At 35.3% G+C, this 55,200-nt stretch carries 57 protein-coding genes and 11 pseudogenes; 19 read left to right on the plus strand and 49 right to left on the minus strand.

Annotated elements, in window-relative coordinates:
- Positions 1–198: 198 nt before the first annotated feature.
- Both BLP58_RS05750 and BLP58_RS05755 read right to left on the minus strand, forming a co-directional pair.
- On the minus strand, positions 199–1,482 hold the full coding sequence (locus BLP58_RS05750; protein WP_013854089.1) for an RNA-guided endonuclease InsQ/TnpB family protein: 1,284 nt from the start codon (positions 1,480–1,482) through the stop codon (positions 199–201).
- Positions 1,479–2,093, minus strand: coding sequence for an IS607 family transposase (locus BLP58_RS05755; RefSeq protein WP_013854090.1), 615 nt, complete (start codon positions 2,091–2,093; stop codon positions 1,479–1,481). The genes BLP58_RS05750 and BLP58_RS05755 overlap by 4 nt, the downstream gene beginning before the upstream one ends.
- A 94-nt stretch (positions 2,094–2,187) precedes the next feature.
- Here BLP58_RS05755 and BLP58_RS05760 point away from each other — a divergent pair.
- Positions 2,188–2,691 (plus strand): annotated as a pseudogene (locus tag BLP58_RS05760) (MetQ/NlpA family ABC transporter substrate-binding protein); the annotation flags it as partial.
- Between the two features lie 27 nt (positions 2,692–2,718).
- Here the strand turns inward: BLP58_RS05760 and BLP58_RS05765 are convergent.
- Complete coding sequence (locus BLP58_RS05765) at positions 2,719–3,087, minus strand: ASCH domain-containing protein (protein WP_013854092.1); 369 nt, start codon at positions 3,085–3,087, stop codon at positions 2,719–2,721.
- A gap of 126 nt (positions 3,088–3,213) precedes the next feature.
- Here BLP58_RS05765 and BLP58_RS05770 point away from each other — a divergent pair.
- Positions 3,214–4,154 (plus strand): annotated as a pseudogene (locus tag BLP58_RS05770) (2-dehydropantoate 2-reductase).
- Positions 4,155–4,620: 466 nt separating this feature from the next.
- On the opposite strand, the pseudogene BLP58_RS05775 reads toward BLP58_RS05770, so the two are convergent.
- The 6 genes and pseudogenes from BLP58_RS05775 to BLP58_RS05800 form a co-directional block, all read right to left on the minus strand.
- Positions 4,621–5,266 (minus strand): annotated as a pseudogene (locus BLP58_RS05775) (nitroreductase family protein).
- Between the two features lie 276 nt (positions 5,267–5,542).
- Positions 5,543–5,932: a hypothetical protein gene (locus BLP58_RS05780; protein WP_013854093.1), complete on the minus strand. Its 390-nt coding sequence runs from the start codon at positions 5,930–5,932 to the stop codon at positions 5,543–5,545.
- A gap of 29 nt (positions 5,933–5,961) precedes the next feature.
- Complete coding sequence (locus BLP58_RS05785; RefSeq protein ID WP_013854094.1) at positions 5,962–6,561, minus strand: hypothetical protein; 600 nt, start codon at positions 6,559–6,561, stop codon at positions 5,962–5,964.
- Positions 6,562–6,570: 9 nt separating this feature from the next.
- A complete protein-coding gene (locus BLP58_RS05790) occupies positions 6,571–7,110 on the minus strand; it encodes a CAP domain-containing protein (RefSeq protein ID WP_013854095.1) in 540 nt (179 codons plus the stop codon).
- 22 nt (positions 7,111–7,132) lie between these two features.
- Complete coding sequence (locus BLP58_RS05795; protein WP_013854096.1) at positions 7,133–7,486, minus strand: hypothetical protein; 354 nt, start codon at positions 7,484–7,486, stop codon at positions 7,133–7,135.
- Positions 7,417–7,854, minus strand: coding sequence for an SLAP domain-containing protein (locus BLP58_RS05800; protein WP_025084198.1), 438 nt, complete (start codon positions 7,852–7,854; stop codon positions 7,417–7,419). Before BLP58_RS05800 ends, BLP58_RS05795 begins: the two co-directional genes overlap by 70 nt.
- A gap of 139 nt (positions 7,855–7,993) precedes the next feature.
- On the opposite strand from BLP58_RS05800, the gene BLP58_RS05805 reads away from it, so the two are divergent.
- Positions 7,994–8,440, plus strand: coding sequence for a DUF7679 family protein (locus tag BLP58_RS05805; RefSeq protein WP_143000321.1), 447 nt, complete (start codon positions 7,994–7,996; stop codon positions 8,438–8,440).
- Between the two features lie 44 nt (positions 8,441–8,484).
- Here BLP58_RS05805 and BLP58_RS05810 read toward each other — a convergent pair whose 3' ends face one another.
- The 3 genes from BLP58_RS05810 to BLP58_RS12350 are packed head-to-tail and all read right to left on the minus strand — an operon-like array spanning position 8,485 to position 9,791.
- Positions 8,485–8,922, minus strand: coding sequence for a hypothetical protein (locus BLP58_RS05810; RefSeq protein WP_013854098.1), 438 nt, complete (start codon positions 8,920–8,922; stop codon positions 8,485–8,487).
- 3 nt (positions 8,923–8,925) lie between these two features.
- Complete coding sequence (locus tag BLP58_RS12345; protein ID WP_226908595.1) at positions 8,926–9,444, minus strand: 1-acyl-sn-glycerol-3-phosphate acyltransferase; 519 nt, start codon at positions 9,442–9,444, stop codon at positions 8,926–8,928.
- Entirely contained in the window at positions 9,432–9,791 is a 360-nt protein-coding gene (locus tag BLP58_RS12350; RefSeq protein ID WP_226908596.1) for a hypothetical protein, read from the minus strand. The genes BLP58_RS12345 and BLP58_RS12350 overlap by 13 nt, the downstream gene beginning before the upstream one ends.
- 62 nt (positions 9,792–9,853) lie before the next feature.
- On the opposite strand from BLP58_RS12350, the gene BLP58_RS12640 reads away from it, so the two are divergent.
- Complete coding sequence (locus tag BLP58_RS12640) at positions 9,854–10,150, plus strand: glycosyltransferase family protein (protein WP_013854099.1); 297 nt, start codon at positions 9,854–9,856, stop codon at positions 10,148–10,150.
- A 162-nt stretch (positions 10,151–10,312) separates the two neighbouring features.
- Complete coding sequence (locus BLP58_RS05825) at positions 10,313–10,972, plus strand: glycosyltransferase (protein WP_322522438.1); 660 nt, start codon at positions 10,313–10,315, stop codon at positions 10,970–10,972.
- 29 nt (positions 10,973–11,001) lie between these two features.
- Here the strand turns inward: BLP58_RS05825 and BLP58_RS12120 are convergent, their stop codons facing one another.
- Positions 11,002–11,154, minus strand: coding sequence for a hypothetical protein (locus BLP58_RS12120; RefSeq protein ID WP_013854101.1), 153 nt, complete (start codon positions 11,152–11,154; stop codon positions 11,002–11,004).
- Positions 11,155–11,789: 635 nt separating this feature from the next.
- Here BLP58_RS12120 and BLP58_RS12750 point away from each other — a divergent pair.
- Positions 11,790–12,158, plus strand: a pseudogene (locus BLP58_RS12750) (DUF7679 family protein); the annotation flags it as partial.
- Here BLP58_RS12750 and BLP58_RS05830 read toward each other — a convergent pair.
- The gene (locus tag BLP58_RS05830; RefSeq protein WP_158306206.1) at positions 12,142–12,828 is read right to left on the minus strand and encodes a CPBP family intramembrane glutamic endopeptidase; all 687 of its coding nucleotides are present in this window, start codon (positions 12,826–12,828) and stop codon (positions 12,142–12,144) included. The pseudogene BLP58_RS12750 and the gene BLP58_RS05830 overlap by 17 nt on opposite strands.
- Before the next feature lie 165 nt (positions 12,829–12,993).
- On the opposite strand from BLP58_RS05830, the gene BLP58_RS05835 reads away from it, so the two are divergent.
- From BLP58_RS05835 to BLP58_RS05845, 3 genes are read left to right on the plus strand one after another with little or no spacing between them, the layout of a single operon-like run.
- Complete coding sequence (locus tag BLP58_RS05835; protein WP_013854103.1) at positions 12,994–13,677, plus strand: hypothetical protein; 684 nt, start codon at positions 12,994–12,996, stop codon at positions 13,675–13,677.
- Positions 13,661–13,894 carry a hypothetical protein gene (locus BLP58_RS05840; RefSeq protein ID WP_013854104.1) on the plus strand — a complete coding sequence of 78 codons (234 nt, stop codon included), beginning with the start codon at positions 13,661–13,663 and terminating at the stop codon, positions 13,892–13,894. Before BLP58_RS05835 ends, BLP58_RS05840 begins: the two co-directional genes overlap by 17 nt.
- 21 nt (positions 13,895–13,915) lie before the next feature.
- On the plus strand, positions 13,916–14,152 hold the full coding sequence (locus BLP58_RS05845; RefSeq protein ID WP_013854105.1) for a hypothetical protein: 237 nt from the start codon (positions 13,916–13,918) through the stop codon (positions 14,150–14,152).
- A gap of 91 nt (positions 14,153–14,243) precedes the next feature.
- On the opposite strand, the gene abc-f is transcribed toward BLP58_RS05845, so the two are convergent.
- Positions 14,244–15,752 carry a ribosomal protection-like ABC-F family protein gene (gene abc-f / locus BLP58_RS05850; RefSeq protein ID WP_013854106.1) on the minus strand — a complete coding sequence of 503 codons (1,509 nt, stop codon included), beginning with the start codon at positions 15,750–15,752 and terminating at the stop codon, positions 14,244–14,246.
- A gap of 332 nt (positions 15,753–16,084) precedes the next feature.
- Between abc-f and BLP58_RS05855 the strand changes: the two genes are divergently transcribed.
- The gene (locus BLP58_RS05855; RefSeq protein ID WP_013854107.1) at positions 16,085–16,666 is read left to right on the plus strand and encodes a hypothetical protein; all 582 of its coding nucleotides are present in this window, start codon (positions 16,085–16,087) and stop codon (positions 16,664–16,666) included.
- A 40-nt stretch (positions 16,667–16,706) separates the two neighbouring features.
- Here BLP58_RS05855 and BLP58_RS05860 read toward each other — a convergent pair whose 3' ends face one another.
- From BLP58_RS05860 to BLP58_RS05870, 3 genes and pseudogenes are all read right to left on the minus strand, one after another.
- Positions 16,707–17,174 (minus strand): hypothetical protein, encoded by a 468-nt coding sequence (locus BLP58_RS05860; RefSeq protein ID WP_013854108.1) that lies wholly within the window; start codon positions 17,172–17,174, stop codon positions 16,707–16,709.
- Between the two features lie 16 nt (positions 17,175–17,190).
- Positions 17,191–19,050 (minus strand): endonuclease MutS2, encoded by a 1,860-nt coding sequence (locus tag BLP58_RS05865; protein WP_013854109.1) that lies wholly within the window; start codon positions 19,048–19,050, stop codon positions 17,191–17,193.
- A 229-nt stretch (positions 19,051–19,279) separates the two neighbouring features.
- A pseudogene (locus BLP58_RS05870) lies at positions 19,280–19,891 on the minus strand (Bax inhibitor-1/YccA family protein); the annotation flags it as partial.
- Here BLP58_RS05870 and BLP58_RS11775 point away from each other — a divergent pair.
- Positions 19,885–20,043, plus strand: a pseudogene (locus tag BLP58_RS11775) (IS256 family transposase); the annotation flags it as partial. The pseudogenes BLP58_RS05870 and BLP58_RS11775 sit on opposite strands and share 7 nt — an antisense overlap.
- Positions 20,044–20,156: 113 nt before the next feature.
- Here BLP58_RS11775 and BLP58_RS05875 read toward each other — a convergent pair.
- The 19 genes and pseudogenes from BLP58_RS05875 to BLP58_RS05975 all read right to left on the minus strand — a co-directional run bounded on the left by BLP58_RS05875 (position 20,157) and on the right by BLP58_RS05975 (position 34,996).
- Complete coding sequence (locus BLP58_RS05875) at positions 20,157–20,417, minus strand: type II toxin-antitoxin system HicB family antitoxin (protein ID WP_013854111.1); 261 nt, start codon at positions 20,415–20,417, stop codon at positions 20,157–20,159.
- Between the two features lie 27 nt (positions 20,418–20,444).
- Positions 20,445–20,886, minus strand: a pseudogene (locus BLP58_RS11780) (hypothetical protein).
- A 9-nt stretch (positions 20,887–20,895) separates the two neighbouring features.
- Entirely contained in the window at positions 20,896–22,158 is a 1,263-nt protein-coding gene (locus tag BLP58_RS05885) for a replication-associated recombination protein A (RefSeq protein ID WP_013854112.1), read from the minus strand.
- Positions 22,158–23,048 carry an NAD(P)-dependent oxidoreductase gene (locus BLP58_RS05890; RefSeq protein ID WP_226908605.1) on the minus strand — a complete coding sequence of 297 codons (891 nt, stop codon included), beginning with the start codon at positions 23,046–23,048 and terminating at the stop codon, positions 22,158–22,160. Before BLP58_RS05890 ends, BLP58_RS05885 begins: the two co-directional genes overlap by 1 nt.
- 64 nt (positions 23,049–23,112) lie before the next feature.
- Positions 23,113–23,631, minus strand: a pseudogene (locus BLP58_RS05895) (GNAT family N-acetyltransferase).
- A gap of 126 nt (positions 23,632–23,757) precedes the next feature.
- Positions 23,758–24,387, minus strand: a complete 630-nt coding sequence (locus BLP58_RS05900; RefSeq protein WP_013854114.1) for a Crp/Fnr family transcriptional regulator — start codon at positions 24,385–24,387, stop codon at positions 23,758–23,760.
- 18 nt (positions 24,388–24,405) lie between these two features.
- A complete protein-coding gene (locus tag BLP58_RS05905) occupies positions 24,406–24,957 on the minus strand; it encodes a DNA-binding protein (protein WP_013854115.1) in 552 nt (183 codons plus the stop codon).
- Positions 24,957–25,187 (minus strand): heavy-metal-associated domain-containing protein, encoded by a 231-nt coding sequence (locus tag BLP58_RS05910; protein ID WP_013854116.1) that lies wholly within the window; start codon positions 25,185–25,187, stop codon positions 24,957–24,959. The genes BLP58_RS05905 and BLP58_RS05910 overlap by 1 nt, the downstream gene beginning before the upstream one ends.
- 22 nt (positions 25,188–25,209) lie before the next feature.
- Entirely contained in the window at positions 25,210–27,111 is a 1,902-nt protein-coding gene (locus BLP58_RS05915; RefSeq protein WP_013854117.1) for a heavy metal translocating P-type ATPase, read from the minus strand.
- Positions 27,112–27,228: 117 nt separating this feature from the next.
- Positions 27,229–28,566 (minus strand): MATE family efflux transporter, encoded by a 1,338-nt coding sequence (locus tag BLP58_RS05920; protein ID WP_025084196.1) that lies wholly within the window; start codon positions 28,564–28,566, stop codon positions 27,229–27,231.
- Between the two features lie 185 nt (positions 28,567–28,751).
- The gene (locus BLP58_RS05925) at positions 28,752–29,021 is read right to left on the minus strand and encodes a Txe/YoeB family addiction module toxin (protein ID WP_013854119.1); all 270 of its coding nucleotides are present in this window, start codon (positions 29,019–29,021) and stop codon (positions 28,752–28,754) included.
- Positions 29,018–29,284, minus strand: a complete 267-nt coding sequence (locus BLP58_RS05930; RefSeq protein WP_013854120.1) for a type II toxin-antitoxin system Phd/YefM family antitoxin — start codon at positions 29,282–29,284, stop codon at positions 29,018–29,020. The genes BLP58_RS05925 and BLP58_RS05930 overlap by 4 nt, the downstream gene beginning before the upstream one ends.
- A 250-nt stretch (positions 29,285–29,534) precedes the next feature.
- Positions 29,535–30,398, minus strand: coding sequence for an alpha/beta hydrolase (locus tag BLP58_RS05940; RefSeq protein ID WP_025084193.1), 864 nt, complete (start codon positions 30,396–30,398; stop codon positions 29,535–29,537).
- On the minus strand, positions 30,395–31,564 hold the full coding sequence (locus tag BLP58_RS05945) for a MalY/PatB family protein (RefSeq protein WP_013854123.1): 1,170 nt from the start codon (positions 31,562–31,564) through the stop codon (positions 30,395–30,397). The genes BLP58_RS05940 and BLP58_RS05945 overlap by 4 nt, the downstream gene beginning before the upstream one ends.
- A 5-nt stretch (positions 31,565–31,569) precedes the next feature.
- Complete coding sequence (locus BLP58_RS05950; RefSeq protein WP_013854124.1) at positions 31,570–32,463, minus strand: DUF3737 family protein; 894 nt, start codon at positions 32,461–32,463, stop codon at positions 31,570–31,572.
- Positions 32,464–32,521: 58 nt separating this feature from the next.
- Positions 32,522–32,839, minus strand: a complete 318-nt coding sequence (locus BLP58_RS05955) for a carboxymuconolactone decarboxylase family protein (RefSeq protein WP_025084192.1) — start codon at positions 32,837–32,839, stop codon at positions 32,522–32,524.
- 9 nt (positions 32,840–32,848) lie between these two features.
- Positions 32,849–33,264 (minus strand): annotated as a pseudogene (locus tag BLP58_RS05965) (cupin domain-containing protein).
- A 141-nt stretch (positions 33,265–33,405) separates the two neighbouring features.
- Positions 33,406–34,446, minus strand: a pseudogene (locus BLP58_RS05970) (alcohol dehydrogenase catalytic domain-containing protein).
- Between the two features lie 13 nt (positions 34,447–34,459).
- Positions 34,460–34,996, minus strand: coding sequence for a flavodoxin family protein (locus BLP58_RS05975; protein ID WP_013854128.1), 537 nt, complete (start codon positions 34,994–34,996; stop codon positions 34,460–34,462).
- 125 nt (positions 34,997–35,121) lie between these two features.
- Here BLP58_RS05975 and BLP58_RS05980 point away from each other — a divergent pair, with 125 nt between their 5' ends.
- On the plus strand, positions 35,122–35,988 hold the full coding sequence (locus BLP58_RS05980) for a LysR family transcriptional regulator (RefSeq protein WP_013854129.1): 867 nt from the start codon (positions 35,122–35,124) through the stop codon (positions 35,986–35,988).
- Positions 35,989–36,067: 79 nt separating this feature from the next.
- On the opposite strand, the gene BLP58_RS05985 is transcribed toward BLP58_RS05980, so the two are convergent.
- The 3 genes from BLP58_RS05985 to BLP58_RS05995 all read right to left on the minus strand — a co-directional run bounded on the left by BLP58_RS05985 (position 36,068) and on the right by BLP58_RS05995 (position 39,635).
- Complete coding sequence (locus BLP58_RS05985; protein WP_013854130.1) at positions 36,068–37,432, minus strand: FAD-dependent oxidoreductase; 1,365 nt, start codon at positions 37,430–37,432, stop codon at positions 36,068–36,070.
- 115 nt (positions 37,433–37,547) lie between these two features.
- Complete coding sequence (locus BLP58_RS05990; protein ID WP_013854131.1) at positions 37,548–38,174, minus strand: MarR family winged helix-turn-helix transcriptional regulator; 627 nt, start codon at positions 38,172–38,174, stop codon at positions 37,548–37,550.
- Positions 38,175–38,294: 120 nt separating this feature from the next.
- The gene (locus tag BLP58_RS05995) at positions 38,295–39,635 is read right to left on the minus strand and encodes a dihydrolipoyl dehydrogenase family protein (protein ID WP_013854132.1); all 1,341 of its coding nucleotides are present in this window, start codon (positions 39,633–39,635) and stop codon (positions 38,295–38,297) included.
- Between the two features lie 185 nt (positions 39,636–39,820).
- Here BLP58_RS05995 and BLP58_RS06000 point away from each other — a divergent pair, with 185 nt between their 5' ends.
- The 4 genes from BLP58_RS06000 to BLP58_RS06020 all read left to right on the plus strand — a co-directional run bounded on the left by BLP58_RS06000 (position 39,821) and on the right by BLP58_RS06020 (position 44,044).
- Positions 39,821–41,236 (plus strand): MFS transporter, encoded by a 1,416-nt coding sequence (locus BLP58_RS06000; protein ID WP_013854133.1) that lies wholly within the window; start codon positions 39,821–39,823, stop codon positions 41,234–41,236.
- Positions 41,237–41,423: 187 nt separating this feature from the next.
- Positions 41,424–41,960, plus strand: a complete 537-nt coding sequence (locus BLP58_RS06005; RefSeq protein WP_013854134.1) for an SIR2 family NAD-dependent protein deacylase — start codon at positions 41,424–41,426, stop codon at positions 41,958–41,960.
- A 71-nt stretch (positions 41,961–42,031) separates the two neighbouring features.
- Positions 42,032–43,420 carry a Sir2 silent information regulator family NAD-dependent deacetylase gene (locus BLP58_RS12355; protein ID WP_013854135.1) on the plus strand — a complete coding sequence of 463 codons (1,389 nt, stop codon included), beginning with the start codon at positions 42,032–42,034 and terminating at the stop codon, positions 43,418–43,420.
- Between the two features lie 30 nt (positions 43,421–43,450).
- Positions 43,451–44,044, plus strand: a complete 594-nt coding sequence (locus BLP58_RS06020) for a TetR/AcrR family transcriptional regulator (RefSeq protein WP_013854136.1) — start codon at positions 43,451–43,453, stop codon at positions 44,042–44,044.
- Positions 44,045–44,074: 30 nt separating this feature from the next.
- On the opposite strand, the gene BLP58_RS06025 is transcribed toward BLP58_RS06020, so the two are convergent.
- The 5 genes and pseudogenes from BLP58_RS06025 to BLP58_RS06050 all read right to left on the minus strand — a co-directional run bounded on the left by BLP58_RS06025 (position 44,075) and on the right by BLP58_RS06050 (position 49,817).
- The gene (locus BLP58_RS06025) at positions 44,075–44,461 is read right to left on the minus strand and encodes a hypothetical protein (protein ID WP_013854137.1); all 387 of its coding nucleotides are present in this window, start codon (positions 44,459–44,461) and stop codon (positions 44,075–44,077) included.
- A 52-nt stretch (positions 44,462–44,513) separates the two neighbouring features.
- A complete protein-coding gene (locus BLP58_RS06030; RefSeq protein WP_013854138.1) occupies positions 44,514–46,097 on the minus strand; it encodes an ATP-binding cassette domain-containing protein in 1,584 nt (527 codons plus the stop codon).
- Positions 46,094–47,689 (minus strand): ATP-binding cassette domain-containing protein, encoded by a 1,596-nt coding sequence (locus tag BLP58_RS06035; RefSeq protein WP_013854139.1) that lies wholly within the window; start codon positions 47,687–47,689, stop codon positions 46,094–46,096. Before BLP58_RS06035 ends, BLP58_RS06030 begins: the two co-directional genes overlap by 4 nt.
- Before the next feature lie 445 nt (positions 47,690–48,134).
- A pseudogene (locus tag BLP58_RS06040) lies at positions 48,135–48,891 on the minus strand (ABC transporter permease).
- Positions 48,891–49,817, minus strand: a complete 927-nt coding sequence (locus BLP58_RS06050) for an ABC transporter ATP-binding protein (protein ID WP_013854143.1) — start codon at positions 49,815–49,817, stop codon at positions 48,891–48,893. Before BLP58_RS06050 ends, BLP58_RS06040 begins: the two are co-directional and overlap by 1 nt.
- A gap of 770 nt (positions 49,818–50,587) precedes the next feature.
- Here BLP58_RS06050 and BLP58_RS06060 point away from each other — a divergent pair.
- A complete protein-coding gene (locus BLP58_RS06060) occupies positions 50,588–51,241 on the plus strand; it encodes a hypothetical protein (RefSeq protein WP_013854144.1) in 654 nt (217 codons plus the stop codon).
- A 39-nt stretch (positions 51,242–51,280) separates the two neighbouring features.
- On the opposite strand, the gene BLP58_RS06065 is transcribed toward BLP58_RS06060, so the two are convergent.
- Positions 51,281–51,880, minus strand: coding sequence for an HAD family hydrolase (locus tag BLP58_RS06065; protein WP_013854145.1), 600 nt, complete (start codon positions 51,878–51,880; stop codon positions 51,281–51,283).
- Positions 51,881–52,027: 147 nt separating this feature from the next.
- Here BLP58_RS06065 and tpx point away from each other — a divergent pair, with 147 nt between their 5' ends.
- The gene (tpx, locus tag BLP58_RS06070) at positions 52,028–52,534 is read left to right on the plus strand and encodes a thiol peroxidase (RefSeq protein WP_025084191.1); all 507 of its coding nucleotides are present in this window, start codon (positions 52,028–52,030) and stop codon (positions 52,532–52,534) included.
- Positions 52,535–52,589: 55 nt separating this feature from the next.
- Here the strand turns inward: tpx and BLP58_RS06075 are convergent, their stop codons facing one another.
- From BLP58_RS06075 to BLP58_RS06085, 3 genes are all read right to left on the minus strand, one after another.
- Positions 52,590–52,868, minus strand: coding sequence for a hypothetical protein (locus tag BLP58_RS06075; RefSeq protein ID WP_025084190.1), 279 nt, complete (start codon positions 52,866–52,868; stop codon positions 52,590–52,592).
- A gap of 85 nt (positions 52,869–52,953) precedes the next feature.
- The gene (locus BLP58_RS06080; RefSeq protein WP_013854148.1) at positions 52,954–53,700 is read right to left on the minus strand and encodes a DUF4097 family beta strand repeat-containing protein; all 747 of its coding nucleotides are present in this window, start codon (positions 53,698–53,700) and stop codon (positions 52,954–52,956) included.
- A gap of 171 nt (positions 53,701–53,871) precedes the next feature.
- Positions 53,872–54,786 (minus strand): hypothetical protein, encoded by a 915-nt coding sequence (locus BLP58_RS06085; RefSeq protein ID WP_013854149.1) that lies wholly within the window; start codon positions 54,784–54,786, stop codon positions 53,872–53,874.
- 114 nt (positions 54,787–54,900) lie between these two features.
- On the opposite strand from BLP58_RS06085, the gene BLP58_RS06090 reads away from it, so the two are divergent.
- The coding region (locus tag BLP58_RS06090; protein WP_143000322.1) for a transposase at positions 54,901–55,200 on the plus strand (300 nt) is incomplete at its 3' end.

Genomic DNA, 55,200 nt, shown 5'->3' on the forward strand with positions numbered 1-55,200 from the left:
CTGCTATATAAAATGTGGAAAAGCATGGAAGAACATAAAAGAACGGTATTTTCCATGCCTCAAAGGTTTACATTTTTCCCTTTCCATTCTATATTCACCACCGTCAAACACCGGTATTCCGATATTCCAACTAGGGAGTAATCGCATTGACCAGCTATGATGGCATCGTTATCGGCCATAGCCTGACCGTGGATTTTTTTATAATGCTTTGTTTAATTCGGGATGACTGATCAACAGCGTAAGGTTTTTCATGGCATTTACGTCACGATCAACCGTTTTGCCGTAATTAGGGCAAGCTGGATTGTAGCAGATATACTCATTGTGCTTTGTTCCATGCTTCTGATTGCCTTTTAAAGTGATCTTGTCAGCGCCTTTTTTGACCGTGCCACAGACCGCACATCTTTGCGTTGATGGATAGTGCTGATCAGCTAAAATTAGTTCTTTGCCGTACCAAGCGCATTTATAAGCCAGCAGTTGCCTAAATAGTCCGAACATTGATCTTTGCATGCCCTTCGAAGCTACATGACTCATAAGCATTGCCTTAACGTCTAAGCTTTCAATTACAATCTGGTCATATTCATCAGCCATTTTCGTAGTAAACTTATGCATCAAGTCACGCTGAATATTAGTGGCACGCTGGTAGCAGGCTTGAAGCTTGGCTTTCGTCTTCAAGTATTTGTTGCTTTGCGTTCCTTTAATTCTGCCGTTGACTGTCCGCTTTTTAGCTAAACGCTTTTGGTAAAACTTAATTTTAAGATAAAGATGCTTTAGCGAATCAGGCAAAATCAAGCACTGACCATCCTGATAATTGAAGTGGCCGACATTGACATCAATTCCTGCTTCTTTGCCCGTTTTTGCCTTTGATACAGGTGTTTCTAGCTTATACGGCACGCAGGCATAATATTTATCATTAATTCTAACGATGGATACTACGCCAATTTTGCCTGGCAGCGGCTTTTCTGAAAGCTTGATGCCAGTCCAGTCATCCTTATAAGGCGTTTCTCTAGGCATTTCAAGCCAAAGTCGCCCGTCTTTGATTTTGGCTCGATCGGTTTTAAAGCCTTGCCGTGGATTTCTCTTGGAACGGAACTTTGGCTTGCCCCAATCAGGCTGAGCCTGATTAAAGAAGCTTTCCCATGCTTTGCCTAAATCTTGAACCGCCAATTGTAAAGTACGGGCAGAGTAGGCATATTGCCAGTCGTTTTTTTGCTCGATCATTCTGTCGCGCACTAAGCGCCAGTTAGGACTAGGATTCAGGTGCTGATCCCGATGAATTGCTTTCCATTTTTTAGTCTTTTTATCCTGCTTGGGAATAAAAACCGTGGCAACCACTTTATCCAAGATAGTATGAGCCATATATAGGTCTTGCCATAGAGCCAGTGCTTGATTCCAACAATATCTGCGATAGTCGCACCAATCGTCTAAGACCTGCTTCATGGTCTGATTAGGGTATAGCTGGTAGATTCGTGTCTTCACAATCATTTTTGGCTCAGCTCCTTATCCTCGCTAATCTTATGCTTATATTTACGCAAACCATAAAGTCGGCACGAGAATACATGCAAAATGCTTAGAACATCCTGCACTAATTCATCATTAGGCGAGGTTTCTTGGTTGTTCAGCACTACTATTTCAGTGCCATTTTGATTGCACAGCTTCTCAAACCAGTCATAGCCGAAGCGAATAAAACGGTCTTGATAGGTAATGTAGATTGTCTTAATCTTGCCTTGCATTACCTCATCAAGAAGTCTATTCCATTTCTTGCGCTTGTAGTTAAGCCCACTGCCAATATCGGTAATCATTTCATCAAGAATAATGCCTTTTGCATTCGCATATTGGCGGATAAAGTCTTCTTGATCCTTAAGATCACCCTTCTGATTAGCAGTAGAAACTCTTGCATATCCGACTATCTTGCGCTTGTCTTCTTCTGAGCTAGACTGGCCATTAACGTATCTTAAATAATCCTGCTCGGTATAATAGCGCTTGTTTGTAGGCGTGCGGTGCGCTGGAAATATTCCCTTGCGATCCCATTCCTGCAAAGTACGTACTGTAATTCCTAAACGGTCAGCCATCTCTCTAGGTTTAAGCATAGCCATAATCTTCACCTCCACATATTGCCTTTGAGAAAGATTATAGCATATGCTTCTATCTTATTCTACTTATTTCTGCTTTTCATTATATAATAGTTAATCATTCCTTTCTCCTATTCATCTTTACAGCAAAAAATGTCATCACCTATCTGATTTGCCAGATTGAGCAACGATTGCCGTTCCTAGTGACTCTACCAACGAATCACGTGCTCTATTCGTGCTAAAAAATGCAGGATTGATTAAATTGCGTCCACATAAGATTCTAGTCTCAATTGCTGATATAACTAGTAACCCTCACCATTTTAAGATTAAAGAAATCGCATCCGAACACATTAGTAGAATGATTGAAGATGTCGACGCAGCTGTGGTCAATAATGATTTTGCCGGACCTGCTGGTTTAGGTAAAAAACAAACAATTTTTGTCGAACCGTTAAATAAGGATTCCAAGCAATGGATTAATATCATCTGTGCTCGCTCCACAGAAAAGAACCAGCGAATCTATCACGAAATAGTTAAAGCATATCAAAGCAAGAAAACTAAACAACTATATCGCAAGTTTTATGGTGATAAACAAATTGCAGCTTGGGATGTCAAATTGAAGTAAATTAAGAAAGCGTGACTTTTCATCAAGTTATGTTTTCTTTTTCTTAGGATAATAAATTAATGATTTAACTTTTCGGTCAAATTCCTTATGACTAATCGGCTTGATCAACTTATCATCAACGTTAAACAATTTTAGTTGCCCCTTAACGTGAATTGGCTCAATAACATTTTCTAAATTAATGTACCAATAATAGCATTGATCAAAATCACTCCAAATAATGTGATCTAAATTCATTACACACAAGGCATATCCTGGCGCTGCTCCAGCCACCTTTTTTGTTGTCGAGCACATCAGTATTGGACCACGATAATTCGTCTTCCAACTGCGATATTCTACTTTTTTGCGACCACTAATCATACTCATCACGTAGTCACCACGAACGGATAATGCTTTCATTTGGGTATCTCCCTTTCATTTATGTATAACTTTAATTTTACTTCAAAAAAGACAATAATTATTGCCAAAATTTGCTATTTAGTTTACATTGAAAGCGATTACTAATAACACAAGGAGGATTTTTCGATGAGAATTGCAATTGCAGGAGCTGGCGCAATGGGCTCGAAGTTTGGCTGGCATTTAAAGAGAGCTAATAATAATGTTACTCTAATTGATAGCTGGGATAAAAATATCGCAGCCGTGCGTAAAAATGGCGTAATTGCTAAAGTGAAAGATCAAGAAATTACTGAAAAAATGCCAATTTATAATCCTGAAGAAATTGATGAGCAACGTGAGAATGTTGATCTGTTGATTGTTTTTACCAAATCAATGCAGCTTGAAGGGATGCTAAATAATCTAAAACCAATCATTTCTAAGAATACCTATGTTTTATGTCTGCTCATGGCCTAGGCCACGAAGAAGTACTAAGCAGATTCGTTCAACGTGATCACATTATCATGGGTGTAACCATGTGAGCGTCAATGATAACAGCACCTGGTCATATCACTTTTGCTAATGATAACGGTAATATTGAAATTCAATGCCTTGATCCTGATCCTAAAGGTAAAAATGAGACTGAAAAGATTGTCAAAATCTTAGATGATGCCGGTTTAAACGCAAGTTATAGCGAAAACGTAATGTATTCTATATGGCGTAAAGCTTGTGTTAACGGTGTAGTTAATGCCTTATGCGCATTGCTGGGAGCTAGTTGCAAAGAATATGGTCATACCAATGAAGCGGATACTTTAACTAGACATATTGTACAAGAATTCGCTGATATCGCTCAGTATGAAGGCGTCAATCTAGATCGTGCCGAGGTTATTAGACATGTAGAAAGCCTATTTGATACTCCACATTATCCTTCAATGTATCAAGATTTAATTCAAAACCATCGACCAACTGAAATCGATTATATTGATGGTGCAGTTTGGCGCAAAGGGTTAAAACACAGTGTAGCTACGCCATATTGCCAGTTTGTCACTGAACTGATTCATGCTAAGGAAGACATTTTACAAATTAATAGATAGCAAAGACCGATAGAATGAACATCCTCGACAGTTACAGTGTTACAGTCGAGGATATTTTTATGTGAATAGAAACCTCCACATACGTGGAGAACACGAATAAAATCAGTATAGCGCGTAACTTCATTGAGGATCACCTCCACATACGTGGAGAACACCTAAATGACTGTACTGTGTCTGATCAACTTCAAGGATCACCTCCACATACGTGGAGAACACCTAACTAATGCTGTGCTTTTTCTAAGCTATTCAGGATCACCTCCACATACGTGGAGAACACTTTCAAGAACTGAGCCGTATTCCCATGAGGTCAGGATCACCTCCACCTACGTGGAGAATACAGTAAAAAATCCTTGTAATCAAGCCATTTCTGAAAAGCTAAACTCTTATTTTTATTCACTTTCTAAACTAGATTATTAACTTAATTTACAATTCCCTACACAGAATACTTAAAATCTACTCCAAAACTTTATTGATAATCAACAAGATCAGCAAGAGAATATCTAGTAGTAGTAATTTCTGCTTCAGCCTTTGGATCATGCTTACCAATAGCAATTGCCATTACTGGAACATATTGTTTAGGATCAAGCCCCATTACAATTGCCGCCTTCTTAGCATCATATCCAGCCATTGCATTAGTTTCATAGCCATGCTCACGAGCAACTAGCATAAATTGCATTGCAGCAAGAGAACTATCAACCATTGAATCAACCACTAGCATTTCTTGTGGGGCCTTTTCATATAGCGGCATGAAAGTATTAAGTGCTGCTTCCATTGCTTCTTTAGTTACCTTTTTACTTTGATACATACTATGCCATAATTGACTATATTTATTATAAGCTAGAGTATTACCAAAAAAACAAGACTACAGCAGAACTTTGATCAATTTGTGGGAAATTAAACTTCATGAAATACTGATGTAGTTTTTCTCTACCCTCTTTAGTATCAACAACTATAAATTTCCATGCTTGCAGATTGCATGCTGAAGGTGCCGTAATAGTCTCTTCCAGCATTTCGTTCATTTCATCATGACTAATCTTTACTGATGGATCAAACCTACGCACCGAATGTCTTTCAGTTAAAATCTTATGAAAATCATTATTAACAATATTCATTATAAAGCCTCCTTAGTTAGCGCTTACAATATTAGTATAAAACAAACAAGCAATAAATTATGACTTATTTTTCTTATTTCAAACATTCTTTCCAATATGTCATTTTTTAACGATCAAATAACGCTTTTCGTAATCTCTAATACAAATCAGCACATTTGTTCCTTTATTTTATAAAAGAATTATATCAAACAAATGTTTATAGTGGAAGAGTAAAAACAAAAATCCCACAGCATTTGCCATGAGATTCCATATTTATAATTCTATCTGAACTACATATTATCTATGTAACGTTTCTACCCAAGTATCAATATACAATTTCAAATTCTTTCCTTTACGAACAAGATAACTGCGCTCACCACCAGCTAAACCAATAGTAATCCCCTTTCTGTATCTTGAACATAAAACAATATGATTTGAAACGTGTCGTTGAGCTTTAGCAGTCCAACGATAGGTAGTACCATGCTTAGTAAAATAATTACCAGAAATATGGCGCTTGCTAATGGTTAACCAACAGTTTTTGTTTTTCCAATGACCGCGGTAACGCTTAGGAACGTTATAAGCTTTTAAGCTGCTTGCCTGAACTTCATTACTGCCATCATTAATAAAAACAATACTACCAGTAGTTAACATTACTAAAGATAATAAGAATACAACTACTTTTTTCATTAAAAACACCTTTTAACAGCCTATCAAAATTATAAAATTTGAATCTTCCTATTCAAAATACGTCTTTTATCATGTAAAGCTTTCTTCAAAAAAGATTTATTTACATTACAATTCAAATAAATGTCAACGCTGGGACCACCAAAAGAGATTACGCCTTTACGATTAGCTCGTTTGGTGATCCAATGATACTGTACATATGGAGTATTATCACCTAAAGTATCTGTTCTGAATCTATACTTTTGATTAGGTTTCAAATGACTAATATGTAATGGCATTCTAGCTACATACAGGTATCCACGTTTAAAAGTCATTTTTTCACCTTGATCAGACGTCAGCGATTCAGTATCATAAACAGCTCTCATGTTTTTAGTAATGGTATAAACCATTGGGACATATGTAAAATACTTTCCATGGTTAACACGAATCGTTTTATCAACTTGCTTTTCAATCCAAGAACCACCCGAGCCTAATCCTTCAGCTCTTTTTGGTGTAACATTAAGATATCTTTTAGCAGTGTAGGCCTTTAACGTAATAGTCTTTGCATCTACTTGTCTGCTTCTAGTTCCTAAACCACAAGCAACTACTAACAACAGTGTAATTATTATTGAAAAAATTTTCTTTTTCTTCATCAGTTATCACTACTTACTAAGCCATTCATTTACTAAATTCTTATATTGACTCAAGCTTAATGCACCATTTGGATCATCACTTGAAGCGTTAAATGCATCGACAGAACCATAATCAGAATTACCCGTCATATGAGCCATGCCCATTACTGTATGAGTTCGATTAAGCAAATTAAGATAATGACCTGAAGTCTTATAGCCATTAGTCCCCATTGCGACATCATTATATACTCCGCCCCAGTTTGGAACGAATTCATATGCAGCTAAACTTGGATTTTTCTTAACATTCCACTTCCAGTTAGATTTCTCACCTAACCACATATTAACTGGTTCAGCACCAGCGGCAAGGTTTTCTAAACCCTGCTTGTAATATTGCGGATGAGTCAAGCCACTCTTTTGATAATCAGCATCAATCATTGAAATGGCTACTAATACTGGTGATACCTTTAATGCCGGCACATCATATTGTTTACGAGCGCGGTTGGCTTTTTCCATATTAGTTAAAGCAGCCTTAATATTGGATGCACTAGTGGCGTCCTTTTTTGCGCCCAAAGATACATCTGCATTAAACCAGCTAGGTGCAGATTGAGAGTCCAATTGTCCGGTTTAAGGTCATAGCCTTCTGAGCTTCAGCTCTTTGTGCAGCAGTTAAGGTCTGATTATTTGCCAAAAAGTCCATTAAGCTGGCGGCGTTTTTAGTTGCATTGTTAGTTGACGCATGCTTAACAGCTTTTTTAGGTTGCGTCGCCTTGTTATTTGCAACTTTTTTGGCACTGGATGAAGCAGCATTGTTTGAATCATTGCCTGCTTTGCCATATGGACGATTAGTATCACTAGCTTTAATCCAACTCTTTTTGCTTACCTTATACCAACCAGTTCCATGTTTATCAGTCTTCTTTTGATAAACATATATGTACCACCAATCCAACCAGTTACCTTAGATTGTTGAGAAGGGCTGACGTGAACTTCGCCTACATTGTCATCATCGTAATCTTCACGAATAGTTACTTTGAACAAGTATGGCGTGGTTGCATTAGCCGCTCTAATGTAACGATTTTTACTTAAACGATAGTACTTGTGACCTTTAATTCGCTTAGTTGAAGTTATCTTCACATGTTTGCTCTTAGCAATAGACTTACGAGTTCTATGACCACGATAAGTATAAATATACGCCTTGTTTTTTAAATAAGCCGTTTTTGTAGCTGCTTGAACTGATTCTGAGTTTACGCCACTAGCAGTTAAGCCTAATGCGAATAAACTACTTGCAGTAAGGGAAATTAAAAGACTTTTTTTCATTTTTTCCTCCAAAAAAATAATAATTTACAGATTTTATTTTACTCATATTTTCACAGCTAGCAAGACCATTTGTTCAAGATGGATTTTTTTGATACCATTTATTAGAAATCGGCTTTATAGAGAAATAATTGGTAAAGACATGAAAAAGAAACAGCAACGTCATCAAAAACATAGAAAATACCTAGCAATGAAGGTAGAACTGGTAAATGGCCAACCAAAATGGTTTAGAATTAGTCCTAAATTTTTTCAAATTATAATTACGGAACAAAGACTAAGAAAAATACATCCCCGAAAAATGTTGACTAATTGCCTAATCAACATTCCATTGACTACTTACAGTAGACATAATCAAGCAGTAATCGGCGTTGGACGGGTCATCAAAATGGAATATCGTGCACATACAGATACTCGTCTCTGCGTGCGCGGGCAATTTACTCCACCTGAGAAACTAAAAAAAGAGTTTTTCCTTACCTACCATTATTTACGTCATGATTACGGCAAGCTAAGCAAAATTAATATCATGTTTGATTTATATTTTTGGCGTAGAAAAGTAAAGCAAAATCACTTAACTAATAGTTTCTTTTAAAACAAAAACTGACATCAGCCTAAAATGCCAACGTCAGTTTTTAATTATTTTTCTTTACCATTCAGAGTCAAATCGCTCTTATCAGAGATCAAACTGTAAAGCGGCAAATCGATCTTGCCATTTTCATCAATATTCTGCATTACTTTTTCCATAAAGAATTCTTGCCAATTCTTCGTTGGGGCGACACCTGGATGATTCAATTGTGGAGTTAACCAACCGTTAGAAATCGGACGCACTGGATTCAAGCCAACTACCATACCAATTGTATAATTAGAAAAATCAAAACTACCATCTACGACAATCCACTTTGGATTCTTCATCAATTCAGGCTGCAATTTCATCAGCATTTCTGGTGGAATTTTACCTTCAGTTACCATCATTCTGCCCTTGATTGGACCATGCTTTTTCTCAAAGTCTTGCAAAACGCCATCCATAAATAACTTTTCGCCTAATTGGTCAAATTTTTGTTGATCTTTTAACATAAATTACCTCTTTCTTCTAGGGCTATACCCTACAATATCTTCATTACTAAAATCACTCGTCAATTTACAATTATAATACTTCTCATAAGCGGACTTCTTTTGCTGATAATCGGTTTGCCACATTTTTTGCGTATTTTCACCAACTGACAAGTGCGGATCCGGATAAATAGTTGGCAAAACATGAAGGATACTTTTAGTCTTATAAAAATCACGTTGCCAAACTTCACGTCTAGACGTAGCCCGCAATTCAGTAAAAGTCGAAATAATCGGCTTATTTAACTTAGCAGCACAGAAATATGCTCCCTTTTTCAACGGACGAGGCTTGCGATAATTAAACCACAATTCTTCTTCGGGATAGATTAAAATCCAGCAAGGCTTTTCAAAGATTTTCTTCAAATATGTTGGCAAATCCCGAATCAAATAGCGCAAGTTATGATCAATGGGGATAGAATCAAAATTGCGCACGAGCCAACCAATCATATGCGGCATCACCAGATTACTGACAGCTACTACTGCATACAAGCGCTTTTCTTTTTCATTGCCAGTCTTTTAATCATTAACACATCGAATTGGTTGTAGTGATTACCAGTGATAAAAGCTGAAGGAGAATCGGGCAGATTTTGCATCCCTTCAATCCGACTTCTAGGAGGCAACACGATTGCCACTAATCCAAAAATTCTCCGAAAAATCAGATTAAGTATGCGGTAATTTAAAGTTTGTGTATGTTGCCAAAACTGTTGAACTAACTTCTTTACTTCTTCCTTAGTCAAAACCGGATCATTCAATTCAGCTTTGGCATTGAATTGCTTTTTCTCTGCATTTTTCTTAATATTATTTATAACTCGACGTCGATTAAATCCAAAGATCATATCCTTATCTCCAAACTATTATGATTACATTATAACGAAAAACTTTAACACAAGGGCTAATCATGAAGATTTTATTTGTAATTGATGACTATTTTAACCGCAGCAATGGCATGTGTATTTCCACTCAACGCTTTGTAGGACAATATAAGAAAATGGGACAAGACGTACGAATTCTGTCCACTAATTTAGGTGGGCAGGCCGATTATCCTGTTCCACAATTGAACATTAACATCCCATTTATTCGCGCTCTAATCGCCAAACAAGGCTTTCACTTTGCTCGACCGGTTAAAAAGACAATCCAGCAAGCGGTCACTTGGGCGGATGTTGTTCAAGTAGAAACTCCCTTTCCTATTTCCTAGCGCTCTGCAAAAATTGCTAAAAAGATGGATAAACCCGTAATTGGTACCTTTCATATTTATCCGCAGAACATCACTTCATCAGTGCCTTTTTTAAACAACAGCTTAGGCAACTGGAGCTTTATGCTCTTTTTTAGAAAAAAATCTTTTAGGAACTGTGCTGCATTGCAATGTCCAACAGAAAAAGTCGCAAACTGGCTTAGAAAGAATCATTTTAAACAAAAGCTGTTTGTGGTTTCAAATGGCATTAGTTCCAAGTTCATTAATAATTCGCATAAAAAAGAAGTCGGTCATCCCTTCACCATTTTGTGCATCGGCAGATTTTCCCATGAAAAGCAGCAGAAAACTCTTTTCAAAGCAATGCATCTAGCTAAGCATGCTTCACAAATTCGTTTGATCTTTGCTGGTCAAGGCCCTTTACAAAAGAAATATAAAAAACTTGCTGCTAAATTACCACATCAACCAATCATGCAGTTTTTCACTCCCGCAGAATTACGACAAGTTATGACACAAAGCGATCTGATTGTTCATTGTGCTAAGGTTGAAATCGAAGGCATGGCTTGTATGGAAGCTTTTGCGAGCGGTTGCGTGCCAGTGATTGCAGATGGTCCTTTAACTTCTACTAGTAGCTACGCGTTAAGTGAAAATAATCGTTTCTCTGTTGGAGATGCTCAGGCTTTAGCTGATAAAATTGACTACTGGTTTGAACATCCCCAAGAATTAAAAACAATGCAAGAGAAGTATCGTGAATATGGGCGCAGCTTAAGCGTAGCCAACTCTGCTAAAACTGCATTGGAAAATTTGAAACAGCTATATTTGAGGTAAGAAAAAAGACGCAAATGCGTCTTTTTCATTTATTCAAAATTTACGACATCATCGCCGAACAAGTCGTTCGTAAAATTTTCATGATCATATTCATGCGGTAAATTAGTCATGATTCCCTGCAATCCACGCAATTCGATTACCTTCCGTTGCGGCTTAATTTGCTTTTCAAAATCAATCGGCAAGTAAGTCTCCTTCCCAAAGATGGTAGAATACTTGCTTTATTGCTTTTGCCATGGGTTCTTCTTTGCTTCTTTTTCGGGATGCATGTTGAAACCAATTTTATTCATGAGAATTCTTCTTTCTAGTTAATGCAAACAACAGACGACACCGATTAAGCTACATTGGCAACGCCACCTTTCCTGACGATCAACATTTTTAGGTATAAAAATAGCAGAATAATAAACAAAAATAGAGCTAAAAATGAAGACAGCTATATTGGAGAATAGCAAGATTATCAGAGGATAGACTCCGCCCCCTTGATATTGATATATCAAGAACGTAGAGCACCATCTCTATATTTCTTACTATTTCTCTAATGCACTTTTACAAAAATATAAGTGCAAACTATCTAAAATTTTTAGCTCTAATTCTATTTATTATTCTGCTTTAGCGCTGATATTCATCAGCGAAACTTTATAATAGCACATTCATGATGGAATACAAGTTTTTCATCTTCAGAAATTAACTGTTTTGTTTTTGACCACATTAATTCATAATTATATATGAGAAAATATTCATCTGGAAAAATTTATGTATCAAGGTAAAAAGCGCAGAAAATACTTAACGATCAAAGTTGAACTGGTAAAACGGCCAGCAAAAATGGTTTAGAATTAGTCCAAAACTTTTTAAGATAATTATTAACGAGCAAAGACTCAGAAAAATTAGTGTCAAATATATGCTAACCAATTGCTTTATCAATATCCCACTTTCTTCCTATAATAAAAACAATCAAGCAGTGATTGGCGTCGGCCGCGTAATCCAAATGAAATACCGCGCACACACAGATACTCGTCTATGCGTACGCGGTCAATTCGTCCCACCTGAGAAATTAAAGAAAAGATTTTTCTCTTGTTATCATTATTTAAAACACGACTATGGCAAACTCAGTAAGGTTAATATTCTGTTTGACCTTTATTTCTGGCGTAGAAAGGTTAGAAAAGAGAATTTAACTAATCATTTCTTTTAACAGAATTTTTCTTTCTCCAGAATAGCCACAATAGAAATATACCAATAATTAAATATATAAATGTTTGAATTAGGTTCACAATGAAATCATTCAAATCGAAATCATCAAACCATGGTAAATACGTAATGAAATAAGAGTTAAAATTTTCACTGAAATGTATCAACATGGTTAAAGCTAAATTATTTGTTATACAGTAAATTCCTGCAAACAAAACGCCCAGACCAAAAGCAGTAATTATTTGTGTCAATAAGTCCAGCCAATTGCTATAATCTGGAAGAATAAGATGCAATACTGCAAACAAAGCAGCTGATATAAAAGTTGCCTTAAAAAGAGGATGATCCAACTTATTGACTATCCTTAATCGATTAAATATTAACCCTCTTAACCACAATTCTTCAAATATTGCTGGCCCCAAACAATATAACAACGAAGAGAGTCCATTATTGGATAGCGTAAAATCATTATCCCCTATATACCAGAAATTAAAAACAATAAAAATTAGTGTCACTACCCAACCAATAATTGAAGGCCATTTTAAATCAAACTCAAAATTAAATTTATTATGAACTACTTTTTGGCTGTATAAAATTAGTGCTACAATTGCAATAATATATCGGATGAGAATTAACGTCCAACCATAGTTTTTAGATAAAATACCAGTTTTTACCAATACTTCCGCTAGTATTAATAGTCCAATTGAAAGGACAGCAAAGATTAAATACACAATAACTGTATTTAGAACTACCCCCGATTAATTTCTAAATTTTTTCTTAAGACAGTCAACCTTCAAAAAATTTATGCAATTTTTTGCGTAATAAATAATGGAGGTTGAAATATGGACTATTTATCCAAAAAGAAAGAGTACATTTTTCTTAACAACAGACAAGCCTTAGTACGAGTGCATGTTAAACAAGTTAGCAAACAGCCATACAGTATTTGGGTAGAAGGCAAAAGCAAAAATTATCGAGACTGCGTAGCTTTATTGAATAGAACTTTAGTTAAATTTGATCCTCAACTTGTACCGCCTATTGTAGTTGTTTCAAACAAGAAGCTAGGAAATGGAGCAATTTCTTCTTATGCTTTTGAAGATAACGTTATATTTTTTAATAATTTTTACCATTCAACTGAGCAAATTGATGAAATTACTCACCAAAATTTATTTATTGCTACAGATTTAAAAGAAATTATACGACATGAACTGGGTCATAAATTACATTGGGATGCAATTAAAAGATTTTATCGATCACATAAAAAACAGTATAATAATTTACAAGAAGCTAAAAATGACTTTGATTCAAATTTAGAATCATATATTACGCATCAATTGAATAATAATTACTCATACCTAATTGAAAATGTAAGTACTTACGCTAACTTAGCTTTTGAATACGCTAAAGCTAACTACAAGAACAATAGTGTGAATGAAGTAATAGCAGAAGTTTATGCTATTCACGGTTCCAAAGATCCTATTTTAAATGATTTAATCATGGAGGAACTTAATTATGGTAGAAAACACTAAATTTATAACTCATATGGACATCCTCAGAATGCCAAGTCCTGAAGAAGAAATAATTGGTAAAATTGGAAAATGGATTGCATCTGCAAAGCCTGATAAAGATAAGATTGCAACCATCATATTTAAAAAGAACACCCCTACAGAAATCCTGAAATTGTATGAGAAGAATTATGATCTTATTCCATTTCCCGCCCATAAAGAATACAAGATTGAAAAGTAAATATTAGCGAGAAACTAGGTTATGGAAAGAATTGAACCGATGGATATCCTACGTGCGCCCTCTCCTGAAGAAGTGATACTTGCTAAAATCGCTAAATGGGTCAAAACTTCAAAAGACGATCTAAAGGAGAACTGTACCACTGTTGTTTTTAAAAAGAATACCCCGCAAAGCATTCTAGATTTATTTCAAAAGAATACTGACTTGTTTGTTGCAATAACAGACCTTAAAGTTAAAAAGAATTACGAAATTGAAAATTAAGAAAGAGGCTCTAAAAATAATTTTCTTAGGGCCTCTTTGCTTAGTATTATCATGCCATTACTAAAATCTGGTCTTGCTCACTTTTTAGATTTTATCTCAATTTAACTCGTTGACTCGTCACTTGTTCAATGAAATATTGATCATGCTCGATCAGAAGCATAGCTGGCTTAACTTCTTCTAACAACTTGATCAATTGATCTTGATTAAAGACATCCAGATAATTTGCTGGTTCATCCCAAAAATAAAGGTCAGATGGTTCAACTAACGATTTAGCTAAGGCCACTCGCTTTTGTTGACCCATGCTCATTTCTTCAATCGGCGTGTTAAAAGCAGATCGAGGAAAGCCAATCTTCTTTAGGTTACTGAGCAGTTCTTCATAAGAAATCTTTTGTTTGAGCGCAAAATCCTTCAGACTGCCTGTATACTCAGTGAAATCTTGAGGTAAATATGAAATTGATAACCCATTAGCCAAAGTAAACTTACCTTGGTAACTTACTTCATCCGTTTTACCTTGTAGCAACTTAAAAAAAGTTGACTTGCCAGAACCATTTTTGGCTTCAAGTGAGACTACGCCATGATTTTTAATTACTAGATTTAAATTTTTAAATAAATCCTTACCTGCTATTTTCAAACTTAAGTGTTGCGTTTCAAGCAAAGTCTGATGATAATTTGGTTGAAAATTCATCGTAAGCTCAGGAACTTCTTCAATGTTGGTCATTAAACCTTTCTTATCTGCTATATTTTTCTGCAAACGATGCTCAATATTCTTAGCTCGCCGCATATCATTAGCCGCTATCTTAGTTACATCAAAACTTAAAGGATGAAATGCACGATGATTTGCTTTACCTTTGTATTTTCGCCCAGCATTTTTAGTACTTTCTGAACGATTGGCAAACATTAGATTCTTTTGCAAAGAATCATTTAATCTTCTAACTTCACCCTTCAACTTTTCATTCTTAGCCTGATTAAACTCATCCCGTTTTTGTTTCGTATCTTCGTAACTAGCATAATTACCCTGATACAGATGAATTTCAGTATTTTCAATAGCTAAAATATGATCAGTTACTTGATTTAAAAAATCACGGTCGTGGCTGACTACAATATAGCCTTTATCATGCTTTCTCAAGTATTCGCTTACTGCCTCGCGACTATCTTCATCTAAATGATTAGTTGGTTCATCAATCAACGGGAATGAATCTTGATCAGTAAATGACAAGGCTAATAAAACTTTCGTCTGTTCACCTCCGCTTAAGGTATTAAAGGGTTGCCACAACAAATTGGGATCAACACCCATTAAGTTTAATTCCCGCTCTAACTCCCACTGCTCGAATTGTACTTGGTCCTGCAACTCATATAAAGTAATATTAGTCGGATCATTAATTGAAACTGGATAATACGAAAAATTCAATTTAGTTTGGATTTTGCCCAAGCCATGAAGTTTACCCCGCAAGATATTAAGGAATGTCGTCTTTCCGCGACCGTTTCTTCCCACAAGCCCAAGCTTCCATGAACTATCTAAGTTTAAATCCAAATTGTTAAAAATGTTCTCACTGCTGTCTTCATATCTAAATGACAAATTTGAAATTCTAATGTTGCTCATTAGATCACCTCGCAAAAAAGAGTCTACACTTTGGCAAATGCAGACTCTCTCCTACTTTTTAGGCATCAAAAAAGAAGGTAATTCGTCATTGCGTATCTTGCCCAAAGTGCATAGTCTCTCCATCTAAAACTGGAATAATTATTCAACTACGCTTGTTTTTGCAAGATTAAAGACGCAATGGCGACCCTTCTTTCTAACTTTGAATTTCAATTGATGAAGCTATAATAGCATGAAAACCTATTTACTGCAAATAGATTTGAATCAAAATGGTAGGTTTGCTATGATATAAGCCAAAAATATCAAATAAATTCATAGAAACACATAGGTCAAAAATGAAAAAAATCACTTTAATTTCAGCTACTTTATTAATGAGCTTCTTGCTCGCGGGATGCACCGCTCACCATACCGAAGAACATGCAGTATCACAGCATTCAACTAGTTCTTCCAAAAAGCATCCCTCTACTGCATCCAAAAAATTCACCAATAAAATTGACTTACACAAAAAATATAAGGGCTTCAAACTAGCTACCATCCCTACCCAATATCGCGGCACCTGGTATCGCGCTAATGCCTATGAGAAAAACGCAACTAAATTGGTCATCACGACTCATACAATCAACGGCGCCGCAGCTTACCAGCAGACCGATCCTAATTTAAAATTAAATCGTCATTCAGAAAAGCAAAACAAAGAATATTCCGGCAATGCCGTAGTTGTTAAAAGTGTCAATAATTCACTGAAAGTCCGTGGTTTTTTAGACCTAGTTGACTTGGTTTATCGACCAGGACAATTCAAAGGTCAACCTTGTCTTTTCATGAGCTATGGCACCAATCCAAAAGCAACCAATGGAGCTATTTTTAAAGACAAATCAGCAGCACTTAAATATCGCAAATTCGATTTTTCTAAAGTTAATTAATCTAGTAAAAAGGCGCTGTCTTCATGACACCGTCCTTTCTTTATTGTTCACTTTTTTGGAAAATATAGCTTACTCCTGCAGCAATCACAAGAAAAATACCAGTAATTAACCATCCCATTGTAGTGAAATGCGAGCCCATGAGAATAAGGAGAGCAACAAGTAAAATATAGACTCCCGTTGTTGCCATATTAATTCGATGAAAAATAGCTACGCCGTATTTTTCCTTCCAGCGATCATCAAATTGTTTTAAAAGTTGTGAAGCAATTAGATATATCACTACGACTGTCCAAATTGCTGAACTGATAAAATTATATTCTCCACGGAAATACAATATCCAACTAATAATCAGCATTACTAGCATCAAGAGATACGCGAAAGAATCAACTATCTTTCCTAGTTTAGTCTTTCCCGTCTTTTTAGCATAGGTTGCAACAATACCGAAAACAAGGCACACAATGATTAGCGGTAAAAACCAACTTCCACCACTAATGAAATCTGTTAAAAACATTATTCACTTCTCCCTTTTATTTCAACTTTTTCCAAGCTTTCTTAGAACCACGATTCAAGTCCTTATTAAACTTATATTTTTGCCAATCTTTGATAAAAAGCAAGTCTAAATTATATCCAGCTGGATATAAATCCTGCGCTTTTCTTCGCAATTCAACTCGTTTGATAGGAACCTCACGGAATTCTTTATCTACAAAAACCACAATCTTATTAGCTACTTGGGCATCGCTATAAAAGATTGCTTCTTTGTTCAAATCACCTACAAAAACAATATCCCCTTTATGAAAAATGGTTTTTGTGTGCTCCTTTTTATTTGGTTCTTTAAATATAACTTTGCTTTTTCTTAGTGGTAATTCGCCTGTAGTCAAAATTTGCGTTGCACTCTGCAAAACTTTCTGTGGCATCCCTGATCTTTCAGCAATCCATAGTGCCCGACTCTCACCAGCTCGATTCATGATCAAACGATAGGTTGGTGTTAGCTTTTCTAGATCAAAATCCATCGAAGCCGTCATAAAGGCCGGATTTTTAACTGAAAAATCTTTGATCGTACTGTAGTGAGTAGTTGCAACAACAATGCATCCCCTTAGTTGCAATTCTTGCAAGGTGGCAATCGCTAAGGCAGAACCTTCATCAGGATCTGTCCCACTCCCTAATTCATCTAACACGATCAAACTATACTTTTGAGCCTGCTGAAGTACCTGGCTAATCTTTACCATTTCACCAGAAAAAGTGGACAATGAATTATCGATATCCTGCTGATCGCCAATCAATGAATAAACATGATCACAAACTGGAATATCGCATTTTTGTGCTGGCAAAAACAAACCCAATTCGGTCATCAAAATGCTCAAAGCAATAGTTTTTAACGTAACAGTTTTACCACCGGCATTTGGCCCAGTGATAATTAAGCCTCTTTGCGGATTACCGATTTCTACAGATAATGGAACAGGATTATCCAACAAGGGATGTTTCATCTCCACTAGTATTAGCTTATTCTGTATATTCAAACTTGGTCGAACGGCACCAATCGCCAGCGCGTATTTTGCTCTTGCTAAAATCACATCGAGATCTGTGATGATCTGCATATTTTGCTTGATCTCGGTTAGTTTCTCAAATATTTCAGCAGAAAGCATGCCTAAAATTTGCATCTCAATTGCAGAAATTTGACTCTCTAGCTGGATTTTTTGATCTACTAGATTGGCCACTTTATTGGGTTCAATATACACGGTACTGCCGTGATTTGAAACATCAACGGTCTGACCTGAAAAGACATCACGATAACTTGCTTTAACTGGTAAAGTGTAGTGCCCATCCCTTTCAACGATCATTCTCTCTTGCAAAGCGTTTTGATACTTTTTTCCCTGCAAAAAATGCTGCAAACTTGTCTTGATATCCTCATTTATTTTATTAACCTGGATACGAAACCTAGCTAGATCACGATCTGCCTCATTGGATACTTCTCCATGTTCAATTTGATGATAGATATCATTTTCGAGCCTATCTAAAATAATGATCTCTGTGGCATAACTATTTAAGATAGGAGAATCCGTTTGTTTAATTAGGAATCGCTTTAACAGGCGATTAACACGAATTAAATCGGCAACTTTTTCTAATTCAACCGCATTTAAAATAAGCCCCTTATCCACTTTTTGCAATAACGGCTTCAGCGAATCTGATGAGACAAACGGTACATGCTGTCCTGTTCGCAAAACTTTTAACATCTCTGCCGTTTCATTTAACAATAAGTTAACAGAGTTAACGCTAGTGCGCAGGTGCATTGTTTGAAGTTTGTCCTTTGCCTCAGGTGTAGTAGCGTAATCAGCTACCATATTTCTAACGCGATCAAAACCAAGTTCATTATTATTCAATTTTTTCATTTATATTTGTTCATCCTCAAGAAAATTTAGTAATAGTTTTTCCTTTTCTAGAGGGAACATGTAAATTAGCCCCTCTAGACTAAAATACGGTGCTTAACATATGGCATAAATTCCTTTTCTAAAATTATTGAACTCATCATACTATAATTTCTAAATTTTTGCTAGAAACTGGTAAAAGAAAAAGCCGACAAAATCGTCGACTCTTTTCATGAAAATGCTCAACCTAATCCTAATTGTTATCATCACTTGAACCGAAAATAGTCAAGAATTGTAAGAACAAGTTAACAAAATCCAAGTAAAGCTGCAGAGCACCTAAAACCGCTAACCCATTTGTAGAACCACTATTACCAAATTGCAAATAGATATTCTTCATTCTTTGTGCGTCCCAAGCGGTTAAAATAGTGAAAATAATGACTGCAATAAATGAGAAAATATAATCAATCATTGGATTTTTCAAAAATAAGTTAACCAGCATGGCAACAATCAAACCGATCAAAGCAGCTGAAGCATATGAACCCCACCTACTTAAGTCTTTTTTAATAACAGTCCCCAAGATGGCCATAGTGACAAACACGGTTGCCGAAGCAACAAGGGCTGAAGCGATATCCTCACCCGTATAAGCTCCTGCAATGAAAGCAAAAGTTATCCCATAAATAATTGCCGTAATCATCAGCAGAATAAAGCTAGCCACCGGATTTCTGGTTGCTCTAAAATTAATCACAAAAGTTAAAGCAATTGGAACTAATAACAAGAGCCACATTGTCCAGGGATGCTGCACCATTAGCACCGTCATTTGTTTAGCAAAAATAGTCATCGTTAAGTAAGAACTGATCGCTGAAACGCAAGGCTAAGCCCAAAGCAGAGTTTCCAACTGAACAGTCGCTTGATACTTTCATTGGCATCCAAGCAATGAGCTACAATGACCGCTACTTCAACCGAATTCATAAAGGCTTTGGTCAGGTCCAGGATACCTTAGAATCCTATTTTGAATAAATAAAACATTAAAAAATCAATTTACGAGAAAGATCTATTTACACAAAAGATTTGACAGTTTCAAATAAAAAGCAATCGAATTAGATCGATTGCTCCAAACTATTTTTACTAAGTCATTTTGTCATATTAACTGTTACCCAAGAAGTTTGCTGATCTTTTTCCAACCTCCATTTTCTTGGATCTTGAACCTTAGGATATTTAATTCCAATGAGCATTGTAGCAATTGCATCTTTCACGTTAAAAAGCGCTTCCGTAATTGTTTCTCCATCAGTTACTAAACCTTTTATATTAGGTGAGGTCACTACATAATAATGACCTAATTCATCGTTGTATTCAGTTAAAATTACAGGGTAAGTTACAATATCTTGTTTCATAAAAAAATCCCACCTTTTCACAAACGTTTATTCATAATCTGCAGGATTAATATCAGGCTTAGGCAACTTCTGACTATAATCAAAAGTCACACCTTGAATTCCATTAGCATAAGTCCAATCTTTAAGCTCTTTCGTATCACCTAATAAATAATATTTACTGATTAAATCATTCCAAGCATCCCACTTATCAAGTGGTACATTAATTAAACCGGCACCATGATCGATCATCACTTTATTTGCAGCTAATGTTGCAGTTCTTTCATTGCCATCCACGTTTTAGTTGAACAATTACCTTTATATCATCAATAGAAACATCAGCCGCACTCATGCCGTCAATAATCGTTTGGGTCTATGGTAATGTAATGTTTAATCTATCAAAACGTGAATTTGTAAACGCCAGTCTAACCAAATTTTTCTTAGCAAAACGTCTATTTTGTTCTTTTGTTAAGTGAAATTTATCAGGATACATTTTTACTCCTTATTTCAAATAATCTTTACCATAAATGTAACGATGCAACTTCAAATACTGCTGGAACAACTTTCTTTCATTAGCATTATCCTTAGGATAATAATATTGCTTTCCTTCAAAACCTTTAGGCATATAATTCTGCCGAGCAATCTGATGAGGTTGCTCGAATGGTGAATCAATTAAGCCACCACCAGTAATTTCTTCGGAATGTTTATAATGCATATCCCGCAGTCCTCGCGGCATGGGATGCTGACTGGGATGCTCAGTATCTTTGTCTAGCTTTTCCCAGATTTCATCAAAAGCACCTGATTTCGGAGAAATACACATTAACATCGTGGCAAACATCAGCGAATATTTTGCCTTAGGCATCCCAACCTTTTCGGCTTGATTAGCTGCAACGACGATCTGAGTAACCTGCTCAGGATTAGCCAAGCCGATATAAGTATACGGAATCTCTCTTAATCTGCGCACAACCGAAGGCAGATCGCCATTTTTTAATAAAACAGCCAAGTAATACAAAGCGGCATCAGTGTCCGATCCAGCCATCGAATCAGAATAAGCGGCCAAGTAATCATAATGTTTGGTCGCATTTTTGTCGTAGCTAAAGTTCTGATCTTTGGCAAATTCTTTGACTGCTTTAATAGTAATTTGATCAGGATCAATCGCATGGATTGTCTCTAAAATATTTAAAGCAACACGAAGATCCCCATCAGCTGCAGTAGCGATTGTCTTCAAAGATCCATCTTCAACTTTATCTGAATCCAGATGAAAAACATCTTTAATTGCCCGTTGAAGTACTGTTTCAATATCATCATCACTTAATGCCTTAAATTCAAAAATCTGACAACGTGATCTAACCGCAGGCACCAATGACATTACCGGATTCTCAGTCGTTGCCCCAATTAACAAAATATGACCTTTCTCCAAGTATGGGAGTAGAAAATCCTGCAGGGTCTTCGTCATCCGATGAATCTCGTCGATTAGTAAAACAAAAGATTGATATGGATACGTTTTAATAAATTGATCTAATTTTGCTTTGTTATCAATCGAAGCGTTAAATGTTGCTAATGGTAGGTCATATTGCTTAGCAATAATCTGAGCCAGACTAGATTTTCCCGTACCTGGCGGTCCCCAGAGAATCAACGGAATCATTACTTTTTGTTCAATAATCTTGCGCAGAGGACCATCTTCTTTTAGTAACTCTTTTTGCCCAACCACATCCTGCAAAGTTTGTGGTCGCATTTTATCAGCTAACGGAGTTCTGAAGCTCATTATTTCCACCACAATTTAATTAAAGCTTGTGTACCATCGTTACCCAATTTCTTTTGATCAACCAATACCTCATACAAATGTTTTGCTTCTTTAGTCGCAGGTAAGTCTAACTGCATCTTGTTGGCTTCTTCTAGGGCAATACGCAAATCTTTTAAAAAGTGCTTAGCAAAAAAGCCAGGAGTATAATCTCCCTTTAGAATTCTTGGACCATATGAACCTAAACTAAAATTCTCTGCAGCACCTGATTGCAAGGTTTGACAAACCTGTTCTAAATCTAAGTTTGCGGCTTTTGCATAAACCAGCATTTCTGTCATACCGGTCATTGTTCCTGCAATCATGATTTGGTTAGCCATCTTGGCATGTTGACCGCTACCATAACTTCCAAAATAATTTAACTTGCTAGCAAACGTCATAAATAAATCCTGCAAATGATCTAGGTCTTCTTTATGACCACCTATCATCACAGTTAGAGTACCTTTTTTAGCGCCAATATCACCGCCAGAAACTGGAGCATCCAAAATATGCAGTCCCTTTTCATCACCAAGTTGACCAATCTTTTGTGCCAAACTTGGCTTACTTGTGGTCATATCGATAATATATTGACCGGCTCTTGCGGCATTCATAATGCCATTTTCACCAAAGTAAATATCTTCCACATCTTTAGGGAAACCAACCATGGTGAATAAAACATCTACTTTTTTGGTTAAGGCAGCTGGATTATCTGCCCACTTAGCTCCATTATCCAAGACTGGTTGAGCGTGAGCCTTCGTTCTATTGTAAACAGTCACATCATAATTATTCTTGAGTAAGTTATTAATAATGCCGGTACCCATCACGCCGGTACCAATAAATCCAATTTTCATATTTTTTACTTCCTTATGTTTAGTAATCTATTTTTATTATATTCTACTAAAAAAGAGGGATGCAATTAAGCTCCCTCTATTCATCAAAAAACTACAAATTCAATTCAAAGGCCACACGATACGGATCAATTGGATCCGTGTTTTTGATATTACCGCGTTTCACGAAGCCAGCATCTTCAACTATATGCTGAACCACATCATTGGTTCTAAAAGTATCAACGCGATAACTCCTTACGCCTTCCGCATAGTGCATCGAAATCAAACTGCTCATTAAGTAGCTAGCAAGATGCATCCCGCGATACTCATCAGAAATGGCGACGCGATGAATTGCCACATAAGGATCAAGATCATTATTCCATTTGCCATCAATCTTTTTATAATTGGGATCAGGCCCATCTGTAATCGCAGTGTACCCCGCGATTTTTTGATCAACGATTAAAAACTAGGCTACACCGTTTTCAATATCGGCCGTAATTGTTTCAACATTGGGATAACCACTCTGCCATTGTGGGTTCCCCTCTTCTTTTAAAAACTTTTTTGCTTCATCAATGATCGGCATAATTTGTTCAAGGTCATTTTTGGCAGCTTGACGAATATAAATTAGTGACATAGTGTCTCCCTCATTTAAATAAAATTTTATCAAAGGAGTTGGTTTTTCGCTAATTTAAAAACTACCATGCGATAATTCTTAATAAAAAAATCCACGAACCATTGGCTCGTAGATCTTTAATAATAATTAGAATAAATCAATGTGACGTAGTTTTCGTTTTAAGGTTCCTTGCTTTTCTAAGAGTACGAATTTACGCGATAAAGTTTCAGGAGTAGTACCTAAATACAAGGCTAAATCTTTCATTTTTAGTGGCAAAGTAAATGAGTTCTTATTCACTTGTTTTGCATAAGCCTGCAAATAACTAAATAGACGAGCTTCCACCTTAGGCAAACTAAGTAATTGAATTTGCCTATGCATAGCACGTACTTTAATGATATTTTGCTCTAAGAGTTGAATACTTAATTCTGGTTTCTTTTTCATTAGCGCTAAAAAGTCATTTCGATTAAGCAAACAAATCTCACTATTTTCTGTAGCTTCAACATAAGTATTGATATTTGCTTCACCAAATAACCAATTTTCACCAGCATAATCACCCGTCTTTAAAATCTGGGTAAGATTTTCGCGGCCATTTTCGTCTAAAGTATAAAGGCGAGCACCACCATGAGCAACAATTACTAAGTTATTACTTGATGTAGGATCCATTACTAATTCACTTTTTTGATAATTCTGATGATGAACTAGCTCTTCTATTTGCATTTGATCATTTGTCGGTAATGCATTAAATAATGGAACTAAGTATACACACAACTCTGCCATTCAAAAAACTTCCTTTACTTAAAAATCATCGTCATCATCATCTTCTTCAGTATATAATCCTTCACGCAATTCATGGCCTAAGAAGATTTGTGATTGACGAATTTGTCCCTTAATCCATGTTAGAAGTTCAATTAAATTGGCATTCAATTCTGGCCAAGCTTCTTTTTGAGCTAAGGCAATTGCCTTAGTAATAAATAAGATTTGTGTGTCAAAGTCTTTTACTAAAGCAAAAAGTTGGTCTTGGCCATCTTCGTACTTGCTTGATCCGTCTTCCTCAAGCATAGTATATTCTTTAAATTGATCAGTAATAGTAGGTATGCTTTCACCGTTATTAACTAAAATCTGATTTAGTTGGTTAAACTCATTCTGTTCATATCTGATCCACTCATCAGCATGCTGTTCTAAAAACAAACTAGCCGAACCCTTGGCGAAGAACTTAGCTTGACTAATTTTTAAAGTATGAATTAGTAAATTAGCAATAATGTGACCACCCATTGCACCAGCTGTAGGCTTATGATGATCAATGTCACTTTGCTTTAACTCTGCCTTATATGCTTCTTCAGCCTTCATTAGTTTAACTCCTTTGCCTTTACACCCTTAACTTCATAGCCCATTTTTTCGATTGCTGTTTTAACATCATCAACATTAGCCTTATCAGCATTCATCATGAACTTTAACTTACCGGCATTAAATAATACCTTAATTTGATCTGTACCATCGACATCTTCAACAGCTTTTTCAATCTTGGTTAAACAAGATGGGCAAGTCATGCCACCTAACTTCATCATTACTTTTTGCATAAAAATCTTCCTTTCTTATTCCTTACATGTTTAATGCTAAATCTTTTTCTTTATCAGAAAATTGATGGTTATCAACTTTTCGACGATTTCTAATTAAGCGCATACCATTTAAAATTACGACTAAGATGCTAAATTCATGAATAAACATACCGCTAGCCATTTCGACATAACCTGCAAATAACCCAATGAACAGTAACAAAACAGTTAACAATGCAATTACAATATTTTCATTCATATTTAAAACGGTCCGCTTAGAAATTGATAAAGCATAGGCAATTTTACGCAAGTCATTTTTGACTAAGACAATATCCGAAACATCAACTGCAACGTCTGTACCGCTACCGATTGCAATAGCCACATCGGCATTAGCCAATGCAGGACTATCATTAACCCCATCACCGATAAAGGCAACGTGATGACCATTTTCTTGTTCCTGCTTAACAAATTGTGCTTTATCCGCTGGAAGCATTTGCCCATGAACTTCATCAATTGGCAAATCAGCCGCAATTTGTTGAGCAGTTTCTTGATTATCACCTGAAAGCATAACCAACTTCTTGATACCTAGTTGCTTCAATTGCATTAACGCGGTTTCTGCTTCTGGACGAAGGCGATCTCTAATGCCAAAAATAGCCAATTTACTTTGATCACTATTAGCCAAGACTGCAACAGAGTTTCCTAAGTTACTTAGTTTATTAACTACTTGAGTTAATTCAGGATTAGCAAAAGTATTTTCTTCAATTAAAGCTAAATTACCTAAATAATACTTTTCTCGATCTAAGTCAGCTATCATACCCTTGCCTTTAACTGTCTTAGTCTCAATTTGATCAATCTTTTGCTCACTAAGCTTAGCCATTGCTTTAGCTAACGGGTGATTGCTTTGAGACTCAATGTTAGCAGCCAGGTTAACAACTTCGTCCTTATTACCACTCAGAACTTCAATTTTATTAACCTCTGGGTGACCAACTGTTAAAGTACCAGTTTTATCAAAGGCAATTTCATCGACTTTACGAGCTGCATCCATTACTTGAGAGCCCTTAAACATCACGCCATTTTTAGCTCCGTTACCAATACCGGCAACAGTTGAAACGGGAACTCCAATAACCAAAGCACCTGGACAACCTAGAACCATTACTGTAATTGCTAATTTGAAGTCTCTTGTAATTAAGCCTACAATAATCGCAATCACTAATACCGCAGGAGTGTAGTATTTAGAAAAACGATTGATCAACTTCTCAGTATGAGATTTAGAATCCTGAGCTTCCTCTACCATTTCGATAATCTTGCCAAAGGTAGTATCATCTCCGGCTGCTGTAGTCTCTACTGTCAAGGTGCCATCTTCTAGAATTGTACCGGCATAGACTTGATCACCTTGTTTTTTATCGGCTGGTTTCGACTCACCATTAACATTAGCTTCATTTAGATAACCTGAACCCGCAACAATTTTTCCATCAACTGGGACTTGATCTCCAGTTTTAATCAAAATCTTTTCACCAGGATCAATGAAATCTACGTCCTCTTCTTCTGTTGTTCCGTCATCTTGTAAGACTAACGCAGTTCGTGGTGCCATTTTAGTTAAATCAGATACAGCTTTACGCGTCTTTTTAAGAGTAAGTTCTTCTAGAACACCACCTAATGCAAAAAGCCAGGTCACAATTGCTGCTTCATTAAATTCGCCAATAATAATAGCGCCAATTACTGCCAATGACACCAAAACATCAATGGAAATTAATTTTACTTTCAATGATGAAATAGCTGTTAACAATATTGGAATTAAACCAATAACTCCTACTACTAGCATCAGAACTTGATAAGCAGCATTGATATGGAATAACCATTTAGCTGCTTCCGCAAGTAAAATCAGCACAGTATTAAGTGCCAAAATTATTTTTTGATGTTTAACAAAAAATTGTTGAATTTTTACCATTTATATTCTCCTTTGCTTTTCATGTTTTAGTTTAGGAGAAATGTTGTTAGCAGAAATTGACGACCATCAAGAAAAAGCACTTAATGTTAAAAATTAAGTGCTTTCTAATTAATTGAACTAGTTTTTATTAATCTTATCCTTCAAATCCAAGCTCTTTTCATAGATGAAGAAACCAATCACGCAAGTAATAACATCACTAATTGCCTGTGACCAAACAATTCCGTGATAGCCTAAAATCATTTTCATTAATTCCAATACTAAGAAATAAACTACTCCCTGACGAGCAATGGCCATGATGAAAGCACCCCAAGCATTGCCAATCGATTGAAAAATAGTTGTGTAAACTAGCACAGTTCCCACAACCGGTGTCGTAATTATCGTCGCTAGCAACATATAACTACCAGCATTAACAATATCTGGCTGATTCATGAATAATGCAATTACGGGCCGGGCAAAGATGATCAATAAGCCGCCAACTATAACGGCATAAGTAACTTGAACTAAGATATCAAAACGTAGAATTTCTTTTAAACGTCGCCAATTTTTAGAGCCATAATTATAACCTAGCAAAGGCTGAGCACCAAAAGTGAAGCCAACAATTACCAGGATCACGATACTATAGACCTTTTGCGTAATTCCCATCGCTGCCACTTTGTTCGCACCATAAACAGCTAATGAGGAATTTAATAAAGCCATGCCAAAGCTTTGAGCAAAATTAGTGATTGAACCTGGAATTCCGATCGCAATTACGTCCTTAATTGACTTACCATCAATTCTCATCTTTTTAGGGTCCAGAGTGATAAACTGAGCTTTTTTCAAAATAAAATAAACTAGTATAATATCAGTCACCACATAACCTAAAATATTAGCAATACCAACCCCAGTAGCACCAAGTTTTAACCCAAATAGAAAAATTGGATCTAAAATAATAGCTAAAATCGTTCCCGTCATCGTTGCAATCATCGCTTCGACGGCTAGTCCTTCAGTTCTGATCAAATTCTGTGGTATTAAACTAAAAATGATAAAGACTGCACCAATCGATAAGACCCGATAAAAATCCGCTGCATCCCCATAAGTAGCAGCTCTGGCACCCAACATAGTTAGAATAGGCTTTTCAAACAGGAGTAGAATTACAGTTAAAATCAAACCGGTCACAATTCCACCATACATACTAAAACTGCTTATTTTGCGTCCTAGCTCATAATTTTTCTCACCAAATAAACGAGAAATTACTGACGACCCACCAAGGCCAAAGATATCTGAAACTGCTAGTAAAAATGTAAACAGTGGTGCACCAATTGTAATTCCCGCCACTAAATTCGTATCGCCCGTTTTAGCAACAAACATGGTATCAGCAAGATTGTAAACCATCGTGGTGATCATTCCTAATACAACAGGAAGCGCTAACTTAAAGTAGACTTGTTTAACTGGCGCTTTTGCAAATAATTCCTCCATTTCTTTACCCCAATAAAAATGACCTAAAATCACTGAAGAATAGTCATCCTCACAATTTTAGGTTGCTTATGTTACTTAGTCATTTTATATTTACATGCTTATTTAACCAAATTAATCTTGTTGATTCAAGAATAGTCCAAAGATATGTACAAGATACTTTCCTCATTAATAGCAATATTTTTATCTCATTCATAATGTGACCAGGCCGAGTAAATACTTACTATCTTATTAACATCATCAACAGTATAAACAACTCGATGTTTTATATTGATTCTTCGAGAATATTTTCCTAAAATTGGTGGTTCTAATTTTTCAAATCCTTGATTCTTTTTATAAGGATCTTTTTTGAGTTGATCTATAATATCTTGAAAATTATCTTTCAGATTACTTCGCTTAATCTTCTTTAAATCAGGCTTAGCTGAGTTTTTAATCCTGCCATGATATTTTAAAATCATAGCTCATCCCAGTTAATATCATCAATATCAGTAAAACCTGAATTGTCCTTTTCACGTTTTCTCACAACTTCTCCTACACCATTGGACTCAAGATAAAGAGTCTCCTGAATAGCGTCCCAGTCGGATTTACTTATTAACACAGCACTTTCTGCTTTATCTTTTGTAGATTCAATATTAACTGGAGTATGGTTTTTATTAACTTGCTTGATAAGATTGAATAAATTACGTCTTGCTCCTGTGGGAGTATAAATTGTTGCATCCATGATATTTCACCTCATAAATTATTGTACTATGTACCATATAATGTACGCAAGGGAAATTACTCATCTGGGTCGAGAACTAATTACACAAAAATATTTCAAAAAAATTTATAAACAAACCAAAAAAAGAAAAAGTACGCAAAAAATTGAAGATGTAAAAAGCTCTAGAAAGCCTAATAAATAGGTAATCTATGACTTTGTTGACTTCTAAAACTGTCAAACTCAGAATTATTTTTTCAAATCTCTAGCTTTTTTACTTCTTCCACAAAAACTTAATCAATAATCGATCAACTTGGGCATTTCTGTGCAACCAGCTATGCTGTGCTTGTTTACCCTTAATTTCAACTTCACGATATGATTTAGCTCGACCATTAATCAAATATTTATATGATTTTGCTGATGAAACTGCTACCGAACCATCAGACCTACTACCATCTTGCAAATCACCATATATATTGAGCACTTTGATTTGTTTTGGATAATGTTTTCTTAAACCAAGCAAAGTTTTAAAACTAGGAATCTCATGGATTGGCTGGCGATTTTTCTTTAAAGCAGATGTGGCTTCTTCGCCTTCACCTAGCCAACCATTATAGTGACCCGCAATTGAAACTACTTTTTGCACTTGAGGCAAACTTTTATTAGCATAATTTTCATTTAGATAATGTGCGATAAGTAAATTTCCCATTGAGTGTCCTACTAAATTAACTTTGTGATAGCTATATTTATTCTGAACGGCCACTAACGCAGCTTTAACATCATCGGGATTTACTGAATAATTATTGGCGTAGTTAACTTCAATAATGGGATGCTTGATATTCTTTCTGAGTTTACCGATTAAAGTAACTTTATCATTCTTAAAAACGTTGGCTCTAATAATCTGATCAGCTGCTCCTGCTTTAACTGCGGCATTGGCCATATGCTCTTCCGCACGATAACTAGAACTGGCGCCATGGAAAAAGAAAGTTGGAATAACCTTGTTATTTAGTTTACGTTTTTTGACTTTATTTGTGCTAACCGAATCAGCTGTTGTATTAAAATTACTACTTTTTAAGTAAATTCCACATCCTATTATCGCTGCTAAAACGACGAAAAGTGGTATTAGGATCTTTCTTTTCATTTAAAATATTCAATTCCTTTCTTCAGACGCTCCATCCCATCTTTAACCATGGTCATTGGACAAGCTAGATTAATACGTAAAAAGTCATGACCATTTCCCCGGTAAACGCTACCGGCTGATATGATTAAACCAGTTTCTTTTCTAATGAAATCAGCCAACTTTTGCGAATCATCAGTGACTTGCTCAACATCAAGCCACATCAAATACGTTGCATCCCCAGTTATTACTTTAACTTGCGGTAAATTATCCTTAATAAATCTCTCCGCATAAGCAAAATTTTCTTCTAATTGCTCAATCAGTGCATGAAGCCACTCATGTCCATGCTCATAAGCTGCGATTGTTGCCGGAATTGCCAACAAATTAGGTTCCGCGACTTCATCGCTGTTCAGTCCGCGATTCACCATGTTACGTAAGTTCTCACCAGGAACGATCGCTGTTGCGGCATGCAGTGCTGCAACATTAAAGGTCTTGCTTGGTGAAACAAGCGAAATCACATTTTCTTGGGCAGCACCATTCACCGAAAATGCAGATGTATATCCTTGATCATTTCTAACAATGTCACCATGAATTTCATCAGATAAAAGTACAACATGGTGTTTAGCACATAGCTCAGCCATTTTTTGCACTTCTGCTTTAGTCCACACCTTGCCAACTGGGTTATGAGGATTGCAAAAAATCATTAAAGTAGTGAGTGGCAAAGCCAATTTTTCTTCAAGGTCTTGCCAGTTAATCTGATAAGTTTGACCATCCAAAATTAAATCACTAGACAGAACATGACGACCATTATTTTCAATTGAATTAAAGAAGATATTATAAACTGGCTCTTGCACTAAGACATTATCTCCAATGTGTGATACTCGTCTAACAATCGAAGAAATTGCTGGCACTACACCAGTCGTAAAAATCATCCACTCATTTTCAGGACGAAAACCATGCTCTTTTTCATACCAATCAGCTACAGCATTGAAATAATCAGTTTGAGGCCATTCATAGCCAAATGCACCTAAGGCAATCTTCTTTTGCATCGCTTTAATTATTTCTGGCGCCGTCTTAAAGTCCATATCGGCAATCCACATTGGCAGCTCGCCGTCTTTAACATCCCATTTAACGGAATCCGTATGACGACGATCCGGAGCATTAACAAAATCATAATTAGTTGCTGTCATTTTTATCAATCCTTTGGTAATTGATTTAAATCTGAATGATTAGTTTTCTCATCGATCTTAGCACAATCAATCTCTGTTTTAGCTGGATCAACCTTTTCTTGATCAATAATTAATTCTCTGATTTCTGGAGCTGAAATTTTGCCAGAAATTGGATTTTTAACGCTATCAATCGTGCTATTTACCTCTACATCGAGATTTGAAACATATTCAAAAGCTAAGTCAGTATGAATTAAATCAGAATTCTTAATTTTTAACTGATCAATATAATTCAGTCCCTGATCACTTTCAACCGTGCAGTTGATTAATTTGATATTCTTAGTATTCCAAGCTAAATATTCGCCATCGATGGTTGAATCATAGATCGTCACGTTTTCACAATTCCAAAAAGCATCCTTAGAAACAAAAGTTGAATCATGAACTTCAATATTCTTTGCACCATCAAAGCAATAATTACCAATGATACTTACATGATCAAGATAGATATTTTCACTATCTTTGCCAAAATAATCACCGTTAATTTGCGAATTAGTAATTTTGATATCTTTACAAGTCCACATTGTCTCTTCGGCATCTGAGAAATGAACGTGATCAAGCGTAATTTTTTCAGCTCTTCTAAATAATTTAGGCGCCTGAAGTGCAGAGTTAGTAATTGTAATATTTTTGGTGTACCAAATACCACTTCGTGACATAGTCTCAAATGTTGTATTATCAATTGAAACACTATCATCATACCAAAGAGGATATTTCCATTTAAAAATTGAATTTTTCAATTCGATATTTTTTGCTTCTTTAAGCGGAGATTCACCTTGACCAAAAGTGACGCCATTTAAATTGGCATCTGTTAAGCCATAGAGGATTCGTTCTCCTTCAAAATATTTATTGGTAATTTTTCGATTCATTTATCCACTTTCTGTTTAAAAATAAAGACCAGAGCAAATTAACTCCAGTCCTTATTACTTACTTCCAGATCTCTTTTGCAATATTAAAGGCAGACCAAGCATTGGGCCAACCAACATAAAATGCAAGTTGCGTGATCATTTCACTAATTTCTTCCTTAGTGATGCCATTCTTCTTAGCTATCTTCATGTGATATGGTAATTGATCGAAAGCACCTTTAGTAATTAAGGCTGTCACAGTCAAAAAACTGCGATCTCTTAAACTTAATTGCTTTTCTCTTGACCAAACTTGTCCAAATAAAACATCGTCATTTAATTCCGCAAATTTAGGTGCAAAATCGCCCAGTTGATCTCTGCCTGCTGTTTGTTTAACCATAATTAACGCCTCTTATTTCAACTTATTGTATTCTTCATCACTTACAGGTTCTAACCAAGTATTCTTCGATTCACCAACCATAATTGCTAAATGGGCAAACCAAGAATCTTTCGTTGCGCCATGCCAATGTTTAGTATTAGGATTAACAATTATTACATTTCCAGGAAGCATCTTTTTAGCTGGCTTACCTTCTTCTTGGTACCAGCCTTCACCAGCTCTACGGCAATTAAAATTTGGGGAACAGTATGCATATGCCAATTGTTGCGACACCCTGGCTCGAAACTTACATTATGAACTGCGGTTTTAGCTTCTTTGCTTTCTGCTAATGGTTTAAGGTAACTTGTTCCTTTAAAAAACTTGGCAAAAGCATCATTGCTTTGACCAAAACCAAACACGCTATTTTTTACTTCTTCTTCATTTTTCATGATTTTCGCTCTTTCTAACTTCAATTTTTATTTTAAATAAGAAATAACGTAATGAAAAATACTCATTCCTTATTGTTAACTATACTTTGCAGCTATGATAAAACTTATTTTTCTTATTCCTTAACCAAACTTGAGAAGCGGACTTTAATCACTAACTTTGATATATGACTTAATTACCTTCCGATCAACCATTTCTTGATATGCCTCATTGATTTGATCCAAACTAAATGTCTTGGTGAAGACTTTTCCTGGATTAATTTTGCCATCTAACACAGCTTTAAGTAATCCATCTTTATCATAAGTAGTTACTGAAGCTGGACCACCCGCAACGGATAAATTCTTATAAAAAGTTGAGCTTGGATCTAACTTCGCACCATGGGGTAAGCCAACCCGATCGATTTTTGCACCAGGACGTGCAACTTGAATAGCTTCATCATTTGATAATGCACTCCCAACACATTCAAGTACTGCATCAGCTCCACCGCGGGTAATATCTATTAATTTTTGAATACCTGCTTCATCACGTGCCTCAACATTATCAGTTGCGCCGAATTCACGTGCTAATGCTTCACGATCTGGGTGACGACTAGTTGAAACGATTTGTTTAGCTCCACGCAATTTAGCAGCGATAATTGCGGAAAGACCAACGGTACCGTCACCTAACACAATTACCGAATCTCCTGGTTGAACATTAGCAACACGTGCTGCATGGTAGCCAGTTGCCATTACATCTGCTAAAGCTAAAAATGACTTAAGCATCCCTTCACTATAATCTATTGGTTTTCCCGGTATATTTACTAAAGATCATTGTGCATGTTGATAGCGAACATACTCAGCTTGATAACCTCCTGAAAAGTTATCACCAGAACTACGATTCATACAAACACCATCAAAGCCTGCTAAACATGCCCGACAATGGCCACAACCATGAGTAAATGGTGCAATAACAAAATCTCCCTTTTCAACAGTTGTAATTTCTTTACCGACCTCTTCAATAACACCAATAATTTCATGACCGCTGTTTTCATGCCCTTGTTCTTCTAAGCCACGATATGCCCATAAATCTGAACCACAAACACATGTCCGCAATACCTTAATGATTACATCATCATCTTTTTCAATTTTTGGCATTGGCTTGTTAACGATTTTTATTTCTCCTGCTTTAACAAATTCTGCGTATTTCATTTATAAAATCTCCTTACTTAATATCTTTACCTACTTGATAGGCCTTTTGAGCAAAGTCCGTCAATTTTTGTTCATTCCAAGAATCATCTGCATATATTTCTGTAATCATTTGCCAACGCAAATATTTACTCAACTTATGTATTTGTAGCTTTACAGCTTCCATATCCTCTTGCGTGCCATATCCAGCCATCATAAAAACCATCTTTTTATCTTTAAGTTCATGATTATAATCATAAAAGCGATCAATTACAGTTTTAAGTTGAGCATTAATTCCAAAATAGTAAAGCGAAGAAACTAGAACAATTAGATCCGCTTCTAATAAATTTGGAATAACTTGATTTTCTACCAAATCATTATCTGGAATTCCTACTTCCATTCCTGGGGCGTTTTCCAATTGCAAAAAGTGTGGTTCGCTGTCAGATTGAAGACCAGCATCATATCGATAAACACAATTACTATTTTCTTTTACTCCTCTTTCAAAATTATCTGCTAATTTATTTGAAGCACCATTAAAGTGTGGACTTCCAGTTAAAATTACTACTCTCGCCATAATTCACCTCAGTTCTTTTTATTCTTAACTCCAACTTTCATCAATTATTATATTGGCTTCACTCTTACTTGAAAATTGATAGTTTGTAATGCTAGGATAAATTAAATTTATACTGAGGTGCAAAAATGATTGAAAACTATTTATTAGAAGAATTAGTGACATTTGCTAAATATGGTACTATCGCAAGAACTGCTGAAACCTTGGGATTGACACAACCAGCTGTTACCCATTCAATGAAGAAATTAGAAGATGAATTAGATGTTAAGCTCTTTATTCGCAAGCCTAATAAGTTATATTTAAGTGAAACTGGCAAATACACTGCCCGTGAAGCCAAAAAACTGATTAATAGTAACTTAAGCTTTATCGAAAAAGTTAAACAGTTCGAAAAAGATCAAACTACTTTACTCGTTGGTGCTAATGCACCTGGTCCCTTAATTGTATTACGTTCTTTGAAAAATAATCATCTTCAGATTGAAAACAAATTAATTGAAAATAACTTTGAAAGTTTGCTTTCTGAACACCAAATGACCTGTCTTTTAGTTAATTTTCCAATTGAAGATCGTGACCTCACTTCAACATATTTAGGGACCGAATCAATGTCCGTTAACTTGCCAGCTAAAAGTGAGTTAGGCAAAAGCAAAGTACTCTCATTTAAAATGTTAAAAGGAAAAACTATTCTCAGTCCTTCACCAATTGGTTTTTGGACTAAAATCTATCATGATGAAATTCCTGATAGCAAAATTATTTTTCAAGATAAAACTAAAGAGTACAGCGAAATTCTTCATTATTCCGTTCTTCCGTTTTTTACTACCAATCTCACCATTCTTGATACACAACAACAAAAATATCAATTACCCAATAACTGCATAGTTAAGCCACTAAAAGATGAAGTTGCCCAGCAGAAATTTTATGCTTGTTACTTAAAGCAAAATAAAAGACGTGTAATGCCTTTAATTGAAAAATTGCAGGATCAATGGAGTAAATTTGATTAATTATCTGACAAAAAAACTAGCCACGTTACAGAAACATGACTAGTTTTTCTATACAATTTATTATTTATCAATGATTAAATTAAAATCTTGCCATACCTAAAGCATGTTGTGCAGCTAAGTTAAGCAAACTCCATTGACGATCAAATCCTGGTTGGAAGAAGAAGTCTTGTTCAGCCAAGTCTTCCAAACGCATCTTATAACTAATTGCCAAAGCTAAAACATTGCCTTGAGCAGTAATATCATACTTAGAAAGAACTGCACCACCTAAGATTTGATGAGTGTACGGATTGAAGGTCAAGCTGACATATACCTTAGGATTATCTGCTTCTGGAACATAAGCTGGACGCATGTTGTCTTCATAGAAGCTAGTTTGATAATCAATCTTGTTCTTAGTAGCTGAAAACTTATTTAATCCAGCCGTAGCAAAGTGATAGTCGAATACGCTAAGTGCTGAAGCACCAATAACACCCTTAAAGGCACGATCTGGTTTGTCTTCGAAGATATGATCAACCACATATTGAGCTTCTCTTCTGGTAGTAGTAGCTAATGCAATCGGCATTGGCTTACCTGCTGGAATAGAAAGTGGCAAAATTGCATCCCCAATTGCATAAACATCTTTGACATTAGTTCTCAAGTATGGATCAGTCTTAATCCAGCCTCTTTGATCCAAGTCAACTGTGCCCTTTAGCCAATCAGTATTAGGAGTTACACCTGCTGAAACAACAACTAAGTCAGCTGGCACGTCACCTTGATCAGTCTTTACGCTTTCAACTTTTCCATTACCGTTTAAGCCTTCAATCTTGACGCCCATCTTAAGATCCATATGCTTCTTAAAGGCTGGTTCCAAAACATCAAGCAATTCTGGATTTAAGTAAGTTCCTAATGGACGATCAATCATGTCCATTAAAGTTACATGCTTGCCAGCTTTGGCAAATACTTCACTAGCTTCAGTACCAATATAACCAGCACCAACAATAGCAACATTTTTAATTGCTGGATCATTAACCGCACTCATCAACTTAGAAGCCCAGTCACGTCCACGCATCAAATAGATGTTCTTAAGATCATTACCAGGCACAGGCAAAACCTTTGGCGTTACACCTGAAGAAAGAATCAACTTATCATATTGAACTTCTTCTTCAGAATTATTAGTCAAATCCTTAACTGTGACTGTCTTCTTATCTGGATGAATTGCAGTTACTTCATGGTTAGCGTAAACATGGCCGCCCTTCTTTTCAATGTCTTCTGGGGCAAAGTTTCTGACGTCATCTTCAGCCGTAACTTTATTTTCTAAGTACAATTGCATCCCACAGGACATAAATGAAATAAAGTCGCCCGCTTCATAAATAGTTACATCTACATCACTATATTTATCTAATAACTCGATTGCTGATTCATGACCACCATGTGAAGCACCAACAATAATAATTTTACGTTTGTCCATAAAATCCTCCTAACACAATAGTTTCTTCATTACAATTTCAATGGTAACACTTATTACTTAATGCCTATCATATTTTGCTCAAAACTAATGGACAAAAATATAGATCTGTCTATAATTAGTAGCAACCACCAAAGTCATCATTATTGTAACCATGATGACGACCATGCATATGATGCATCATGCCAAATGGCATCCCCATATGACGGCAGCGACGCATCATTTCATCAAAATCATCATCCCCCATACGGTCGCGCATCATATCCATCCGTTCACGCATTCTTTCATACATCTCTTGGTCTTCCGGATCAGCTTCAACTTTTTCATCATATGCATTCCACAAACGATCAACATAAGAACCAAATTGCTTTAATTCTTCATCTAAAAAACCATCTAGTACATCTGAATTATTATTACTTATTTGTTTAAGGTCTCTACCCTTTTCAGTTAACGAAATTTCCATCACCCGACCATCCTCTAAACTCGGTTGACGAGTGATATAACCGGCCTTTTCTAGTTTCTTTAAGCTTTCATTTAATGATTGTTGTCTAATCCCTAAAAGATAAGATAAATCTTTAGCCGTCATCTTATCTTTAATCTTCAGCATGGCGAGAATTCTACCCTGGCCACGGCTAACATCTTGTAATGGACTTGCCTTTCGATGAGCAAACATGTGAGATATTCTCATTGAATGCATTAATCCCATTAACTTCTCGTGAAAACTAACTCTTAAATCATCGTTCATTTTTGGTTATCTCCTTTTAGATTTTATCTTTAACAGGTACTTGTTAAACTTTACAAACATAATAATACAGGCACCTGTTCATTTTGCCAACAGGTACCTGTAAATAATTTATATTTATTTTTAAATCGTCATTTCTGTCTTAAAGTTAACAGCTGGGAAGATCAATTGATAATTGTCGTTTAACTGCTTACGCGTAATATGTAGACCAATAAGCGGAATGTAGCCATTAATATCGTCAATTGCATTTTGACTACTTTCGGCAGCCCCAACTAATTGATCATTCTCATTGAATACCAAACTTAACTTTGCACTTTGATCATTTTTACCAGCATACTCCATATCTGAATTGAAGAGACGGTCTAAATCAACTACTCGATATTGATCGTCTTTTCTTGCTTCATCCACATTGACACCTACTTGGGCAATTTGTGGGAAAGTAAAAACAGAAGCACCAATAATTGGATAATGAATTGCATCATGCTTGTTATTCAGAATCTGATCAGCTAAGTACATTGCCTCAAAGTGAGCAGTTGGAACTAGTGCAGGTTCCTTCTTTTCAATTACATCCCCTGCAGCGTACACGCCTTTAGCATTTGTTTCTAGGTGATCATCTACAATAATACTGTGCTTTTTCGATAATTTAACGTCGGTGTTTTCCAGGTGTAGCTGATCAATATTAGCAATTCGACCACTGGCGTCAACCACGTAGTCAGCTTTAATCTTATTTCCAGTTGAAGTTGTTACTTCATATTGATTATCTAGTTCCTCAATCTTCTCTACTCCCTGCTTAAAGTAGAAATCGATGCCGCGCTTTTTCATCTCAGTAACGGTATTTAAAACATGTTTTTCACTGAAAGCCATCATTGGGCGAGATAAAAACTCTACTATACTTACATGACTACCAGCGGCTGCAAGCATAGTCGCTAATTCCATTGATATAATGCCTGCACCAATAAAGACAACCTCATTTGGCAAATTACCAAGATCTAAAACATCGTTACTATTATGAGTATATTCGCTACCAGGGAAATTCAATTTCCGTGGTTTTTGCCCAATCGCAATCACGATAATTGGAGCATGATATTTTTCTCCATTAATTAATAAGGTGTGATTGTCAATAAAGCTAGCATAGCCTGGTAAGGTTCCCACGCCTGCTTTAATAAAACTTTTTTCTTCATTATTAGGTACGTTTTCCCAAGCTTGCTTTTTAGTCTGCATCAGTTGAGCCCAATCAATGCGACTCGCTTGTCCAATTCCACGCCCCTTCATTAATTGACTGCCAAGCACATTTCTCACTGCGCCTTCAAAGAAAATCTTAGGCTCACAACCATAGTTAGGACAAGTTCCACCGAACTTATCTCCTTCAACAACTAAGATTTTCTTACCACTGTTCTTAGCAGCCTTACTAAAGTTAATTGCGGCTGGGCCACCACCAATAATGATTACATCATATTCTTTCATAATTATTTTTCCTCCTTGTTACTTACTATATGTAAGTTAGTTCCTTAAAAATTTATTTACAAGTTCTTTACTACCTAAATTCACTACACATTTCGATTTCTGTAGTCCACTTATTATTGACAAGTGTAAACGCAAGTAATATCTTTTTATGTGTTACTTTTAAAAAGTAAGAAAGGATTTAGATAATGAAAAATAAACGAATTGCTGCTTTAATTGCAATTGCGATTTTTACCTTTATGACTTCATTAGATTCATCAATCGTAAATATTGCAACGCCAATTATGGCAAAAGAAATGAACGTCTCTTCAAGTACCATTGAATGGGTTATCTCAATCTATTTAATGATAATTTCCGCACTGATTATGTTTTTCGGTCGACTAGGCGATATTGTTGGTAAAGTTAAGGTCTTCAAGATTGGGACAATCATCTTTACTGTGGGATCTTTAATCGCCGGATTCAAACTTGGTTTTAGTTTTCTATTATTTGGACGTGCTATTCAAGCTCTAGGAGCTGCAATGACAATGTCCAATAACTTCGGGATTACGACTGAAATGTTCCCTCCTCAAGAAAGAGGTCGAGCTTTATCAATTCTAGCTACTTTCTTTGCCTTAGGATCCATCGCTGGTCCATCTCTTGGTGGTCTGATTCTAAATACTGGAAACTGGTCTTACATCTTCTGGATCAATGTCCCTGTTGGAATTATTGCTATTGTCGCAGGTATTGTTTCTCTACCAAAAGATTCACCTAAAAATACTAATGAAAAACTTGATTGGTATGGAACTACTACCTTCGCCGCATTTATCGGATTTTTCTTCTATGCCTTAATGCAAGGACAAACTCAAGGTTATACTAACCCAATTATCTTAACTATCTTAACTATCTTGGCTATTGCAATAATTTTATTAATTGTCTTTATTGCAATTGAACATTATGTCAAATTACCAATGCTTAACTTCAGGATTTTTAAGAATGCTGACTTCACCATGGGAGTATTTTCAGCATTGCTGGCCTTTATCGTAGGTTATTTCTTTAGTATCTTAATGCCATATTATCTAGTTAACGCACGTAGCTACAGCGCTGGCTTTGCTGGTCTACTGCTTGCTATTATTCCTCTAACTATCGCGTTCTTCGGCCCAATAGGTGGAACTTTGGCTGATAAATTCGGTGGTGAAAAGATTTCAATTATTGGTCTAGCTTCTTTAACAATTGCACAAGTTCTAATTTTGACCTTTAATTTAAATTCATCACTTTGGCTCTTTATAGTCACTTCCTTATTTTATGGCGTCGGAATGGGGCTCTTCCAGTCACCAAACAATTCCGTTATTATGTCATCGGTTGATAAGCAGTTCTTAGGTATTGCTGGTAGCGTTAATTCCTTAGCTCGTAATTTCGGAATGGAACTTGGGGTAAGTTTATCAACCATTATTCTTTATAGCTCAATGAGCTTTAAAGCCGGTAAAAATATTACCACTTACCCAGTAGGACAAAATCAATTGTTTATGTCCGGTTTACACATCGCCTTTATCTTTGCATTGATATTCGCCGCAACAGCAGAAATAATTACTGTTACGCGTTTTGTAAAGAGTCGTAAAAATAGATAATTTATCGAAGCAGGTTTATTGCCTGCTTTTTTTGTGCTTAATTTAAGTTCATTTCACTACACATCTACAATTCTGTACATAATATTATACACTTTGAAAAGATCTGCTCTTAATTTACTTACTATTATTTAGTAATATTTTCTTAAAAATTAGATACAAATTGTACAAAAATTAACGAGGTGTTTTGATGAACAAAGTTGATCAATTAGTCAAACAAGTAAAAGAAGCCGATGCGATTGTTGTTGGCGGCGGTAGCGGGATGTCCAATGCTGCCGGGATGGATTTCTGGTATTCAGCTAGTCCCCTTTTTATGAAATACATGAAGTATTACTATGATAAGTATCATTTTGAAGGTATTTTCAAGGGCTATTATACTCAATTTGATTCTCTAGAAGAAAAATGGGCATTTCAATTATATGCTTACAACTTAATCTTTAATGAACCACCACAAAAACCAACCTATGATTATCTAAAAAAAGTAATCGGTAATAAACCGGTTCATTACATTACAACCAATCAAGATGGCTTATTTAAAAAATATTTTGGTGAAGATGCAGTTAGTGAAATTCAAGGTTCTTGGTTCTTCTTCCAGAGCTCCAATACCAAGACTGATAAGAAATTATATCCAGCTTCTAGAAATGGGTGTTGGCCGAATGACACCAATGTTTATTCAAGAACCATTCTGGGAAATGACACAATATATGAGGGATGCTTTTTACATTAATATTAACCCTAAAGATGCCATCACTAATCCGGTCATTAGAGAAAAATCACTTTTAATTGGAGATGACATTAATGAAGTTCTTAAAGAAGCTAGTGAAAAAATTAAGGAAGGAAGATAATCAAACTATGACTGAATCAACTGCACAACTTGCTCACAATTGGATTAAAGATGCGGATGCGATTTTAGTAACCGCAAGTAATGGCTTATCAATCTCCGAGGGATTGAACTTATTTACTAATGACAAAAAATTAAAAGAGGTACTAGGCGTTTTAGTTGATAAATACCCTATTCAAAACTTACTAAGCGCATTTTCTTTTCCTTATAAAAACAAATTGGATCACTGGCGTGCAATTGCTAGAATTGTCGAGTATTATGGCAACAACTATGAAACGTCAAACTACATGTCAGATATCAAAGATTTAATCGACAACAAACCATACTTTATTTGGACTTCAAATGTTGACCATCACTTCTCTTTAGCTGGTTTTAAAAATGTTTTTGAAATCGAAGGTAATTGGTTCGAAGGAGTCTGCTCTGAACATCCAGAAAAACATGGTATTTTTCAACTAGGTAATAAGCTGCATGAAATTTATCAAAAAGACCAAACTGGCGCTTTAACAGAAGCAGATATCCCTACTTGCGATAAATGCGGCAGTGAACTCGACTTAAATATGGCTGGTGATAACTTCCAAGTAAATCAAAAACAAGTAACTAAATTGCAAAACTTTCTTGAAACTAATGAAAACAAGAAATTAGTAGTTCTAGAATTAGGCATTGGTCCTAGAAACCAAATGATTAAGATGCCGACCATGCAACTGGTTGCTGCAGATCCCAATGCCCACTACATTACCATCAATCAGGGTCAATTAATGATTCCAAATGAAATTGCAGACCGCTCAATTGGTTTTGATTCTTCCTTGGCTTCTACCTTTAAAGAAATTTTATCGGGAAAAAGTTTTGGCGCAAAAACACAGGCACCTAAAAAGAAAGAAGCACCCAAGCAATTAAGCCCTGAAGAAGCCCAAGAACAGGAAAAAGCTTTACAGAAATTTTATCCAAATTATATGGTTGATCAAGGTTTCCGGATGGGCACCTTTCCAATGTATATGACGATTGATCAAGATCACCCTTCCTACTTACATACTACTCAATATGGACAAGGATTAATGTATGATATGGGAGATGCAGCGATTGTTCATTGCTTTACTCAAGAAGGACAATACTACAAAGTTCGTTTAGGTCTTGATAAATCTAAGGATGAAGTCCATTCATTTTACGTAGATCCTGGTACTTTTATTGCTATCGAAGATGCTGACGACACTGGAGCTGGATTTTCTTTAATCAATACCGAGATTCCAACCAATGGCAACGGTGCAGTTTTAGTACCAAAATATGATACCCTTTTACGTCTTTTCCCGGAACAACGTGAAATTATTGAACGACTAACAGTTAAGCAATAGTTTTGTTAAAATAGAGTAATCAATATTTAGGTGGTGATTTTTACGAAAAGAAAAACTGATCGACGCACGTTATATACTTTACGTGTAATTAAAGATACTTTTTTAAAACTAATTAATCAAAAAAACTATTCTAAAATAACTGTCTCAGAACTCTGTCGCGAAGCTGAGATCACCCGATCTACCTTTTATCTTCACTACAATACGATTACTGACGTCTTAAACGATGTCTTAGATGATGCTTTGCAATTATCAAAAAATACTGATTCAATTTCAGCAAGTAAGATCAACTTTTCTTTTGATTACTTAAAACAAAATGAATCAATGATCCCCGCTTGTCAAAGAATCGGTGATTCAGATAAGTATCAAAAATTATTAATGGATCCCGATCTCAGTGAATACATCATTGGCAGAATTATGGCGCATGAACGCGATCATGTCATTCCGTCGATTATGAAAGAAACTGGACTTTCCAAAGAAGATGCAGAAACTATCTTCCTTTATATTATTCATGGTTCATTTGCTGTTAATCGGGCTCATCATTTTATCAAAGATCAAAAATGGTCACATGATGTTGAATTGCTAAATAGGTTTACTGAAGCTGGCTATCATGAATTAAAAAAATAAAAGTTTGGAGTTAACGCTCCAAACTTTTTTCTATATCTTCTGTTCAACATCATGAATCTTAACCACTAGTACCGCACGGATCCAATCAAATTGGGCTTTCATTTGATCAAAATATGCGCCTTCATTAACAAATTGACCACTACCATGAATGTGATAACCGCGTCCCATTCCGGCAGTTCCCTGGTAATTATAAGAGCCAATCGCAATTGTCAGCTCATGCTTAGGATCTTTTTCAAAATCTTGTTCAATTGAATGCATCCCCGCAGCAGGAATCAAAATCTTCTCATCAGCCACCACGTTAATATATTGTGACCAAGTATTAACTACACTGGCTGGATTACCATTAATTGATACAATTGTTGCTGGTCCTTTGTCTTGTAAAACGTCTAAAAAATCTTCGTTCATTATTTTTGTCATGATTTTTACCTCCTGATCCTTTCTCCTTCACTCCTAAGAGCTTACAAATCATTTATTCTTTAGTCAAATGAATCTCACGATCAAATAACTGACGCATCCCTTCATTAAAGTTATGCGCAATAAAGACAATCGTTGTCTTGCTCTTAACCAATTTTTGCAAAATATTCATCGTCGCCTTTTGGTCAATTGCACTCGTACCCTCATCAATTAAAATGATGTCACTATCATGAATCTTGGCTCTGGCTAAAACAATCTTTTGTCTTTGTCCACCAGATATGCTCAAATCATCAAGATTCAGTCGCTCGTCTGCACCATCTTTAAATTTTGGCAAGTCCTGACTGAAGTTTACTTCATCGACAACCTTTGACACTTGATCATTCAACTGGTTATTGAACATAGTAATATTTTCCTTAATTGTACCAGGGAATAAATTAGGGTCTTGAGGGATGCAACCTACTCGCGACATATCCGGATCAATAAGTTTTCCAGCTTTATTTAAAAATTCAATTTTGCCATGACTAGGTTTAAGGTTACCTAAAATTAATTTAAATAAAGTCGACTTGCCGGCACCAGAATCCCCCGTAAGCAAAATCTTTTCGCCTGGCTTAACGGTTATATCAGGAAAGCTAAGGCTTTCACCATTCGGAAACTTCAAAGCTAGATCCTTAGTTGAAAAAGCAACCGGTGCCTCCGTTTGTCCAGATTCTTCTGACTTAATAACCTTCGTATCTGCATCAACTTGATTCATCAAGTCTTTGGAAGACTTCATGTAACTCAGAGCTTGGATATTTTGCTGCAACCCTATTGAAATATTTGCGGCAAAGTTTTGCACAGACATAATAGCACCAAAAATGATCAAGTTTTTAGTAACGAAGAACGCTGTCAGTGATAGCAAAATTAGCTGACTCAACATGTTACAGATACCATTTAGAATAATCATTTGCTGCTGAGCTGCGGTTTGTTTAACATGTGCCTGCTCAATTTTAGTCGACGCATGTTTATCTACCTCGAATAATTTAGCACCAGCAAAATATCTTCGTAATTCTTCCAAGCCTGAGAACCATTTTGCCAAAACGTCTAGATAGTATTTATTTTGGGCAGACACATTGTTCGTAGCTTGTTCCATCTTCTTTTGCACTATTTTCGGTACAAAGTAAGAAATAGCATCAACTACTAGACTAAGCAAAAAAATCGACCAATTGATCGTCAGTAATGCCACTAGTGCTGTCACAAACATTGACCCATAAAATAGAACGATTGGATACCAATCAAAATAATTATTGCGCACCATTTCCAAATCATTAGTCATCCGATTTTGAACAGCTGAAACTTTATGAGCTTGTCCATCCTTGAAGTAATGAGTGGTCAATTTATTACGCACCTTTTGATTGTATTCTTCTTCCTGCACCCGCATTACATATTGAATGTAGTAAATCATTCCTTGTGCAGCCAGATACAACACACCCATGAGGAGTGACGAAATAACAACCTTGAGCCAATTTTTATCCTTAATATAAGTCAACCAGTACATCTGCACATAGCCTGCCCCAATTGCAGCCACTCCTGAAACAACCGACAGGAAATTAATATAAATAAAGCGCAGATAATTAGTCTTGATAAATCCCTTAAAACTCATTCATCTTCACCTTCATTCGTCAACTTAATCTGACGATCAAACATTGAGATTAATTCATTAGAATAGTTGTGTGCAATCATGATAACTGTGGACTTAGTCTTTAACAAGTTTTGCAATACCTTTTTAGTCCCTTCACTATCAATTGCGCTAGTTCCTTCATCAATGAATAACCAAGGCTTATGATGAATTAGTGCTCTTGCTAAAATTATCTTTTGCCGTTGTCCACCTGATAAATTTCCTTTATCTAGGTCAACTTGACTATTAAGTCCATCAGGCATTCTTTGCACATCATTTTTTAAATCTACTTTGTTTAATACATCAGGAACCTGCTTAGCTAACGAGTTGTCAAACATCGTGACGTTTTCATTAATCGTATCAGGGAATAAAGTATTATCTTGCGCAATATAGCCCAATTCATCACGATTAAGAGTTAAGCTATTGCCGTTTTTATCCAAGAAGTTAATCTCGCCTTGGGTTGGCTTAAGCTTACCTAAAACCAATTTAAATAAAGTTGATTTACCTGTTCCACTATCACCAGTGAGAAGAATTTTCTCACCTTGCTTAATGTCAAAATCAGGATAAGAAATTTGTTCGCCGTTCTTAAACTTCAGGGCTAAGTTTTTAACTTCTACCTTAGCTAACTTTTCTGTAACATGTTGATCTGATGCAATTTCTACTGGAGCTTGCAAGTTAGCAATTTCTTTATTCAAACCTTTCGTGGATTTAATTGAATTCCATTCGGTTACAAACAGTGAAACACCATTCATGACACTAGAACTAAATTGAATGGTAGTAATTACTGCACCAAAAACAATTTGGCCGTGAAAATATAAGTAAGCACATAAGATCATCAACATAATTTGACCAGCGATATTAACTACGAAAGTAATCATATCGGCAATGGCAATGGTTGCACCTTGATGAATCGCAGCCCTTTTGTATTGCTTTGCACTTTGATTAATTGAACTGCTAAAAATACCAAAACTGGCATATCTTCTTAATTCATCTAATCCGCTCATCCACTTAGCTAGAGTATCTAAGAACTTCTCGTTCTTTTTAGTAACAGTCACAGTAGCAGAAGAAGTCATCTTTTCGAAGGTCTTAGGCAAAAACAATGAAATGACAGTTAAAATCAAGGTCATTACTACTAAAAGCCAGTTAAATGAAAACAAGATGCCAATTGAGAATACAACTACTAATAAATACATGAAGCCATCTTTGATTGGTTTGAGATATTTATTAGTTAACTGATCAAGGTTGGCAACCATTTCATTTTGTACTTTCGCAGGCTGATCAATTTCGTTATTAAAAAAGTAGCGACTAATTTTGCCACGAATTTGATGTAAATAAGATTGAGTTTGCTTCCCGTATAAATAATCAGAGCCAGTTACCAGGGCTAGTCTTACAAGGTCGCATCCCCTCGATAAACTTAAAAATATAATAAAACTAACTAAATCCATTTTCTTCAAGTTATTAAAGGCTGGTGTCATCAAATATTGCGAACCTGAATCAAGAACCATGCCAATAACAACCATGAGAAAGATTAAAATGAATCGTCCTTTATTGCTGTTAAAGATTCCCTTAATGTTCATATACTCATCTCCAAGCAGATTAAAATATTAAATTAAATTAATTTTATTTATATTTAATATTAAACTACTTTTTTTAATATACAACCCATTTTTGTTTAGTGGTCAAAAAATTATATTAAGTGGTCGTTTATTCTGAGCATTAAAAAGAAGCTAGCTTTTGACTAGCTTCCTTATCTTATATATCTTATTTTTTCAAAGCTGTAGTTTGTGCTTTTTCTAGAATGTTATTAGATGGTATAGCCAAAATGTAGAACTGATCACCCAATCCAGATACTGCATAACCCAGAAGTAATTTGTTTTTCTGTTCCATTTGTCTGTTCCTTAACCAAACTTGTAGATTTTGTCAGATATTTTAAAACTGAATTACTTCGAGGCAATTATAACATCAACTTTCTGTAAAAAGATCATCATTCACGACATGACTAATATAAAATCTTTTTAGTTATCAGTATAAAGATAAAGTTCCGTTTTTCTTTACATATCTATCTGTTAAGTTAAAAACAAGAAGTCCAATTAGCAACCATAAAACTGCATTAAACAATGAACCACCCAAATAAAAAGCAATATTATACGTTCTATTGTTAATAGCTAATCTCATCCAGCTAACCATTGGACAAATTGGTAAAAAACAGGAAAGATACTTAGTAATGCCATTATAATTTTCAAAATTAATTAACAAGACACCCAAATAAATATACTGAAAAATTATTAATGTACTTCCTATTCTTTTAAAGCGTAGTACTAAACTAACTATTAGATACCCTAATCCTACAGTTACAACAAGCGCTAATAAAAATGGAATAACCATCACTGCCGGAAATTTTATCCAATGATTAGTAAAAAACATAACTAATATCAAAATCAAAATTGCTTGTACAAATGACATAAGCATATTGACAATACTTTTGTTTAAAAATAGCCTTTTAGTTGAAATTGGCATTAGATATTGTTGCTCTAAAATACCACTTTTCGCATTATTCATTACGGTGGTTCCCATTAGTATTTTGAATCAGACTCCATAAAACATAGCCAACTACTAATGCATTTAATGACTTACCTAGTACACCTCCACCTACAAGGCTTCCTCCCCAAAAAATAGCCATAAACATTAGAATCAATAAGAAGAAGTCAGAAATGTAATTAAAAGCGTATCTTTTATATAAATAAAACTGTCGCCAAAGTTCTGCTTTAAAACTAGTCATTATTCTTTCCTCCTTACATAATACTTAAATATCTCATCTAAGCCTCTGGTTACGTTTTTTACTTTAACCACAGGTAATTCACTCAAGATTTTAAGCATCTCAGATAATTTCGTTTTTTCTCCATTGCTGATGCGATATACTTTATTCGTTTCTTCCAAATCTTCACAATGAGTTAGTAACTTCTCTGTTTCCTTAGCAGTAAGAGTTCTAGAAAAAGAAACTTCAAAAACAGTTCTCTTATTTAATCTTTCCAAACTATCTTTTACGTTATCTGAAAAGACAAGTTTTCCCTGCTTAATTAGCAATATTTTGTTAGCTACTTCCTGTGCAAAGTCCAGTTGATGAGTCGTAATCAAAATTCCTACTCCGCTTTTAGATAATACTCTTAAGCTTTTAATCATCGTTTGTGTCGCATTAATGTCCAAGCCTAAAGTTGGTTCATCTAAAATTAAAAGTTTTGGTTTTGCAATCATAGCACAACAGATCCCAACAATTTGTTGCATACCGCGACTTAACATAGTAATCGAGGTATGCTTTTTATCTAGTAAGTCAAAGGTCTTTAGTAAGTCTTCCCCTCTTTTTTTGGCTTCTTCTCTGGTAAGTCCACGCTGACTACCCCAATAAACAAAATTTTCCATTGGAGATAAAGCCCAAAACATGTTTCTAGATCCTTCCAGTAAAACTCCCGTATTTTTTAGAAGAAGCAAATTATTACGAGTAACATCTTTTCCGTCAAAAAATACGCTTCCGTCATCAGGACTTACTAGATTAAGAATCATTTTTAAGGTTGTCGTTTTTCCCGCACCATTCGGTCCAAGAAAAGCAACAATATCACCAGCATCTAATTCAAAAGAAACATCGCAAACGGCTTTTTTATTTGTTTTTCGATATGTTTTTGAAATATGGTTTACGGACAATAAATTCATAATTTACCTCCTCCTTGCAACTCCCAAGTAATACTTTTTATCTAAGACTTTATTTAAATAATACGCTGCTTTTTTCATTTATCAATCATTTTTATGGATTTTATTTAATTATTTTTATATAAGTGAGATCAAGACTTTATCTTGTTACCCATATATTATTGATATTAATTAGGCAGAAGTAGATACTCTGATTAAAAATTAATGGCTTTATAATTTTAATATCTTTTTAAATAGCTTCTTAAATACTTTTGCAAATTGGGGGGAAGATATTCTCTAGCTCTTACTAAACCATCTCTTTTGCTATACTATGCATTCTCAAAATGTTGGATCAAAAATTGACAAATTCATGGTCTGATCCTTTCATTCTCAACAACTATTCGATAATTTAGACATAGTAAAAGCCGTAAAAGTTGCTAACTTTTACGGCTCACTACATTTTACAGCGGTCTATTTTTTATCAATTATTTTTCCTATGCTTGCGACTTTGTACAATGATGACAATACCCCAAGCAATCATTACTATGGTATAAATTATCATGAATACTTTTCCGGCAACAGCATTAGTATGTCAGAAGAACATTAATAATGCCCAAATTAAGAATGCTACGGCCCAAACAATTCTATAGAGTCTTGATTTTTCTCTCATTTTAACTTACGCTCCCTGCTATGTACTTCTTTGTTTTCTATCTTTAATTTACCCCCCCATGTAAGCATTTACAAATGATACGTACTTTTAAGTTGTATTTCTCTTAAGGGGGGGTAAACTTAAAGTGACAAAGGATTTAACTAGTGTTGAAAGTGTGCATATCATGAAAGACGCTGTCAATGAAATAAATATTATTTCCCCTAGTTTTTTACCTGCCCAAAAGCAAACGATAGGAAACAAGCCACATGTCTTAAGTTTAATTTTCGGAACTATTTTTGTTGTTCTTTTAGCATTATTTGTAACTGGATTTAGCTATCAGCCATGGTGGATTTTCGCCATTGTCTTACTTTTAGGACTTGGCATTACATTTCCAGCATGTTTTAGTCAGTATTGGTCAATTGATCAAAAACAATTAACGATTACTTCATACAGCAATAACGACTTTAAGAAGTTAGCCCAATTATTTAATCTGACCAGTAAAGATCAAACCATAATTAATCTCGCTAATATCCAAGAAGCCTCTATTGTTTACCGTAAAATCATCCGTCTTAGTCCTTTTAATTTTAATCCGGATCACTTATTGTTAGGAATCACCACTCAAGATGGTAAGAAAATTGATCTAGATTTAGGCAATATTGATTATCAAGGACTGGCAACAATTGTGTTTTATCTTAGTGAAGCCGGATCAAAAGTCATTGATCAACAAGAAATTCTTCGATTGCTGTCCGAGAATCAAAATCTATTTAAACATTTTCATAAGAAATGGGCATATAAATAATACATGCGAAAAGGCTACCCCATCGAGGTAACCTTATTTTTATTTTTCAGCAATATAATCCTCTAAATCTCCAAGCTTATCTATTTTAAAGGTAAAGGCATCCATCCCGACTTCTTGGGCCGCCCGAGTATTAGCAGACAGATCATCAATAAATAAACATTCTTCGGGCTTTAAGAAATAACGGCTGAGCAATACTTGATAAATTCTTGGATCGGGTTTCACCAATTTTTCTTGTGCAGAAAATACATAGCCGTCAAAATAATCACCCATTTCAGAATCCTTAACGAAATTAGCAAATCGCATCCCCGTATTAGACAAACCATAAATATGGTAGCCATCTTTACGCAAATCTGAAATATAATGAAAAACAGGTTCATAGAAATCTACATTCCCTGGCCAGGTGGTCATGATTTGCTTAACTTTATGCTGTAATTTCTGTGGCACACGACTAAGAAATATCTCTGTTGCCTCGTCCTCGGTAATTTTTCCAGCATCAATCTCCAGCCACTCTTTTGATTGAAAAATATTCTTTAATAATAATTGATGTTCTTCTGGCGTTAATTGATAATGATTCAAAATCTCATTAGGATCATAATTCATAATCACATTGCCAAAATCAAAAATTATATTTTTAAGCATGTTTGTCTCTTTTCCTTAATTACTTTATGACTCGATTTGTGTGAACACATTACTATGATCATTATAATCAAAGCAACATATTTAAACTACTTTCATTGATTTGTTATACTAAATTTAGTCTATTAATTTCCAGAAAAGGTGAATCAAATGAAAGTTACATTTAAAGGTAAAGATTATCGATTACTTGCAGATCCAGTTAAAGTCGGTGAAAAAATGCCCGACTTTGCTGTGATCAATAAAGATAAAAAAGATATTACAACCACAGATTTGCTAGGTAAGCCAACCTTAATTAGTGTTGTACCTAACATCAACACTCCTGTCTGCAGCGTTCAAACCAAGAAGTTTAACCAAGATGTTAACCAAGATGTTGACCAATTCGACAACGTGAACTTTTTGACTATTTCAACTAATACCGTTGAAGATCAACAAAAATGGTGCGCAGCTGAAGGCGTTAAAAAGATGCAATTGGTAGCTGACAACAAGCGCGAATTTGGCAAAGCTACTGGTTTATTAATTTCAGATTTAGATATTCTTGCTCGTAGCGTTTTTGTTCTTGATCAAGATGGTAAGATCGTCTATCGCGAAATTGTTGACGAGATTACTAACGAACCAAATTATGAACAAGCATTAGCTGAGCTTAAAAAGTTAAATTAATTTGAGAATTCAAAAAGTCTAGGTTAGATCATCGCGTCTAATCTAGACTTTTTCTCTATCTAAAGAGCAAATACCATATTGCATTAAAAGCCATACCACCTAATGCCCACATTGCACAAGTTCGTGCTCTTCTCTTGTCATGCCTTTTAAAAAGAAACCAAAGTGCCATAATGAAGCCGATAATTGGAAAAAGAAAAGTCCAGAATGAATCCCAATTTTCCGCTTCATTATTGGGTTTGGATTCAGGAAATTTAAGATTACGGAAACGATCAAAAAGATAAACAATAAAGCCTGCTCCAATTAAAGCTATGATAATAATCAACCATTCACGCATTTTCTTCACTCAATTCTTTCTAACTTAATAAGATTATTATACAGTACTTTCATAATGAAGTTGAACAGTTGACTCTAAAGCCTTATTATCTAACCGTATTATCACCAGACAACGTACTCATTTTCAAGTGACTACCGTTTATTTCTTTACCAATCTGTGCATGTGTATTTTGACCGCCAAAAATAGAATTATCACCACTCACAGTACTTAAATCACATTGATCAACTTCCGTATTCTCTACCACGTTATCACCTGAAGTTGTCGCTACAGTTAGATTATCTGAAATGTTGCTATCTTCCATCTTAAAATCGCCACTGATTAAATCAATTTTGCCTGTTGAAACTCCAACATCGCGCAATTTTACATCACCAGATGTAACTTCAATTTTTAGTTTTTGCACTTGAACCGTTTCAATCTTTAAATCTCCACTAGCAGAACTATATTTTAAGTCATTCAAAAGCAAATCTTGCATTTTCGCGTCCCCACTAGTCAAATCAACATCCAATTGATTCAGCTTATGATCTTTAGGAATAACTACCGTAACTTTGCCAATATCATCAGTAGTTACTAATTCAACTTTAATAAGCTTTTTTTGCCAAATTTTACCATTTCTACGCTCAACCTTAGGTTCCTTTAGTTCAATTGCATCTCCTGTTTGAGTAACAGATGGCTTCTTATCTTCTGCACCACGGTAACGAATTTCAAAATGATCGCCAGAAACAACTGCTAAATCAAGATCAGTAAGTTTTACATGTAATTGCGTAAAAGCAGCATTGGTCAAAACCGTATTAACATTTTTAACCTCATCTTTTTTATTCTTATCGAAAAGCATAATTTCAACCTCCATTAATTTAGTGTTTTATCTTTATTTGTTTTTAATCTTACACTCACTATTTTAATTTTTAATCTAATTTTACTAAGTGGTAAAAAAAGCAAACTCAAATGCAAAAAAAGAATGCCAACATTCCTTGTACATCGTTTATGAAATTCGACATTCTTCTTATTATTGATTGAACTTTTTAGCTAATTGCTCTAATGGAGATAACTCTTGCTTTGCTTTTCCTTCAAACTGTTCATGAAACCAATCTGAAGTCAGTGCTTGTTTAATATTTATTTGATCTATTTTGCTTAAGTTATATTTTTCGATCAGATTACTCAGCTTACTATTTGAAATATAGCAATATTTCTTAAGTGCAGCATTCTGTTCTGTTGCCGTTAGTTTTTTCCAAAATTGAACTAGATCATTTGCTAAACGAGTATTGCTTTTTATAATCTCCAATCCAGTCTCCTGTTGGCGTAAATGTCTTTCTTCTAACTCTTGCTTTTGTTTCTCCAAATCAGCCTTTTCAGTCTGATAATCTAGTTCATCATACTTAATTGAACTTTCAAAATCATTGCCTTGATGACACTTAATCGGTAAAGGATTATCCTGTTCTTTCTGCCACTTAGCAAAGGCGTCCATGAAATATGGCACTAACGGCCTGCCCATATTATGATAAAATTTATAGTTCAGATTCATGATCATTCCAATCAAGGATTGATGATCTTCAGGAAGAGGCAAAGTAGTACTATCAGTTATAAGCTTGATCTTAGTTGGATAAGTTAATTCATAATCCTTTTTGTCTTTATTGATAAAACCCTTGCTATATTCGGAAACTCGCCCATTAAATTGCAAACGATCTCCCTCTTTTAAAAGACCTAATTGTGCAAAACCTTTAGTAAGATTAAGCCATAAATGATCAGTAATCATCTTAGGATGTTCCGGATCATCGACAATTTCTACATTACGGACAACCATAGTTGGACTATACAAATCTCCGCGGCTCATATCATGATAGCGTTTATAACCATATTTGCCAAAGTTGGCTTGAAATGTGTGACGTTCTTTAGAACCCAACTCGCCTAATATTTTGCGCATAAAATTTCCCACTTTCTAATAATATATCTTAAATTATAGCAAAAACATGCAAAACAAAAGCGTCTGTTTGATATGAACCCCGAAATTCGGACAAGAATTTCGAGGTTTTTATTTATGTCTAAATTATCCAAACAAGATAAAATTGATATTTACAATAATTGGAAAAATTATAATATATCAGCTAACCAGGCAACTAAGGAATATGGAGTAAATCGGGCAAACTTGTTTTATCTAATTACGTTAGTAGAACGCCATGGGATAGAGATTCTTGATACTGGTTATACAAACTACTCAGTTGAATTTAAGGAGAAAGCTATCAGAAGAGTTCTTTTTAATCACGAAGTAGCCGATCAAGTATCTTTAGAATTAGGATTGTCTAGTCGGGGCATGATTTATAATTGGATTCGCAAATAT

Source organism: Lactobacillus kefiranofaciens (genome assembly GCF_900103655.1).
GTDB lineage: Bacteria > Bacillota > Bacilli > Lactobacillales > Lactobacillaceae > Lactobacillus > Lactobacillus kefiranofaciens.

What these genes read in the sequence shown, in the direction of transcription:
- BLP58_RS05845 (WP_013854105.1), top strand. Translation starts at nt 13,916, where the DNA reads ATGGAAAGAATTGAACCGATGGATATCCTACGTGCGCCCTCTCCTGAA.
- BLP58_RS05930 (WP_013854120.1), bottom strand. Translation starts at nt 29,284, where the DNA reads ATGGATGCAACAATTTATACTCCCACAGGAGCAAGACGTAATTTATTC.
- BLP58_RS12640 (WP_013854099.1), top strand. Translation starts at nt 9,854, where the DNA reads ATGAAGATTTTATTTGTAATTGATGACTATTTTAACCGCAGCAATGGC.
- BLP58_RS06000 (WP_013854133.1), top strand. Translation starts at nt 39,821, where the DNA reads ATGAAAAATAAACGAATTGCTGCTTTAATTGCAATTGCGATTTTTACC.
- BLP58_RS06035 (WP_013854139.1), bottom strand. Translation starts at nt 47,689, where the DNA reads ATGAACATTAAGGGAATCTTTAACAGCAATAAAGGACGATTCATTTTA.
- abc-f (WP_013854106.1), bottom strand. Translation starts at nt 15,752, where the DNA reads ATGAGCAACATTAGAATTTCAAATTTGTCATTTAGATATGAAGACAGC.
- BLP58_RS05950 (WP_013854124.1), bottom strand. Translation starts at nt 32,463, where the DNA reads ATGAATCGAAAAATTACCAATAAATATTTTGAAGGAGAACGAATCCTC.
- BLP58_RS05945 (WP_013854123.1), bottom strand. Translation starts at nt 31,564, where the DNA reads ATGACAGCAACTAATTATGATTTTGTTAATGCTCCGGATCGTCGTCAT.
- BLP58_RS05900 (WP_013854114.1), bottom strand. Translation starts at nt 24,387, where the DNA reads ATGGCAGAGTTGTGTGTATACTTAGTTCCATTATTTAATGCATTACCG.
- tpx (WP_025084191.1), top strand. Translation starts at nt 52,028, where the DNA reads ATGAAAGTTACATTTAAAGGTAAAGATTATCGATTACTTGCAGATCCA.
- BLP58_RS05990 (WP_013854131.1), bottom strand. Translation starts at nt 38,174, where the DNA reads ATGAACGATGATTTAAGAGTTAGTTTTCACGAGAAGTTAATGGGATTA.
- BLP58_RS06030 (WP_013854138.1), bottom strand. Translation starts at nt 46,097, where the DNA reads ATGAGTTTTAAGGGATTTATCAAGACTAATTATCTGCGCTTTATTTAT.
- BLP58_RS05855 (WP_013854107.1), top strand. Translation starts at nt 16,085, where the DNA reads ATGAAAAAAATCACTTTAATTTCAGCTACTTTATTAATGAGCTTCTTG.
- BLP58_RS05925 (WP_013854119.1), bottom strand. Translation starts at nt 29,021, where the DNA reads ATGATTTTAAAATATCATGGCAGGATTAAAAACTCAGCTAAGCCTGAT.
- BLP58_RS05940 (WP_025084193.1), bottom strand. Translation starts at nt 30,398, where the DNA reads ATGAAAAGAAAGATCCTAATACCACTTTTCGTCGTTTTAGCAGCGATA.
- BLP58_RS06080 (WP_013854148.1), bottom strand. Translation starts at nt 53,700, where the DNA reads ATGCTTTTCGATAAGAATAAAAAAGATGAGGTTAAAAATGTTAATACG.
- BLP58_RS05785 (WP_013854094.1), bottom strand. Translation starts at nt 6,561, where the DNA reads ATGAAGAAAAAGAAAATTTTTTCAATAATAATTACACTGTTGTTAGTA.
- BLP58_RS05980 (WP_013854129.1), top strand. Translation starts at nt 35,122, where the DNA reads ATGATTGAAAACTATTTATTAGAAGAATTAGTGACATTTGCTAAATAT.
- BLP58_RS05765 (WP_013854092.1), bottom strand. Translation starts at nt 3,087, where the DNA reads ATGAAAGCATTATCCGTTCGTGGTGACTACGTGATGAGTATGATTAGT.
- BLP58_RS05810 (WP_013854098.1), bottom strand. Translation starts at nt 8,922, where the DNA reads ATGTTAAAAGATCAACAAAAATTTGACCAATTAGGCGAAAAGTTATTT.
- BLP58_RS06075 (WP_025084190.1), bottom strand. Translation starts at nt 52,868, where the DNA reads ATGCGTGAATGGTTGATTATTATCATAGCTTTAATTGGAGCAGGCTTT.
- BLP58_RS05875 (WP_013854111.1), bottom strand. Translation starts at nt 20,417, where the DNA reads ATGAAACAAGATATTGTAACTTACCCTGTAATTTTAACTGAATACAAC.
- BLP58_RS05835 (WP_013854103.1), top strand. Translation starts at nt 12,994, where the DNA reads ATGGACTATTTATCCAAAAAGAAAGAGTACATTTTTCTTAACAACAGA.
- BLP58_RS05885 (WP_013854112.1), bottom strand. Translation starts at nt 22,158, where the DNA reads ATGAGCTTCAGAACTCCGTTAGCTGATAAAATGCGACCACAAACTTTG.
- BLP58_RS06005 (WP_013854134.1), top strand. Translation starts at nt 41,424, where the DNA reads ATGAACAAAGTTGATCAATTAGTCAAACAAGTAAAAGAAGCCGATGCG.
- BLP58_RS05805 (WP_143000321.1), top strand. Translation starts at nt 7,994, where the DNA reads ATGAAAAAGAAACAGCAACGTCATCAAAAACATAGAAAATACCTAGCA.
- BLP58_RS06085 (WP_013854149.1), bottom strand. Translation starts at nt 54,786, where the DNA reads ATGCGCAAAATATTAGGCGAGTTGGGTTCTAAAGAACGTCACACATTT.
- BLP58_RS05915 (WP_013854117.1), bottom strand. Translation starts at nt 27,111, where the DNA reads ATGGTAAAAATTCAACAATTTTTTGTTAAACATCAAAAAATAATTTTG.
- BLP58_RS05860 (WP_013854108.1), bottom strand. Translation starts at nt 17,174, where the DNA reads ATGTTTTTAACAGATTTCATTAGTGGTGGAAGTTGGTTTTTACCGCTA.
- BLP58_RS12350 (WP_226908596.1), bottom strand. Translation starts at nt 9,791, where the DNA reads ATGATCTTTGGATTTAATCGACGTCGAGTTATAAATAATATTAAGAAA.
- BLP58_RS05780 (WP_013854093.1), bottom strand. Translation starts at nt 5,932, where the DNA reads ATGAAAAAAGTAGTTGTATTCTTATTATCTTTAGTAATGTTAACTACT.
- BLP58_RS06025 (WP_013854137.1), bottom strand. Translation starts at nt 44,461, where the DNA reads ATGACAAAAATAATGAACGAAGATTTTTTAGACGTTTTACAAGACAAA.
- BLP58_RS05920 (WP_025084196.1), bottom strand. Translation starts at nt 28,566, where the DNA reads ATGGAGGAATTATTTGCAAAAGCGCCAGTTAAACAAGTCTACTTTAAG.
- BLP58_RS12355 (WP_013854135.1), top strand. Translation starts at nt 42,032, where the DNA reads ATGAAGTTCTTAAAGAAGCTAGTGAAAAAATTAAGGAAGGAAGATAAT.
- BLP58_RS05995 (WP_013854132.1), bottom strand. Translation starts at nt 39,635, where the DNA reads ATGAAAGAATATGATGTAATCATTATTGGTGGTGGCCCAGCCGCAATT.
- BLP58_RS06065 (WP_013854145.1), bottom strand. Translation starts at nt 51,880, where the DNA reads ATGCTTAAAAATATAATTTTTGATTTTGGCAATGTGATTATGAATTAT.
- BLP58_RS05750 (WP_013854089.1), bottom strand. Translation starts at nt 1,482, where the DNA reads ATGATTGTGAAGACACGAATCTACCAGCTATACCCTAATCAGACCATG.
- BLP58_RS05975 (WP_013854128.1), bottom strand. Translation starts at nt 34,996, where the DNA reads ATGGCGAGAGTAGTAATTTTAACTGGAAGTCCACACTTTAATGGTGCT.
- BLP58_RS05910 (WP_013854116.1), bottom strand. Translation starts at nt 25,187, where the DNA reads ATGCAAAAAGTAATGATGAAGTTAGGTGGCATGACTTGCCCATCTTGT.
- BLP58_RS05865 (WP_013854109.1), bottom strand. Translation starts at nt 19,050, where the DNA reads ATGAAAAAATTGAATAATAATGAACTTGGTTTTGATCGCGTTAGAAAT.
- BLP58_RS05905 (WP_013854115.1), bottom strand. Translation starts at nt 24,957, where the DNA reads ATGAAGGCTGAAGAAGCATATAAGGCAGAGTTAAAGCAAAGTGACATT.
- BLP58_RS05755 (WP_013854090.1), bottom strand. Translation starts at nt 2,093, where the DNA reads ATGGCTATGCTTAAACCTAGAGAGATGGCTGACCGTTTAGGAATTACA.
- BLP58_RS06050 (WP_013854143.1), bottom strand. Translation starts at nt 49,817, where the DNA reads ATGAATTTATTGTCCGTAAACCATATTTCAAAAACATATCGAAAAACA.
- BLP58_RS05800 (WP_025084198.1), bottom strand. Translation starts at nt 7,854, where the DNA reads ATGAAAAAAAGTCTTTTAATTTCCCTTACTGCAAGTAGTTTATTCGCA.
- BLP58_RS05985 (WP_013854130.1), bottom strand. Translation starts at nt 37,432, where the DNA reads ATGGACAAACGTAAAATTATTATTGTTGGTGCTTCACATGGTGGTCAT.
- BLP58_RS05840 (WP_013854104.1), top strand. Translation starts at nt 13,661, where the DNA reads ATGGTAGAAAACACTAAATTTATAACTCATATGGACATCCTCAGAATG.